Consider the following 57,671-nt stretch of genomic DNA (forward strand, 5'->3'; position numbering starts at 1 on the left):
AGTGCACGCTCGCCCTCGCGGGCGGGGCCGCGGTGATGGCGAGTCCTGGTATGTTCACGGAGTTCAGCCGGCAGCGGGGGCTGTCCCCCGACGGCCGCTGCAAGGCCTTCTCCGACGACGCCGACGGCACCGGCTGGGCGGAAGGCGTCGGCCTCCTCCTCGTCGAACGGCTGTCGGAAGCCCGCCGCAACGGGCATCCGGTCCTCGCCGTCATCCGCGGCACCGCGACCAACCAGGACGGCGCCAGCAACGGCCTGACCGCGCCCAGCGGGCCCGCCCAGGAGCGCGTCATCCGCCAGGCCCTCGCCAACGCCCGCCTGTCGGCGGATCAGGTGGACGCCGTCGAGGCGCACGGGACGGGGACCAAGCTCGGGGACCCGATCGAGGCGCAGGCGCTGCTGAACACGTACGGGCGTGCTCGCGAGGGCGGGCAGCCGCTGTGGCTGGGGTCGATCAAGTCGAACATCGGGCACAGCCAGGCGGCAGCCGGAGTCGCCGGGGTCATCAAAATGGTGCTGGCCATGCGGGAACGGACCCTCCCGCGCACCCTGCACGCCGAGCGGCCCACCACACATGTCGACTGGTCCGAAGGAACCATTCAGCTGCTGGACCAGGCCCGCGAGTGGGGAACGGAGGAGGGCCGGCCTCGGCGGGCGGGAGTGTCCTCGTTCGGGATCAGCGGGACCAACGCGCACGTGATCCTGGAGGAAGCGCCTGTCTTGGAGGGTGCTGAGGGGGACGCCGAACTGCCCGATGTTCCGTGGCAGTTGTCGGCGAAGACACCGCAGGCGCTACGGGATCAGGCGCGCCGTCTGCTGGAGCACTTGGAGGATGCGTCCGGCGCGGATACGGCGGTCATTGGGCAGGCGCTGGCTGCCCGGACGAGGTTCGCCCACCGGGCGGTGATTCTGGGTGCCGACCGGGTCGCTGGGCTGGCGGCTCTGGCGGAGGATGCTCCACATCCGCAGGTGGTGACCGGCCAGGTCCGGGAAGGCAAGACGGTCTTCCTGCTGACGGGGCAGGGCAGCCAGCGCCCCGGCATGGGACGGGAGTTGTACCGGTCTGAGCCCGTCTTCGCGGACGCCTTCGACGCCGTGTGCGACCTCTTCGACCCCCACTTGGAACTGCCGCTGCGGGAGGTGATGTGGGGGGAACACAGCCACCACCTCAACGACACCCGCTACGCCCAGCCCGCCCTCTTCACCCTCCAAGTCGCCCTGCACCGCCTGCTGAACCACTACGGCCTAAGCCCTGACGCCCTGATCGGCCACTCCCTCGGCGAGATCACCGCTGCCCACCTAGCCGGAGTCCTCACCCTCACGGACGCGGTGCTTCTCATCACGACGCGCGCGCATTACATGCACCAGGCCCGCAGTGACGGCGCCATGCTCGCGGTCAACGCCGGCGAGGACGAAGTCCGGGCCTTGCTCGGCGCCAGCGTGGACATCGCCGCCGTCAACGGCCCACACAGCACAGTCATCTCCGGTGATGCCGAGACGATCAACACTCTCGCCACTCACTTCGGCAAGACCACCCGGCTGCGGACCAGCCACGCGTTCCACTCCCACCACATGGACGGCGTCCTCGACGACTTCCGCAACGCCATCAGCACCATCACCCACCACCCACCGACCACCCCCGTCATCTCAAATCTGACCGGCCGCGCCCTCACCCAGGACGAACTGGGCCCCGACTACTGGGCCCGCCACATCCGCGGCACAGTCCGCTACCACCAAGGCATCACCCACCTCGAAGCCACCGGCCACACCCGCTACCTCGAACTCGGCCCCGACACCACCCTCAGCACCCTCACCCCACACGCCACCCCCACACTGCGACCCAACACCCCGGAATCGGAAAGCCTCGCCACCGCCCTGGCCCACCTGCACGTCACCGGCCACACCCCCACCACCTACAACCCCACCGGACGAACCACCCCTGACCTGCCCACTTACGCCTTCCAGCTCCAGTCGTACTGGCTGCCCACACCCTCAACGCCGGCCAAGACCACCGACCACCCCTGGCTCGACACAGCCATCCACCTCACCGACGACCGAACAGTCCTCACCGGCCGCGTCTCACTGACCACCCACCCCTGGCTCGCCGACCACACCATCGCCGACACCCCCCTCCTCCCGGCCACCGCCTTCCTCGACCTCACCCTCCACGCAGCCCAACACACCAACACCCTCACCATCCAAGACCTCACCCTCGAACAACCCCTCCCCCTCACCACAGCAACCACCCACCTCCAAATCACCATCAGCTCACCCACACCCGAAGGCCACCGCACCCTCACCATCCACAGCCAAGCCGCCCCCGACCACCCCCACACCCGTCACGCCACCGCAACCCTCACCACCACAGCCACCGCCCCCTCCGCAACCCAAACCTGGCCCCCGACCTCCCCACCCCTCGACACCACCCACCTCTACGAAGCCCTCGCCGACCATGGCTACACCTACGGCCCCGCCTTCCAGAACCTCACCCACGCCTGGCACGACCCACACACCGGCACCCTCCACATCCAAGCCAGCCTCTCCGCCTCCGCCCGGACCACCGGCCACACCCTCCACCCGGCGCTCTTCGACGCCACCCTCCACCCACTCGTGAACAGTGCCGAGGGGTTGTTGCCGTTCAGCTTCTCCGGGGTCCGGGTGTACGCGGTCGGCGCCAGGACCGTACGCGCGCGGGTGACGCCCACCGGAGACGGCTCCTATTCGTTGCTGTTCTTCGATGTGACCGGCGCGCCGGTCGCCGAGATCGATGCGCTGGCCCTGCGTCCGGCGGCCGTCGAGCAGTTGCGCAAGGGCGGTCGGCGGGAGCCGCTGTTCACCGTGGAGTGGTCTTCGGCTCAGCTCGACGCGGCCGGTGATGAGGGGCTTTGGGCCGTTCTCGGTGCAGGTCCGGACGTCCGGGAACTGGCGGACACGGTGGGCAGGGCTGTCGCGTACAGGAACGTCGCGGAGCTGCGCGCGGCGCTTGACGCAGGCGCCGAGCCTCCCGCCGTCGCCGTGCTCACCTCACCGGCCGCCAGTGGTGACGGACTGATCGCCGACGTGCGCCGCGTCACCCACGGCGTCCTCGATGCCGTACACGAATGGCTTGCCGACGAGCGGCTGGCCGGGTCCCGGCTCATGGTGGTGACACGTGACGCGGTGCCCGTGGGACCCGCGCGGCCCATGGGGCCGGATGCGGGCGTGGACGGGCTGGCCGGAGCCCCGCTTTGGGGCCTGCTGCGCAGTGCGCAGTCCGAGCATCCCGCCCGTTTCGTGCTGGCGGATCTGGACGGCTCGGCCGAGTCCGCGCGTGTGTTGCGCGCGGCGGCCGCCACGGGTGAGCCGCAGTTCGCCGTACGCGGGGCAGAGGTGCGTGTTCCCCGGCTGGTGCGTGCCGACGCCGTCCCCGGAGTGCCGCCGGAGGGCGCGGCACGAGAGCTGGATCCGGCGGGTACGGTGCTGATCACCGGGGCCTTCGGCCGTCTGGGTTCGCTGCTCGCCCGTCATCTGGTCACCGAGTACGGCGTGCACCACCTGCTGCTGACCAGCCGCCGTGGCCCCGACGCCCCCGGGGCGAGTGAGCTGGTGGCCGAGCTCACCGGACTCGGCGCCCGTGTGCGCGTCGCCGCCTGCGACACCGCCGACCGCGAGGCCCTGGCCCGGCTGCTGGAGAGCGTCCCCGACGAGCATCCGCTGACCGCCGTGATCCACACCGCCGGCGTCCTGGACGACTGCGTCGTCACCGAGCTCACCCCGCAGCGGCTCGACACCGTCCTGGCACCCAAGGCCGAGGCGGCCCTGCATCTCCACGAGCTGACCGCCGGACTGGACCTGGCGGCGTTCGTCGTCTACTCGTCGGTGTCCGGTCTCGTCGGTATGCCGGGGCAGGCCAACTACGCCGCCGCCAACAGCTTCCTCGACGCCCTCGCCCACCACCGACGTGTGCTCGGCCTGCCCGCCACCTCGCTGGCCTGGGGGCTATGGGGCGAGGGCGGTATGGGCGAGTCGCTGAGCGCGACCGACCGGGCGCGGATGGCCCGCTCCGGCATCGTCCCGATGACCGAACGCGAGGGGCTGGCGCTGTTCGACAGCGCCTTCGGGCGCGGCGAGGCGCTGCTGGTCCCCGCCAGGCTGGACCTGACCGCCGTACGAACCGATGCCGGTCCCCAGAGCGGTCAGGTACCCGCCCTGCTGCGCGGCTTGGCGCGGCCGGCTCCCCTGCCGGTGGCCGGAGCGGTCGACGCGTCCCGGCACGGTGGTGGCCTCTCCGAACGGCTGGCCGGGCTGCCGACGGAGGAACAGGAAACCGTCGTGGGCGAACTGGTCCGCGCACAGATCGCGGCAGTGCTCGGTCACGGCTCACCCGAAGCGGTGAACACCTCGGCGAGCTTCAAGGACCTGGGCTTCGACTCGCTCAGCGCGGTCGAACTGCGCAACCGCATCAATGCCGCGACCGGCCTGCACCTGTCCCCCACACTGGTCTTCGACTACCCCACCCCCGACACACTCGTGGCCCATCTGCGGGACCGGGTCACGGGAGCAGCCGACCGGCAGGCCACACCCGGCGCCGTACGGGGCCGGGGAACGGGAACGGGAACGGGAACGGACAGCGAGCCGATCGCGATCGTCGGAATGGCCTGCCGTTACCCGGGCGGGGTGACCTCCCCCGAGGAGCTGTGGCGGCTCGTCGCCGACGGCACCGACGCCGTGGGCCCCTTCCCCCGGGGACGCGGCTGGGACCTGGACAACCTGTTCGACCCCGACCCGGCGGCGACCGGCAAGTCGATCACCGACCACGGCGGTTTCCTCTACGACGCGGACCGGTTCGACCCCGAGTTCTTCGGCATCAGCCCGCGCGAGGCGACCGCGATGGACCCGCAGCAGCGGCTTCTCCTGGAGACCGCCTGGGAGGTGTTCGAACGCGCCGGAATCGACCCCACCGCACTGCGCGGCAGCGACACCGGCGTCTTCACCGGAACCATGTACCACGACTACGCCCCGCCGGTGCAGCTCATGCCGAGGGAACTCGAGGGCATCCTGCTCACCGGCAACACAGGCAGCGTCGTCTCCGGTCGCATCGCCTACACGTACGGGCTGGAAGGCCCGGCGATCACGGTGGACACCGCCTGCTCGTCGTCGCTGGTGGCCCTGCACCTGGCCGTGCAGTCGCTCCGCCAGGGCGAATGCTCGCTGGCCCTGGCGGGTGGAGTGACCGTGATGGCCACGCCGGGGACCTTCGTGGAGTTCAGCCGGCAGCGGGGGCTGTCCCCCGACGGCCGCTGCAAAGCCTTCTCCGACGACGCCGACGGCACCGGCTGGGCGGAAGGCGTCGGCCTCCTCCTCGTCGAGCGGTTGTCGGACGCCCGCCGTAACGGCCACCCCGTCCTCGCCGTGGTCCGCGGCACCGCCACCAACCAGGACGGCGCCAGCAACGGACTCACCGCGCCGAACGGGCCCTCCCAGGAGCGGGTCATCCGCCAGGCACTGGAAAGCGCGCAGCTCAGCCCTGCCGAGATCGACGCGGTGGAGGCGCATGGGACCGGGACCAAGCTGGGCGATCCCATCGAGGCGCAGGCTCTGCTGAACACGTACGGGCAGGACCACACGTCCGATCAGCCGCTATGGCTCGGCTCGATCAAGTCGAACATCGGGCACAGCCAGGCGGCGGCAGGCGTCGCGGGTGTGATCAAGATGGTGATGGCCATGCGGAAGCGGACGCTGCCGCGCACCCTGCACGCCGAGCGGCCCACCACACATGTCGACTGGTCCGACGGCACTGTCCAGCTGCTCCAGCAGGCCCGCCCGTGGGACACCCGGCAGGACCGCCCCCGCCGCGCTGCCGTTTCGTCCTTCGGGATCAGTGGCACCAACGCCCACGTGATCCTGGAAGAAGCGCCGGCCTTGGAGGGCGTTGAGGGGGGTGACGGACTTCCGGATGTTCCGTGGCAGTTGTCGGCGAAGACGCCGCAGGCGCTACGGGGTCAGGCGCGCCGTCTGCTGGAGCACCTGCGGGATGCGCCGCCCGGTGCGGATTCGGCGGTCATTGGGCAGGCGCTGGCTGCCCGGACGAGGTTCGCCCACCGGGCCGTGGTTCTGGGTGCCGACCGGATTGCTGGACTGGCGGCCCTGGCTGAGGACGCCCCGCATCCGCAGGTGGTGACCGGGCAGGTCCAGGAAGGGAGGACGGTCTTCCTGCTGACCGGGCAGGGCAGCCAGCGCCCCGGCATGGGACGCGAGCTCTACCAGGCCGAGCCCGTCTTCGCGGACGCCTTCGACACCGTATGCGACCTCTTCGACCCGCACCTCGAACTACCTTTGCGGGAGGTGATGTGGGGTGCGCACAGCCACCACCTCAACGACACCCGCTACGCCCAGCCCGCCCTCTTCACCCTCCAAGTCGCCCTGCACCGCCTGCTGAACCACTACGGCATAAGCCCTGACGCCCTGATCGGCCACTCCCTCGGCGAGATCACCGCCGCCCACCTCGCCGGAGTCCTCACCCTCACGGACGCGGTGCTTCTCATCGCCACCCGCGCGCACCACATGCACCAGGCCCGCAGTGACGGCGCCATGCTCGCGGTCAACGCCGGCGAGGACGAAGTCCGCCCGCTGCTCGACGCCAGCGTCGACATCGCCGCCGTCAACGGGCCACACAGCACAGTCATCTCGGGCGACGTGAACACGATCAACGCCATCGCCGCTCACTTCAGCAAGACCACCCGGCTACGGACCAGCCACGCCTTCCACTCCCACCACATGGACGGCGTCCTCGACGACTTCCGCGCGGCCATCAGCACCATCACCCACCACCCACCGACCACCCCCGTCATCTCGAACCTGACCGGCCGCCCCCTCACCCAGGACGAACTGGGCCCCGACCACTGGGCCCGCCACATCCGAGGCACAGTCCGCTACCACCAAGGGATCAAGCACCTCGCCGCGACCGGCCACACCCGCTACCTCGAACTCGGCCCCGACACCACCCTCAGCACCCTCACCGCCGCAACGGCACAGGCCATCCCCACACTGCGGCCGAACACCCCGGAACCGGAAAGCCTCGCCACGGCCCTGGCCCACCTACACGTCACCGGCCAAACGCCCGCTACCTACAACCCCACCCGACCCACCACCCCTGGGCTGCCCACATACGCCTTCCAGCGCCAGTCGTACTGGCTGCCCACACCCCCAGCGCCGGCCAAGACCACCGATCACCCCTGGCTCGACACAGCCATCCACCTCACCGACGACCGAATCGTCCTCACCGGCCGCATATCCCTGACCACCCACCCCTGGCTCGCCGACCACACCATCGCCGACACCCCCCTCCTCCCGGCAACGGCCTTCCTGGACCTCACCCTCCACGCAGCCCACCACACCGACACCCCGAACATTCAGGACCTCACCCTCGAACAACCCCTCCCCCTCACCACAGCGACCACCCACATACAGGTCACCATCGACCCGCCCACGCCCGATGGCCACCGCGCCCTCACCATCCACACCCAGGCTTCCCCCCACGCGCCCTTCACCCGTCACGCCACCGCAACCCTCACCACCACAGCCACGAATCCGACAGCCCTGACCTGGCCCCCCTCAGCCCCACCTCTCAACCTCACCGGCTTCTACGAAGCCCTCGCCGACCAGGGCTACACCTACGGCCCCACCTTCCAGAACCTCACCCACGCCTGGCACGACCCACACACCGACACCCTCCACACGCGCACAACCATCCCTCCCAGCACCGGCCACACCCTCCACCCCGCCCTCCTCGACGCCACCCTCCACCCCCTCCTCCACCCCACCACCACCCCACGCCTCCCCTTCACCTTCAGCGGCGTCACCCTCCACGCCACCGACGCCACCCACCTCCACACCCAACTCACCCCCACCGGCCCCGACACCTACGCCCTCACCGCAACCGACCCCCAAGGCGCACCGGTGCTGTCGATCAGCGAATTGGCCTTGCGTGAGGTCGACTTCGGAAAGCTGGCCGCTACGAACCCGGCCCGCGATTCGCTGTACGTCCTCGAATGGCGTGAGATCGGCGGCACCGACGGCACACACGGCATCAAGGCGGAGCACTGGGCAGCGGTCGGGGACGATGCTGCAGACGTCGCCGCCGAGTTGGGCATCGAGGCCGTACATTCGGATCTCTCCGCCCTGCGAGCGTCTGTCGCCGCAGGCGGAACAGTCCCGGATGTAGTGGTGTGGCCCGTCCCGGAGGCGCGGGGCGAACTGCCCGCTGCAGCGCACGCGAGCACGTTCGCCGCTCTCGCGGTGGTCCAGGAGTGGCTGGCGGACGACCGGCTGACCGAGTCGCGGCTGGTGGTCGTGACGCGAGGCGCGGTCGCGGCTGGTCCGCAGCGAAGTGTCCCGTCGTTGGCGGCCTCACCGGTGTGGGGTCTGCTGCGCACCGCGCAGGCCGAGACCGAGGGCTCGTTCACGCTGGTGGACCTGGACCCCGGCGAGCCGGTCACGGCGGCCGGTGGCGTCCGGGTGCTTCCCGCCGCCGTAGCGTCAGGACGCGGTCAACTCGCCGTACGCAATGGAACGCTGTACGTCCCGTTCCTCACTCACGCCGAGGCGGCACCGGCAGACGGACGCAACCCGAGCCGTGCTCTCGACCCGGAGGGGACGGTGCTGATCACCGGCGGTACCGGCACCCTCGGCAGTCTCCTCGCCCGCCACCTCACCACCCACCACGGCATCCGCCACCTCCTCCTCACCAGCCGCCAAGGACCCAACGCCCCCGGCGCCCAACAACTCCTCCACGAACTCACCCAACACGGCGCCCACCCCCGCATCGAAGCCTGCGACACCAGCAACCCCACCCAACTCGCCCACCTCCTCACCACCATCAACCCCAACCACCCCCTCACCACCGTCATCCACACCGCCGGCACCACCCACGACGCCACCCTCACCACCCAAACCCCCCACCACCTCACCACCACCCTCCAACCCAAAACCGACACCGCCTGGCACCTCCACCACCTCACCCAAAACCACAACCTCACCCACTTCATCACCTACAGCTCCCTCACCGGCCTCACCGGAACACCCGGCCAAGCCAACTACGCAGCCGCCAACACCTTCCTCGACGCACTCGCCCACCACCGCCACACCCAAGCCCTCCCCGCCACCTCCCTCGCCTGGGGCCTCTGGCAACAAACCAGCACCCTCACCCAACACCTCACCCCCACCGACCACGCACGACTGCGCCGTTCCGGGATCGTCCCCATGTCCCCGGAGGAGGCGCTGGCCCTGTTCGACGCCGCGCTGGCGCACGAGTCGCCGCTTCTGGTGCCGGCCCGCATCGACACCCCCGCCCTACAGGCCCGTGCGGCTGACGGCACGCTCGCGGAACCGCTGCGGGGCCTGGTACGCGGTCCCCTCCGTCGAGCCGGAGCAGCCGGCACCGAGGGTCCGGGCAAGGGGGCGGCAGCGTTCGCCGGGCGGCTCGCGGCCGCCGCGCCCGACGAGCGCAAGGACCTGCTGCTCGCCCTGGTGCGTGAGCACGCGGCCCGGGTGCTCGGCCACGACTCACCGGCCCGCATCGAGGCCGACCGGGGGCTGCTGGACCTGGGCTTCGACTCTCTGACGGCGGTCGAGTTCCGCAACAGCCTGAACTCCGTGACGGGGCTGAGGCTGAGCACCACGGTCGTCTTCGACCACCCGACACCGAACGCCCTGGCCCGCCATCTGCTCGGCCGGCTCACGTCGTCGACTCCCCGGACGGAGGCCGCCGGCCCGTTGGAGGCCATCGACCGGCTGGAATCGCTCCTCAAGCGGTACGCCACCCAGGACGGCGCCGACGAAGCCTCCGAGGTCGCCGAAGCCGCCGAGATCGCGCAGCGTCTGCAACGGATCGCGCAGAACTGGCAGGCGCTCACCCGCCCGGCCTCCCCCGACGACAGCAGCCTCGAAGCCGCGACGGACGACGAACTCTTCGACGTACTCGACCAGGAACTCGGCCTGTCCTGACCCGCTCCCCGCCACGTCCCACCGATCACCGAACCGTCAGCAGCAAAGGGTGACCTTCCGTGTCGAACACCGAGGACAAGCTCCGCGATTACCTGAAGCGGGCGACCGCCGATCTGCGCCAGGCCCGGCGCCGGCTGACGGAGATCGAGGAAGGCCTGCACGAGCCGATCGCGATCATCGGCATGGCCTGCCGTTACCCGGGCGGGGTGACCTCCCCCGAGGAGCTGTGGCGGCTGGTCGCCGAAGGCACCGACGCCATCGGCGAGTTCCCCCACAACCGCGACTGGAACGTCGACGAACTCCACGACCCGGACCCCACCGCGACCGGCAAGTCGACCACCCGCCGGGGCGGCTTCCTCCACGACGCGGCCGACTTCGACCCCGAGTTCTTCGACATGAGCCCACGCGAAGCGCTCGCCCTGGACCCGCAGCAACGGCTGCTCCTGGAGACCGCCTGGGAAGTCTTCGAACGCGCCGGAATCGACCCGACCGGCCTGCGCGGCAGCGACACCGGCGTCTTCGCGGGCGTGATGTACAACGACTACGCCTCCCGGCTGCGCCCCGCGCCCGAGGAGTACGAAGGGTTCCTGGCCACCGGAAGTCTGGGCAGCGTGGCATCGGGGCGACTGGCGTACACCTACGGTCTCGAAGGACCGGCAGTCTCGGTGGACACCGCCTGCTCCTCGTCACTGGTCGCCCTGCACCTGGCCGTGCACTCGCTCCGCCGGAACGAATGCTCCCTCGCCCTCGCGGGCGGCGTGACCGTGATGGCCACCCCGAACACATTCGTGGAGTTCAGCCGGCAGCGCGGGCTGTCCCCCGACGGCCGCTGCAAAGCCTTCTCCGACGACGCCGACGGCACCGGCTGGGCGGAAGGCGTCGGCCTCCTCCTCGTCGAACGCCTCTCCGACGCCCGCCGCAACGGCCACCCCGTCCTCGCCGTCATCCGCGGCACCGCCACCAACCAGGACGGCGCCAGCAGCAGACTCACCGCACCCAACGGACCCGCCCAGGAACGCGTCATCCGCCAGGCACTGGAGAACGCACAGCTCAGCCCCACCGACATCGACGCCGTGGAAGCCCACGGCACCGGCACCACACTCGGCGACCCCATCGAGGCCCAGGCCCTCCTCAACACCTACGGACAGGACCACTCCCCCGAGCGGCCGCTGTGGCTCGGCTCGATCAAGTCCAACATCGGCCACACCCAGGCCGCCGCCGGGGTCGCCGGGGTCATCAAGATGGTGATGGCCATGCGGGAACGGACCCTCCCGCGCACCCTGCACGCCGAGCGGCCCACCAGCCACGTCGACTGGTCCGACGGCACCGTCCAACTGCTGAACACACCCCGCCCATGGGAAGCGACGCACGACCGCCCCCGCCGCGCCGCCGTCTCCTCCTTCGGCATCAGCGGCACCAACGCCCACGTCATCCTCGAAGAAGCCCCCACTCCCCAGGACCCCGAGGACGACGTCCGCCTCCCCGACATTCCGTGGCAGTTGTCGGCGAAGACGCCGCAGGCGCTACGGGATCAGGCGCGCCGTCTGCTGGAGCATCTGCGGGATGCGCCCAGCGCGGATACGGCGGCTATCGGGCAGGCGCTGGCCGCCCGGACACGGTTCGCCCAACGGGCCGTGATCCTGGGCACCGACCGCATCGCCGCCCTCACCGCTCTCGCCGAAGACACCCCGCATCCACAGGTGATCACGGGCCAGGCCCGGGAAGGCAAGACGGTCTTCCTGCTGACGGGCCAGGGCAGCCAGCGTCCTGGCATGGGACGCGAGCTGTACCGGGCCGAGCCCGTCTTCGCGGACGCCTTCGACACCGTATGCGACCTCTTCGACCCGCACCTCGAACTACCTTTGCGGGAGGTGATGTGGGGGGAACACAGCCACCACCTGAATGAGACCCGTTACGCCCAGCCCGCCCTGTTCACCCTCCAGGTCGCCCTGCACCGCCTGCTCGCCCACCACGGCATAACCCCTGACGCCCTGATCGGCCACTCCCTCGGCGAGATCACCGCCGCCCACCTCGCCGGGATCCTCACCCTCACAGACGCGGTCACCCTCATCACGACGCGAGCGCATTACATGCACCAGGCCCGCAACGACGGCGCCATGCTCGCGGTCAACGCCGGCGAGGACGAAGTCCGCCCCTTGCTCGACGCCAGCGTCGACATCGCCGCCGTCAACGGCCCCCACAGCACAGTCATCTCCGGTGATGCCGAGACGATCAACACTCTCGCCACTCACTTCAGCAAGACCACCCGGCTGCGGACCAGCCACGCCTTCCACTCCCACCACATGGACGGCGTCCTCGACGACTTCCGCGCGGCCATCAGCACCATCACCCACCACCCACCGGCCATACCTCTCATCTCGAACCTGACCGGCCTACCCCTCACCCAGGACGAACTGGGCCCCGACTACTGGGCCCGCCACATCCGAGGCACAGTCCGCTACCACCAAGGGATCAAGCACCTCGCCGCCACCGGCCACACCCGCTACCTCGAACTCGGCCCCGACACCACCCTCAGCACCCTCACCCCACACGCCACCCCCACACAGCGACCCAACACCCCCGAAGCCGAGACCTTCGAAAGCGCCCTCGCCCACCTACACGCCAGCGGCCACACCCCCACCACGTACAACCCCACCGGTCACATCGCCCCTGGCCTGCCCACATACGCCTTCCAGCGCCAGTCGTACTGGCTGCCCACACCCCCAGCGCCGGCCAAGACCACCGACCACCCCTGGCTCGACACAGCCATCCACCTCACCGACGACCGAACAGTCCTCACCGGCCGCATATCCCTGACCACCCACCCCTGGCTCGCCGACCACACCATCGCCGACACCCCCCTCCTCCCGGCAACGGCCTTCCTGGACCTCACCCTCCACGCAGCCCACCACACCGACACCCCGAACATTCAGGACCTCACCCTCGAACAACCCCTCCCCCTCACCACAGCAACCACCCACTTCCAAATCACCATCAACGCACCCGACCCCGAAGGCCAACGCACCCTCACCATCCACACCCAGCCCACCCCCGACGCCCCGTTCACCCGCCACGCCACCGCAACCCTCACCACCACACCCACCACCCCAACCGCCCTGACCTGGCCCCCGACCTCCCCACCGCTCGACACGAGCCACCTTTACGAAGCCCTCGCCGACCACGGCTACACCTACGGCCCCACCTTCCAGAACCTCACCCACGCCTGGCACGACCCACACACCGGCAACCTCCACGCCGAAACCACCCTCGCCCCCAACACCCAAACCACCGGCCACACCCTCCACCCCGCCCTCCTCGACGCAGCCCTCCACCTCTGGGCCTCGGTCCGTGCCGAGCAGGGCCCGGCCGGGGATGAGCGGCTGCTGCTCCCCTTCAGCTGGTCGGGAGTGCGACTGCACGCCACTGACGCGACGTCGGTGCGGGTGCGGCTCACGCCGGTCGGGGAGGACAGCATGCGGCTGGATGTCACCGACCTGGCCGGCGCGCCGGTGATGACGGTCGCAGAGGTCACCGCGCGTGCGGTCGGCCGCGACGCTCTCGCCGTACCGCACACGGGCGGCAACAGCGTCCGACGGACTCCGCTGCATCTGCTGCGCTGGAAGCCCGTCCCACTCCCCGCGGCCGAGGCGGAAACGGCGGACGCGGCCGCCGTCCCGGCGGGAACCTACGTCCTGGGGCCGGACCCGCTGGGTCTGTCGGATGCGCTCGGGGTCACCGCACACGCGGATCTCGCCTCGCTGTGGGAGGCGGTGGCCGCGGGTGCGCCCGCGCCCGTGCGGGTGCTGGCCACCCTGACCGGAACCCACACCGACACCGAAGCCGGAACCGGAACCGGAACCGGAAAGGCGGACGCTGACGCCGGCACCGACACCGACACCGACCCATCCGTGCCCGAACAAGCCCGCCACCAAGCGGAACGCGCCCTCGCCCTCACCCAGGACTGGCTGGCCGACGAACGCTCAAGCAGTGCACGACTGGTCGTGGTGACGTGGGGCGCGGTGGCCGCCCGGCCGGGCCCGGAGATCCGGGATCTGGCGGCGTCCACGGTCTGGGGGCTCGTCCGCACCGCGTACTCGGAGCACCCGGGTCGGTTCGGGTTGCTCGACCTCGACGGGCCGCTCGACGGGCGGCTGGACGCGGTGCGGGCGGTCGTGGCCGCGCTGCGTGCCGACGAGGAGTTCCAGGGCGCGGTGCGGGACAACGGGCTGTACGTGCCGCGGATCGTGCCGGCGGAGTCGGCCGGGGATGTGCTGACGCCGCCGCAGGGGGTGGAGCACTGGAAGCTGGACGTGGGCACCGCCGGTTCGCTGGACGGGGTCGCGCTGCTGCCCGCGCCGGAGGCGGGTGCGCCGCTGAAAGCTGGTCAGGTGCGGGTGGCGGTCCGGGCCGCCGGTCTGAACTTCCGGGACGTACTGATCGGGCTGGGCATGTACCCGGGGGACGACGCGCGCATCGGTGGCGAGGCGGCCGGTGTGGTGCTGGAGACGGGGCCCGATGTCACCTCGGTGGCGCCGGGGGACCGGGTGATGGGGTTGTTCCCCTCGGGTGGGATCGGTCCGGTCGCGGTCACCGACCACCGTTGGGTGACCCGGATGCCGGCGGGGTGGGGGTTCCACCAGGCGGCGGTCGTTCCGGTGGTGTTCCTGACCGCCTACTACGGCCTGCGGGACCTGGCGGAGGTGCGCCGGGGCGAGCGGTTGCTGGTGCACGCGGCGACCGGTGGCGTGGGCATGGCCGCGCTGCAACTGGCCCGGCACTGGGGCCTGGAGGTGTTCGGCACGGCGAGCCCGGCGAAGTGGGAGGTGCTGCGGTCGCTGGGGGTGCCGGAGGAGAGGATCGCCTCGTCCCGGACCCTCGAGTTCGAGGAGCGGTATCGGGCGCTGACCGGCGGGCGCGGTTTCGACGTCGTACTGAACTCGCTGGCCCAGGAGTTCGTGGACGCGTCGCTGCGGCTGCTGGCGCCGGGCGGTCGCTTCCTGGAGATGGGCAAGACGGACGTCCGCGACGAGGCGGAGGTGCGGTCGCGGTTCCCCGAGGTGTCGTACACGGCGTACGACCTGATGCGGGTGGCGCCGGAACGGGTGCAGGCCATGCTGACGGAGCTGGTCGGTCTGTTCGAGTCGGGGGCGCTACGGCCGTTGCCGTCGACGGCGTGGGACGTCAGTCACGCGCGGGACGCGCTGCGTCATCTGAGTCAGGCCCGGCACACCGGCAAGGCGCTGCTGACGTTGCCGCGCTCGCTGGATCCGGAGGGGACGGTGCTGATCACCGGCGGCACCGGCACCCTCGGCAGTCTCCTCGCCCGCCACCTCACCACCCACCACGGCATCCGCCACCTCCTCCTCACCAGCCGCCAAGGACCCAACGCCCCCGGCGCCCAACAACTCCTCCACGAACTCACCCAACACGGCGCCCACCCCCGCATCGAAGCCTGCGACACCAGCAACCCCACCCAACTCGCCCACCTCCTCACCACCATCAACCCCAACCACCCCCTCACCACCGTCATCCACACCGCCGGCACCACCCACGACGCCACCCTCACCACCACCCTCCAACCCAAAACCGACACCGCCTGGCACCTCCACCACCTCACCCAAAACCACAACCTCACCCACTTCATCACCTACAGCTCCCTCACCGGCCTCACCGGAACACCCGGCCAAGCCAACTACGCAGCCGCCAACACCTTCCTCGACGCACTCGCCCACCACCGCCACACCCAAGCCCTCCCCGCCACCTCCCTCGCCTGGGGCCTCTGGCAACAAACCAGCACCCTCACCCAACACCTCACCCCCACCGACCACGCACGGATGGCGCGCGAGGGCATCCTGCCGCTGGGGACGGAGGAGGCGCTGGCGTTGTTCGACGCCGCGTTGGAGGGGCGGCAGCCGCTGGCCGTGGGGGCCGCTCTCGACATGTCGGCGGTGCGGTCCGGGGCCGGTGCGGCTGTGCGGCCGCTGTTCGCGGAGCTGCCCGGTGCGGAGCGGGTGGCGCGGCGGGCGGCGCGGGTGGCCGTGGCGCCGGGCGGGCCGTCGCTGCGGGAGCGGCTGGCCGGGCTGGACGCCGTACGGCGTCAGGACGAGGTGGTGGACCTGGTGCGGGGCCACGTCGCGGCGGTGCTCGGGCACACGGACGCGCACGGGGTGGCCACCGAACGGCCCTTCAAGGAGCTGGGCTTCGACTCGCTGACCGGGGTGGAGCTGCGCAACCGGCTCGCCGGTGTCACCGGGTTGAGCCTGCCGTCGTCGCTGGTCTTCGACCATCCGACGCCCGCCGCGCTGGGCCGGTTCCTGACGCAGGCGCTGGCGCCCTCCGAGGACGACACCCTGGCATCCGTACTGGCGGATCTGGAGCGGGTGGCGCGCCGGGCGGTGGCGCTGCCCGCGGCGGAGGGCGGCCGCGGGGAGGTGGCGACGCGGGTCCGGGAGCTGCTGTCGCGTCTGGAGCCCGACGGCCGGCGCGGCCCGGACGGCGGTGGCGGCGGGGCTGGGGCCGCGGCCGGGGCAGCTGTGCTGGCGGAGGCCTCCGACGACGAGATCTTCGACTTCATCGATCGTGAGCTGGGCGTCAACTGACATTTCTCATACACGGATTGAGAAGCGGGGACTGTCCCTGTATCTTCCGGATGGAATCGGGGACAGTCCCCGCTAATTGCCGAGGAGACAAGCCGACCATGAGTGAAGAGACCCTCGCCGGCACGGGAACCGGCACCGGCACCGGCACCGGCGCCGGCACCACAGCCCAGAGCCCGCCGGGCGCCACGACCGAGTCGGCCGGCCGGCCCGGTGTCGTACTCGTGATCGTTCTCGCCCTGCAGACGATGCTCATCCTCGACGTCAACGTGGTGAACATCGCGCTGCCGCAGCTGAAGGAGTCCCTGGGGTTCAGTCCGACAGGACTGTCCTGGGTGCTCAACTCGTATCTGCTCACCTTCGGCGGGCTGCTGCTGCTCGGCGGCCGGATCGGCGACATCCTCGGCCATCGCCGCGGGTTACTCATCGGCGTGACGGTGTTCACCGCCGCCTCCCTGCTCGGCGGTCTGGCCACCTCCGCCGGGCTGTTGCTCGCCGCCCGCGCCCTGCAGGGCGTCGGCGCGGCGGTCGCGGCGCCGACCGTGCTCGCCCTGATCAGCACGCACTTCACCGAGGAACGGGCACGGGCCCGCGCCCTCGGGGCGTACGCCGCGGTCTCCGGCTCCGGTGCCGCGATCGGCCTCATCGGCGGCGGCCTGCTGACCGACTGGCTGTCCTGGCGCTGGGTGCTGTTCATCAACGTGCCGATCGGCGTGGCCCTGCTGGCCCTGGCCCCGGCGTTCATCCGCGAGACCGACCGCTCCCCCGGCCGCTTCGACCTCTCCGGCGCGCTGATGTCCACCGTGGGCATGACCGCCCTGGTCTACGGTTTCATCCGGGCCGCCGAGGACGGCTGGGGCGACCCGCTGACGCTCGGCGCCTTCGCTCTCGCCGTGGTCCTGCTCGCCGCGTTCGTGTTCATCGAGAACAACGCGCGGCAGCCGATCATGCCGCTGCGTCTGCTCACCGACCGCAACCGGGTGACGGGCTACCTGGCCCTGCTGTTCGTCATGGCGGCGGGCAACTCGATGTTCTTCTTCCTCACCCAGTTCCTCCAGGAGGTCAGCGACTTCAGCCCGATCCAGGCCGGGCTGGCGTTCGTGCCGCTGGCCCTGCTCATCCTCGGCGCCTCCAGCGTCGCGGCCAAGGCGCTGCCGAAGGCGGGGCCGCGGGTGCTGACGGCGGTCGGCGCCGCCGCCATGAGCGCCAGCCTCTTCTGGTACGCGCGGATCGACCCGTCCTCCACCTACGCCGCCGACCTGCTCGGCCCCATGCTGGTGGCCGGCCTGGGCATGGGCACGCTGCTCGTGGGGGTCACCACGATCCTGATGTCCGGCGTCGACCCGGAGGACACGGGCGCCGCCTCCGGCTTGCTGAACGTCATGCAGCAGATCGGCGCCGCGCTCGGTCTGGCCATCATGGTGACGGTCTTCGGCACCGCGAGCCGGGACGCCGAAGGGCACATCCCCGCGAACCTCGACCCTCAGGGCGCCGCCAACTACGTACTGACCGAAGGGGTCACGGCGGCGTTCACCTGGGGCGCCGTCTTCACCGCCGCGACGATTCTGCTCACCCTCGCCATGCGTGCCGTGCCCACCGGTGGTGGAGCGGCCGAAGAGGTGGCGGAGGAGTCCGCCGACGAGAAGGCGGTCCCGCTCCGGTAAGGCGGTCCCGCCGCCGGGTGTTCGCTCGCGCGGCCCTCGCGCCCCGACCGGTCCCGTCGGTCCCGTCGACCCGGTCGGTCCCGTCGGCCCGGTCGACCGACCCCGTCGGTCCCGTCGGCCGGGGCGGCCCGGGCCGACCGCGGCCGGCCGAGGTCACCGATACAGCCCCTCGCCCCCCAGCTCGCTCAGGAAGGAGACGTCGTGCGATTCGAGGTCCTGGGAAGTCTGCGCATCACCGACGGGGAGGAGGTGTCCACGGTCAGCGCCTCGAAGATGGAGTCCCTTCTCGGGGCTCTGCTGGTGCGAGCCGGGGAGGTCGTCTCCACCGACGAGATGTGTACCGAGATCTGGGGGCAGGAGCCCCCGCGGCGGGCCACGGCCACCCTGCACGTCTACATCTCCCAGCTGCGCAAGCTGCTGCGGCACACGACGGGGAGCGCGAGCCTGATCGAGACGCGCTTCCCCGGTTACCTGCTGCACCTCGGGAACGGCACCCTGGACGCCCACGAGTTCCACGCCCTCGCCCGGCAGGGCCGGGCCGCCAGCCGGGCCAGGCGGTACGCGGACGCCTCCGCGCTGCACGGTCGCGCGCTGTCGCTGTGGCGGGGCCCGGTGCTGGGCGAGCTGCGCGGCGGGCCGATCGTCGAGGAGTTCGCGCTGCGGGCGGAGGAGACGCGACTGGAGTGCGTCGAGCAGCGCAACGAGGCCGAGCTGGCGCTGGGGCGCCACCGTGAGCTGGTGGGGCCGCTGTACGCGCTGGTGCGCAGGCATCCGCTGATCGAGGCGTTCCACCGGCAGTTGATGCTCGCCCTCTACCGTTCCGACCGGCGGGCCGACGCGCTCCAGGCCTTCCGCGACCTGTGCGCCGTCCTGGACGGCGAGCTGGGGATCGCGCCGTGCCGCCAGGTGCGCGAGCTGCATCACCGGATCCTGGTGGACGACGACCCGACCGTGCCGAGCGCGGCGTGACCGCGCACGGCGCGGCACCGGCCGCACGGGACGCGTTGTTAAACCGGGGACTGTCCCCATATTCTGCGTCCATGACCACTTCCCCCAGCTCAGACGTTCTTCTGTCCGTCCTGGACACCGCGCCCGTGTGGAAGGGGTCGACGGCGACCGACTCCCTGCGCAACACCGTGCGCCTGGCCCGGGCCGTGGACCGGCTCGGCTACCACCGCTTCTGGCTGGCCGAGCACCACAACATGACGGCCCTGTCGACCAGTTCACCGGCCGTGCTCGCCGGTCAGGTGGCCGCCGCCACCCGCCGGTTACGGGTCGGCGCCGGCGGGGTCATGCTGCCGAACCACCCGCCGCTGGTGGCGGCCGAGCAGTTCGGCACCCTCGCCGCTCTTCACCCGGGCCGGATCGATCTGGGCGTCGGCCGCGCCCCCGGCACCGACCCGCTCACCGCCCGGGCACTACGACGCCAGGCCGGCCCGGCGGGCGGCACCGACTTCCCCGCGCAGGTCAAGGAACTGCTCAGCTACTTCGCGCCACCGGGAGCCGACACCGGCCGGAACGGCAGCGACGGCCGAATCCCGACCGCCGGACCCCGTCCCGTCCCCGCCGTCCGTGCCGTCCGTGCCGTTCCGGCGAACGAGCACTTCGTGCCGGTGTGGGTGCTCGGCTCCAGCGACTACAGTGCGCGGCTGGCCGCGGTCCTCGGGCTGCCCTTCGCCTACGCGCACCACTTCTCGCCGCACGGCACCCTCGCCGCCCTCGACACCTACCGCACGCGGTTCCAGCCGTCGCCGTATCTGAGCGAGCCGTACTGCCTCGTGTCCGTCTTCGCCGCGGTCGCCGACGACGACCGGCGCGGCAGGCAGCTCAGCGAGCCGCTGCGGGCGATCACCGCGCAGTCGCTGCGCGGCCTCGATCCGCTCTTCCCGTCGGTCGAGGAGGCCGCGGGGTTCGAGCTGTCCGCCGAGGAGCGGACCGTGGTGGACGCGCTGTACGGCGCCCAGGTCTTCGGCGGTCCGGAGACGGCGCGCCGGCGGATCGGCGAGCTGGTCGAGACGACCGGCGCGGACGAGGTGATGGTGGTCAGCGCCATCCAGGACCACGACGAACGCGTCCGCTCCTACGAGCTGCTCGCCCAGGTCACGGGACGGGTCCCGGCCCTCGTCGCGGCGAGGGCCTGAACAACCCCCCGGAACCGGCCGGCTCCCTCCGCCGACCGCTCCCGTGTCCTCAAGTGCCCGGCTGCTCCACGGTGATGGCGGCGGCCGGGCACAGGTGGGCGGCCTCACGGGCCCGTTCCACGGCGGTGCCGGAGACCGTGCCGTCGGTGAGCTGGGTGACGAGGCCGTCCAGGTCCTGGTCGAACAGATCGCCGGCGGCGAGTACGCACTGTCCGGCGCCGACGCAGCGCTCGCTGTCGGCGACGACCCGCACGGCGTTCACCACTCCACCGGCAGTTCGTAGATGCCCTGGACCCCGCTCTGCGCGGGCTTGATCCGCACCTCGTCGGCGGAACCGGCGAGGCGCAGTCCGGGAATCGCGCCGAACAGGGCGGACAGCGCGCTCAGCAACTGGGCGCGGGCGAGGTTCTGTCCGATGCACTGGTGCGCGCCGTAGCCGAACGCGAGGTGGTGCCGGGCGCCGCGTTCCAGGTCGAGCGTGTGGGGGTCGTCGAAGACGTCCGGGTCGCGGTTGATGCCGGTGGTGGACAGCATCACGCTGTCGCCCTCGCGGATGGTGACACCGCCGACGGTGATGTCGGCGGCGGCGACCCGCATGAGCACGTCCCCGATGGACAGGTAGCGCAGCAGCTCCTCGACGGCGAGCGCGGCGTTCTCCGGGTCGGAGCGGAACCGGGCGAGCTGGTCGGGGTGCCGGAGCAGGGTGTACGTACTCAGGGTGATCATGCTGGCGGTGGTCTCGTGGCCGGCCATCAGCAGGACGATCCCGAGCCGGATCACGTCGTCGTACGGGATGGAGCCCTCCGCGAGGTCACGGTGCACCAGGAGGTCCAGCAGCCCCTCGCCGGGCTCGGTCTGCTTCTGCTTCTCGTCCACCAGGTCCGTGATGTAGGAGCGCAGATTCATCAGCGCGCCGGTGGCCTGCTCCTCGGACACCTGAGGTGACACCAGCAGCGAGGACTGCTGCTCGAAGTACTCGTGGTCCGCGTACGGCACGCCGAGGATGCCGCAGATGGTGTGCGAGGACAGCGGCAGCGCGAGGCCGGTGAGCACTTCGGCGGGCGGTCCCTGTTCCAGCATGGAGCCGACGAGTTCGCCGGCGCGCCGGTGGATGGACTCGCTCAGTTCGCGTGTGCGCCGCACCGAGAACGCCGGGATGAGGCGGCGCCGGTAGGCGGTGTGCTCGGGCGGGTCCATGCCGATGAGGATGGTGGCCTTCTGGATGGCCTTGCGGCGCGGGCTCGGGGACGGGAAGTCCGGGCGGTTCCAGTCGGAGGACAGCCGGGGGTCGACGAGCAGGTCGCGTGCCTCGGCGTGACCGAGCACGACCCAGGTGGCCCGCCCGTCGTACAGCCGCGCCCGGACGACGGGGCCCTCGGTCCCGCGCAGTTCGAGGTAGCCGGGCGGGGGCTGGTAGGGGCAGTGCCGTGCCTGGGGGAAGTCGGGCAGCGGCTCGGTGCCCTCGGGGAGGGTCACGACGCTGGGGTGTGCCATGGGCGGTCTCCTGCGAGCAGCGGCGTCCTGGAATGCGGGCCAGCCTGGAAGCGGCGTCTAGCGCGGTTCTAAAGGGCGGCTAACAGCCCTGGCCGGTGCGGGCGGGCCGGGGTGGCAGGAGGGGCGGGAGGGGCAGGAGGCAGCAAAAGGCCGTGGAGGGCGACCGGGGGGCGAACGGCCTGGCGAGGGCGAACGGCCGACGGCATGCGGCGCTTTAGCGAAGTCTAGGGTGCCCTTCAGCCGCGCTGACGAGATTGGCGGGATGCAGATCGCAGCCATCGCCCGGGAACGGCGGCACACCCTGCTCTTCCTGGATGAGATACGTCCGTTCGCGCCGGTGCACCTGGACACCGAGGTGGACATGTCCGAGGTGCTGGCCCACCGGGCCGCCGCCCAGGGCGACGGGCACCCGCTCTCCGTGGTGACGTACGTGCTCCACGCCGCGGCCCGGGTGCTGGCCGCCCACCCCGAGGCGAACGCCGCGATCCGCGGGCATCTGCGGCCGCGGGTCGCGCGCTTCGGCGAGGTGTCCGGGAAGATCGCCCTGGACAAGGAGATCGGGGGCCGGCGAGTCGTGGTCTCGGCGGTGCTGCCGGATCTGCACAGGGCCGGCCTGGCGGAGATCCAGCGGCGCGTCACACAGCTGCGGGACGGCGATCCCGAGGCCATGCCAGAGTTCGCCTCGACGCTGCTGCTGCACCGGCTGCCCGGTCCCGTCGCACGCGGTCTGTACCGGCTGGCGGTACGGCCGCTGGTGCGCCACCCCCGCTTCTTCGGCACCTTCGCGGTCAGCTCGCTCGGGCACCGGGCCGTCGACGGTTTCCACTCCGTGGGCGGCACGACGGTCACGTTCGGCGTGGGCCGGATCGTGGACCGGCCGGTGGTCCGGGACGGCGCGGTGGGCAGCGCGCCGGTGATGCGGCTGAACCTCACCTTCGACCACCGGGTGATCGACGGGGCGGAGGCCGCCGACATCCTCACCGAGGTCAAGGAACTGCTGGAGAGCCACCCGGACGGGGAGGCGCGGTGAACGACGTCGAGGAGCTGAAGACGTTCGTCGGGGTGCACGCCCGCCTCCTGGGCATCCCCCGCGAGAGGTCGCGTACGGTGCTCGGCCGCATCGTCCACGACAAGGAGGGCGAGCCGGGGTCCTGGGCGCGGGAGTGGACCGCCGCCGGCATCGAACTGGAGCGGCGGGGCCGGGAGTCGGCGGCCGGGAAGTGCTTCAACCTCGCCCGGTTCCCGTACGTCGACGGGCCGGCCCGCGCGGAGGCGCAGCGGCTCAGCGTCGCGTCCTTCGACCGGTGGCGGGCCGGGCTGGACGCCGGGATCCGGCGTCTGGAACTGGATCTGGAGGGCGGCCGCCTCAGCTGCTGGGTGGCGGGGCTGGCCCGGCCGGGCACCGAACCGCGCCCCGTGCTCCTGCTCAGCGGCGGGATCGTCAGCGTCAAGGAGCAGTTCGGGCCGATCCTCGCCCGGGCCGGGCGGCTGGGCGTGACGGTCGTCGCGCTGGAGATGCCGGGCGTCGGCGAGAACACCTGGCGCTACGCCGCGGACAGCCACCGCATGGTGACGCAGGTGCTGGACGCGCTCGCCGACCGTGCGGACGTGTCCCGGGTGTGCGCGCTGATGCTGAGCTTCAGCGGGCATCTGGCGCTGCGCGCCGCCCTGCACGACCGGCGGATCCGCGGGGTCGTGACGGCCGGGGCGCCGGTGCGGGACTTCTTCACCGACACCGGCCGGTGGCCGGCGGTCCCCCGGGTCACCGTGGACACCCTCGCGGCGCTGGCGGGCGTGGCGCCCGACGCGGTGGGCGCGCATCTGGAGGGCTGGGCGCTGACCCCGGACGAGCTGGCGGCGCTGGACGTGCCGGTCGCGTATGTCGTCAGCGAACGTGACGAGATCATTCCGGCCGGTGATCCGCAGTTGCTGCGGGAGCACGTCCGCACGCTGCGGCTGCTGGTCCACGACGACGTGCACGGCTCGCCCTCGCATGTGGCGGAGAGCCGGCTGTGGAGTCTGCGGCAGGCGCTGGACGTGCTGGGCGGCCGTCCGCCGCAGCAGGCGGTGCTCGGCGCGGCGCTGTCGGTGCTGCGTGCCCGGCAGCGGGTGGCCACGGCGCTGGCCCGGCGGAACACGGCGGCGGTGCCCGCGCCGCGGAACGGGACGAGGACGGTCGCGCGTCTGGGCGCGGCCGGAAAGGGGAAGCGATGACCGAGACCACAGAGCGGCCGTTCCGTTTCGCGGTCAACGCCCTCGCGCACGACACCGACTGGCCCGCGCTGGCCCGTGAGGCGGAGTCGCTCGGCTACGACCTGATCGGGACCAGCGACCATCTGGGCATGACGGCGCCGTTCCCGTCGCTGGTGGCCGCCGCGGCCGCCACCAGCCGGATCAGGGTCACCACGTACGTCGTCAACACCACTCTGTGGGATCCCGAGGTGCTCGCCCGGGAGATCGCCGGCACCGACCGGCTGACCGGGGGCCGGCTGGAGGTGGGCCTGCACCCCGGCTGGAGCAGCAGCACGGCCACGGCCGGGCTCACCGAGGCGGACCGGCTGGCCCGGCTGGCGAAGACGGTGGACGTCCTTGAACGGCTGCTGCCCGATCCCGAGCACCGGCCGCGCCCCCTGCAGCGGCCCCGGCCGCCGCTGATGATCGTCGTCAACGAGCCGGGCGAGGTGGAGCTCGCCGCGCGGCACGCCGACCTCATCGGCGTCATGGGAGCCGGGCTGCCCCTGGGCGGCGGTCTCCGGCTGCTGGCGCCCGACGAGTTCGCCCGCACCGTGGACGGTCTGCGCGACCGGCTGGCGGAGCTGGGCCGCACCGCCGAGCTCAACGTGGGCGCGAAGCGCGTGGTGATCACCGACGACCGGGAGACCGCCGCCGAGAAGGTGCGCATCGACCTGGCGCCCCACCTGACCGCGTCGCAGCTGCTGGACCTGCCGACCGTGCTGATCGGCACCCACGAGGAGATCGCCGCTCAGCTGCGGGCGGCCCGCGCACGTTTCGGGCTGTCGTACATCACGGTCTTCGCCCCGTTCCTGCGGGACTTCGCGCCCGTCATCCCGCTGCTGAGGGAAGGATGAGCCCATTGACCGAGCCCGTGATCGTGGTGGGCGCCGGCCCCACCGGACTGATGCTGGCCTGCGAGCTGCGGCTCGCCGGCGTGCCCGTCGTCATCGTGGAACGGAACGCCGTCCCCGACCCGCACTCCCCGGGGCAGGCGGTCAACTCCGCGGTGATGGACCTGCTCGACCAGCGCGGTCTGGCCGGGGAACTGCGGGCGTCGGGGCGGCCGTTGCCGGGCGCACACTTCTCCCTGGTGTGGCTGGAGCCTGAGCGCCTGACCGGACCGCCGCGCCCGCGCGGGCTGCTGGTCGCCCAGTCACGTCTGGAGGCGCTGCTGGAGCGGCGTGCCGTCGAATCGGGCGCACGGATCCTGCGCGGCCGGGAGGTCGTGGACCTGCGGCAGTCCGCGGACGGGGTCACCGTGCGGTTGCGCGCGACGGACCGTGAGCCCGCGGGGGACGAACTGCTGCACGGCTCCTACCTGGTGGCGGCGGACGGCACCCGGAGCACCGTACGACGGCTGGCCGGGATCGGCTTCCCGGGGTCCGACTGGACCGTGTCGGGGACCGTCGGGGATGTCGAGGCCGACTTCGCGGACCTGGCCGCCGACCATCTCGGCGCGTTCCACACGAGCTCCGGCGGCGTGTACTCCGGCTCCCCCGCCGGACCCGACGTCCTCCGGGTGATCACCGTCCGCTTCGACGACGGGACCCCGGACGCCGGACCGGTCGCCCTCGACGACCTCCAGCAGGACGTGCGGGCGCTGACGGGCCGCCCCCTCCCGGCACGCCGACTGGTCTGGGCGAAGCGGTTCACCAGCGTCAACGGCAACGCCGAGGGCTACCGCGCGGGCCGGGTGTTCCTGGCCGGCGACGCCGCGCACTCCTTCTTCCCGCTCGGCGGGCTGCGGCTGAGCACCTGCCTCCAGGACGCGGTGAACCTCGGCTGGAAGCTGGCCGCGGAACTCGCCGGCTGGGCCCCGCCCGGACTGCTGGACACCTACCACGCCGAACGCCACCCGGAGGGCGAGCGGGCCCGGCTGGCCCTGGACGCCCAGCTGGCGATGATGGACCCACCGGGCCGGTCGGCCGGCATCCGGTCCCTGATCACGCGGTTGGCCTGGTACGACGACGTCAACCGGCACCTGGTGGACCTGGTGACCGGGGCCGACGTGCGGTACCCCGTGGCGGCGGACGGCGGCTCGGAGCCGGACGAACGGCTGGGCGGCCGGCTCGCGGGCACGGCACCGCTGCTGCGGGGCGGACGCGGCCTGCTGCTCGTCCCCGACGAGGCCGCCGCGGCCCTCGCGGACACGGCGGCGGGCTGGGCGGACCGGGTGGACACGGTCACGGCGTCGGCGGCCGCGGACGGACCGGCCGCACACGGACCGGCCGCCGAGGGACCGGCCGCCGAGGCCACGCCGGTCCTGCTGCGCCCGGACGGACACGTGGTGTGGACCGAGGGCGCCGGAACGCTGGAGGCGGCCCTGAAGACCTGGTTCGGTGCCCCGCGCTGACGGACCGCGCGGACTCAGACCGTCTCCAGGGCGAAGCCCGCCTTCAGCCACTTGCTGGACTCCACGGAGACGCCCAGCACCCGGTCCCCGACCGCCAGCTGCGGCAGCACCTCCTCCAACTGGAAGAAGGGCATGGCGTTGCCGGTGTTGGCGATCGTGGCGACCGGGCTGACCTCCTCGGCGGCCGGAATGCCCAGCCCGTCCACGATGCGGCGCGTCATCCGCCCGGACAGCTGCGGCGGCAGCAGATAGTCGACGTCGGTCGGCGCCCAGCCGAGGCCGTCGAGGAGTTCGTCGGCGATCTCCCGGGACATCACCGGGACCGACGCCTCGATGGCCTTGTAGTCCTCCTTGATGTGCGACCGGTCCGCGAACCGCCGGTCCAGCGCGCCGGTCCACTCCACGATCTGGCCCGGCGCCCGGTTCAGCCCGGTCAGCCGGTTCAGCATGCGGCGGACGACCGGGGTGCCGGGAGCCGGCCGCGTGGTGAGCACCGCCGCGCCGGCGCCGTCGCCGAACAGCACGAAGTTCACCAGCTCCGCCGAGTCCAGTTTGGCCAGCTCCGCGTCCGGGTCGTAGTGGCGGGAGCACAGCTCCCCGCCGATCACCAGCGCCGTGCGGTACTCGCCCGAGCGCAGCATCTGCCGCCCGACCTCCAGGGCCTGGAAGGCGCCCGCGCAGCCGGACTGCAGCTGGTACGTCGGTACGCCGTCGATGCCGAGCCGGTCCGCCACGACGTTCACCGTGGCGGGCATCAGCTGGTCGGGGGTGGCGGTGCCGAGGACGACCAGATCGACGTCGGCCGGGCCGACCCCCGCGTCGGCGAGGGCCTTGGCGGCGGCTTCGGCACTCAGGTCGGCGAGGGTGGAACGCAGTCGCCGGGTGCCCAGATCCACCGACAGATGCCGGGCCCGGGTGCCGACGAACGCGTCGACCCACTGCTCCCACAGTTCGTCCATGCCGAAGTGGCGCGCCAGCGCCGCGTTGTCCAGCGGCTCCCCCGGCAGGGCGGTACGGGCCGAGAGGATGTGAACTTCCGAGGCTTCCATACCGGGAGCGTCGGCCACCGCTCTAAAGAGCCCCTTAGGTACGGCACAACGGGCGAGCGCGCGAGCACGCCACACCGCCCGGCTTTAGGCACCGCTAAGCGCCCCGTAAGCCCGCTCGGCGACTTTGCCCATCTCGGACGTCGTACACGAGGGATGAGCTCATGGCCAACGAAGCGAAGCTGCGGGACTACCTCAAACGGGTCACAGTGGACCTTCAGCAGACCCGGCAGTTGCTGAGCGACGTCGAGGCCGCAGCCCATGAGCCGATCGCGATCGTCGGAATGGGCTGCCGCTACCCGGGCGGAGTGACCTCGCCCGAAGGTCTGTGGGACCTGCTCGCCTCCGGCGGCGACGCGATCTCCGACTTCCCCACGGGCCGCGGCTGGGACCTCGAGACCCTGTACGACCCCGACCCGGAAGCCGAGTCACCCGCTTCGACCTACGTCGCCAAGGGCGGGTTCCTGCACGACGCGGACCAGTTCGACGCCGAGTTCTTCGCCATCAGCCCCCGCGAAGCGGAGTCCATGGAACCCCAGCAGCGGCTGCTGCTGGAAACCTCGTGGGAGGCGCTGGAGCGCTCCGCCATCGACCCCGACAGGCTGCGGGGCAGCGACACGGGCGTGTTCCTCGGAGTCATCGCACAGGACTACGCGCGCCCCGAGGAGATACGCCCCGAACTGGAGGGCTACCTCGTCACCAACACCACCAGCGTCGCCTCCGGCCGCATCGCCTACACGCTGGGCCTCGAGGGCCCGGCGATCACGGTGGACACCGCCTGCTCCGCCTCCCTCGTCGCCCTGCACCTGGCCGTACGCTCCCTCCGCCAGGGCGAATGCTCCCTCGCCCTCGCCGGCGGCGCGACGGTCATGGCGTCGCCCGTGCTCTTCACCGAGTTCTCCCGCCAGCGCGGACTGTCCCCCGACGGCCGCTGCAAGGCCTTCTCCGACGACGCCGACGGCACCGGCTGGGGAGAAGGCGTCGGCGTCCTGGTCCTGGAACGCCTCTCCGACGCCCGCCGCAACGGCCACCCCGTCCTCGCCGTCATCCGCGGCACCGCCACCAACCAGGACGGCGCCAGCAACGGCCTGACCGCACCGAACGGGCCCGCCCAGGAGCGCGTCATCCGCCAGGCACTGGAGAACGCCCGCCTGACAGCCGACCAGGTCGACGCCGTCGAGGCCCACGGGACTGGCACGACACTGGGCGATCCCATCGAGGCGCAGGCTCTGCTGAACACGTACGGGCGTGCTCGCGAGGGCGGGCAGCCGCTGTGGCTGGGGTCGATCAAGTCGAACATCGGGCACAGCCAGGCGGCGGCCGGGGTCGCCGGGGTCATCAAGATGGTGATGGCCATGCGGGAACGGACGCTGCCGCGCACCCTGCACGCCGAGCGGCCCACCACGCATGTCGACTGGTCCGACGGAACCATTCAGCTGCTGGACCAGGCCCGCGAGTGGGGAACGGAGGAGGGCCGGCCTCGGCGGGCGGGAGTGTCCTCGTTCGGGATCAGTGGGACCAACGCCCACGTGATCCTGGAAGAAGCGCCTGCCTTGGAAGGCGCTGAGGAGGATGACGAACTTCCCGATGTTCCGTGGCAGTTGTCGGCGAAGACACCGCAGGCGCTACGGGATCAGGCGCGCCGTCTGCTGGAGCATCTGCGGGATGCGCCCAGCGCGGATACGGCGGCTATCGGGCAGGCGCTGGCCGCCCGGACACGGTTCGCCCAACGGGCCGTGATCCTGGGCACCGACCGCATCGCCGCCCTCACCGCTCTCGCCGAAGACACCCCGCATCCGCAGGTGGTGACCGGCCAGGTCCGGGAAGGAAAGACGGTCTTCCTGCTGACCGGGCAGGGCAGCCAGCGCCCCGGCATGGGACGCGAGCTGTACCGGGCCGAGCCCGTCTTCGCAGACGCCTTCGACACCGTGTGCGACCTCTTCGACCCCCACTTGGAACTGCCGCTGCGGGAGGTGATGTGGGGGGAACACAGCCACCACCTGAATGAGACCCGTTACGCCCAGCCCGCCCTGTTCACCCTCCAAGTCGCCCTGCACCGCCTGCTCGCCCACCACGGCATAACCCCTGACGCCCTGATCGGCCACTCCCTCGGCGAGATCACCGCCGCCCACCTCGCCGGCATCCTCACCCTCACAGACGCGGTGCTTCTCATCGCCACCCGCGCGCACCACATGCACCAGGCCCGCAGTGACGGCGCCATGCTCGCGGTCAACGCCGGCGAGGACGAAGTCCGCCCGCTGCTCGACGCCAGCGTCGACATCGCCGCCGTCAACGGGCCACACAGCACAGTCATCTCCGGCGACGTGAACACGATCAACGCCATCGCCGCTCACTTCAGCAAGACCACCCGGCTACGGACCAGCCACGCCTTCCACTCCCACCACATGGACGGCGTCCTCGACGACTTCCGCAACGCCATCAGCACCATCACCCACCACCCACCGACCACCCCCGTCATCTCGAACCTGACCGGCCGCCCCCTCACCCAGGACGAACTGGGCCCCGACTACTGGGCCCGCCACATCCGAGGCACAGTCCGCTACCACCAAGGGATCAAGCACCTCGCCGCCACCGGCCACACCCGCTACCTCGAACTCGGCCCCGACACCACCCTCAGCACCCTCACCCCACACGCCACCCCCACACAGCGACCCAACACCCCCGAAGCCGAGACCTTCGAAAGCGCCCTCGCCCACCTACACGCCACCGGCCACACCCCCACCACGTACAACCCCACCAGCAAGCCCCCCACCGACCTGCCCACCTACGCCTTCCAACACCGCCCCTACTGGGTCCAGCGCACCACCCCCGCCGGCATCACCACCGCAGGCCTGATCAACCCGGGGCATCCACTACTGGGCGCTCTCGTCTCCCTGGCCGACGAGGATCGGCTGGTCTTCACCGGACGTATATCCCTCAGCACTCACCCATGGCTGGCCGACCACGCGATCGCCGGCACCCCCCTCTTCCCGGCAACGGCCTTCCTGGACCTCGCCCTCCACGCAGCCCAACACACCGACACCCCGACCATCCAGGACCTCACCCTCGAACAGCCCCTCCCCCTCAGCACCGAAACCACCCACCTCCAGATCACCGTCAGCGCTCCAGACGCCGAAGACCAACGCACCCTCACCATCCACACCCAGCCCACCCCCGACGCCCCCTTCACCCGCCACGCCACCGCAACCCTCACCACCACACCCACCACACCCACCACACCCACCACCCCCTCCACAACCCAAACCTGGCCCCCGACCTCACCACCCCTCGACACCACCGACCTCTACGAACACCTCGCCGACCACGGCTACACCTACGGCCCCACCTTCCAGAACCTCACCCACGCCTGGCACGACCCACACACCGGCACCCTCCACACGCGCACAACCATCCCTCCCAGCACCGGCCACACCGTCCACCCCGCCCTCCTCGACGCCACCCTCCACCCCCTCCTCCACCTCACCACCACCCCACGCCTCCCCTTCACCTTCAGCGGCGTCACCCTCCACGCCACCGACGCCACCCACCTCCACACCCAACTCACCCCCACCGGCCCCGACACCTACGCCCTCACCGCAACCGACCCCCAAGGCGCACCGGTCATCGAGATCGAGTCGCTGCTTCTTCGCCCCGCCGATCTCGCGGCGGTGACCGCCGGGGCCGGCACAGGTGCCGACCCTTCCCTGGGCCTCTTCAGGGTGGAATGGCAGCCCCAACCGGTCCCCGAGCCGCCGACCCGCACCGCTCTCACGGCAGTTCTCGGCGAAGACCTGACCGACATGGCCGCCGCCCTCGGCGACGACGTACTTCGGCTCCCCGACCTGGACGCGCTGGCGGCCGCGAGCGGTCCCGTTCCTCGGGATGTGCTCGTGGCCCTGACAGGGATGCGGCCCGCTGCGGGGACGGACGACGACCCCCTGGAGGCGGCCCGGGAGGCTGTGCAGCGCGCACTGGACCTGATGCAACGCTGGCTGGCCGACGACCGCTTCGCCCGGTCCCGGCTGGTGCTGATCACCCGGCATGGCGTGGCCACCCGCTATGACGAGCCCGTACGGGATGAGGCCTCTTCCGTCTGGGGGTTGGTCCGCTCGGCGCAGAACGAGCACCCGGGCCGGTTCCTGCTGATCGACGTGGACCTGGACGACGGCTCGCCCCGGGCCGTCGCGGCTGCGCTGGCCACGACCGGCGAACCGCAGCTCGCCGTCCGGCGTGGCACCGTTCTCGCGGCCCGGCTGACCCGGAGTGCGCCCGAGGGCCTGCTGACGCCGCCCGAGGACGCCTCCGGCTGGCGTCTGGGTTCGACCGGGCCGGGCACGCTGGAACACCTCGCCCTGCTGCCGTCCGACGACGGTGCCGTACCGCTCGGCCCGGGTGAGGTCCGGGTCGCGATGCGTGCCGCCGGGGTGAACTTCCGTGACGTGCTGCTCGCCCTCGGCCGGTACCCGGGTGAGGCGCCGCTGGTGAGCGAGGGTGCCGGGCTGGTTCTGGAGACCGGGTCGGAGGTCACGTCGGTGGCGCCCGGGGACCGGGTGATGGGCCTGTTCACGGCGGGGGCCGCCGGTCCCGTCGCGGTCACCGACCACCGGCTGGTGGCACGGGTGCCCGAGGGCTGGTCGGACGCGCAGGCCGCGGCCACGCCGGTGGTGTTCCTCACCGCCCTGTACGCGCTGCACGACCTCGCCGAGGCCCGGCCGGGCCAGAGCGTGCTGATCCACTCGGTCGCGGGTGGCGTCGGTATGGCGGCCGCCCTGCTCGCCCGTGCCCGCGGACTGGAGGTGTACGGCACGGCGAGCCCCGCCAAGTGGGGCGCGCTGCGGGAGCACCTCGGGTTCGACGACGCGCACTTGGCGAACTCCCGCACGCTGGACTTCGAGCGGAGCGTCCTGGACGCCACCGGCGGACGCGGCGTGGACGTCGTACTCGACGCGTTGGCCGGTGAGTTCGTGGACGCCTCGCTGCGGTTGCTGCCGCGCGGTGGGCGCTTCGTGGAGATGGGCAAGGCCGATGTCCGTGACCCGCGGGCGGTCGCCGAGCGGTATCCCGGTGTCGTGTACCGGGCGTTCGACCTGCTGGAGGCCGCCGGCCCGGACCGTGTCCAGGAGATGCTCGGCGAGCTCACGGAGTGCTTCGCGGCGGGCACGCTGGTGCCGCTGCCGCTTCAGGCGTGGGATGTGCGGCGCGCGCCGGACGCCTTCCGTCATGTGGCCCAGGCACGGCATGTCGGCAAAGTGGTCCTGACGCTGCCGCGTGCGCTGGATCCGCACGGCACGGTGCTGATCACCGGCGGCACCGGCGGTCTCGGCCGGCTCGTCGCCCGGCATCTGGTCACCGCGCACGGGGTGCGGCGTCTGGTGCTGGCCGGGCGGCGCGGCCCGGACGCGCCCGGAGCCGCCGAACTGGTCACAGAGCTCGGCGAATTGGGCGCCCGAGCCACCGTGGTCGCCTGTGACGTCGGGGACCGCGCAGCCGTGGACCGGCTGGTCGCCTCGGCCGGTGAGGAGCAGCCGCTGACCGCGGTCGTCCACGCCGCCGGTGTGCTGGACGACGGCACCCTCGCGGCGATGAGCCCGGAGCGCCTGGACACGGTGGCGCGGCCGAAGCGGGACGCGGCGTGGCATCTGTCCGAGGCCACCCGGCATCTGGATCTGGCGGCGTTCGTGGTGTTCTCCTCCGTCGCCGGGATCGTCGGCAACCCGGGGCAGTCCAACTACGCGGCCGCCAACGCGTTCCTGGACGGTCTCGCCGCCCGGCGGCGTGCCTCGGGCCTGCCCGGGCTGTCCCTGGCGTGGGGTCTGTGGGGCGAGGGCGAGGGCATGGCGGGTTCGCTGGGAGACGGTGACCGGGCCCGGCTGGCCGGTACGGGTCTGGCGCCGCTCTCCGCTGAGCACGGGCTGGCGCTGTTCGACGAGGCGCTGGCCCTGGACGAGCCGCTGCTGGTGCCGCTCCGGCTGGAGCTGCCCGCGCTGCGCGCCCGCGCCGCCGCCGGTACGGCGGCGCCGTTGCTGCGGGGTCTGGTCCGGGCTCCCGCGCGACGTGCCGCCGCCGGTCCGGCCGGGGACGGCGATGGCGCGTCGCTCGCCGCGCGGTGCGCGCTGCTCGACCCGGCGGAGGGCGAGCGGCTGTTGCTGTCCGTGGTCCGCACGCACGCCGCGGCGGTGCTCGGGCACGGTACGCCCGACTCGCTCGCCCCGGACGGGGCGTTCAAGGACATCGGGTTCGACTCGCTGACGTCGGTGGAACTGCGCAACCGCCTGAGCACCGCCACCGGGCTCCGTCTCACGTCGTCCCTGGTGTTCGACCATCCGACGCCCGCGGCGCTCGCCGCCCATCTGCGCACCACCCTGGCCGGCACCGGGGCCGCGCCGGACAGCCGCCCGGTGTCCCTGCCGGCCCCGGCGGACCCGGCAGGCCCGGCGGTCGACGACGACCCGGTCGCCGTCGTCGGCATGGCCTGCCGCTTCCCGGGCGGCGTCGCCTCCCCGGAGGACCTGTGGCGGCTGGTCGCCGAGGGCACCGACGCGGTCGCGGAGTTCCCCGAGGACCGGGGCTGGGACATCGCCCGGCTGTACGACCCGGACCCCGACCGGCCGGGGACGTCGTACACCCGGCGGGGTGCCTTCCTGACGGGGGCCGACCGGTTCGACGCCGAGTTCTTCGGGATCAGCCCGCGTGAGGCGACCGCGATGGATCCGCAGCAGCGGCTGCTGCTGGAGACCGCGTGGGAGAGCTTCGAGCGGGCCGGGATCGACCCGACGGCGCTGCGCGGCAGCGACACCGGGGTCTTCACCGGTGTGGTCGCCGGGGACTACGTCACCCGGCTGGGCCGGACCCCGGAGTCCGTCGAGGGCTATCTCGCCACCGGCACCACGGCCAGCGTGGCGTCCGGACGGATCGCGTACAGCTTCGGTCTGGAAGGTCCGGCGGTCTCGGTGGACACCGCCTGCTCCTCGTCGCTGGTGGCCCTGCATCTGGCCGTGCAGTCGCTGCGCCAGGGCGAGTGCTCGCTCGCGCTGGCCGGTGGGGCGACCGTGCTGGCCGGTCCGACGAGTTTCGTGGAGTTCAGCCGGCAGCGGGTGCTGTCGCCGGACGGCCGCTGCAAGGCGTTCTCCGACGACGCCGACGGCACCGGCTGGGGAGAGGGCGCCGGCCTGCTGCTCCTGGAGCGCCTGTCCGACGCCCGCCGCAACGGCCACCCCGTCCTCGCCGTCATCCGCGGCACCGCCACCAACCAGGACGGCGCCAGCAACGGACTCACCGCGCCGAACGGGCCCGCGCAGGAGCGTGTGATCCGCCAGGCCCTCGCCAACGCCCGCCTGTCGGCGGACCAGGTCGACGCCGTCGAGGCGCACGGGACCGGCACCAAGCTAGGCGACCCCATCGAGGCGCAGGCCCTCCTCAACACCTACGGGCAGGACCACTCCCCCGAGCGGCCGCTGTGGCTCGGCTCGATCAAGTCCAACATCGGCCACACGATGGCGGCGGCCGGGGTCGGCGGCGTGATCAAGATGGTGATGGCCATGCGGGAACGGACCCTCCCGCGCACCCTGCACGCGGAGCGGCCCTCCGGCCACGTCGACTGGTCCGACGGGACCGTCCGGCTGCTTCAGCGGGCCCGGCCCTGGGACACCCCGGACGACCGGCCCCGCCGCGCCGCCGTCTCCTCCTTCGGGATCAGCGGCACCAACGCCCACGTGATCCTCGAAGAGGCACCCCTGCCGGAGGACACCGAGCGGGACGGTGAACTCCCCGACCTGCCCTGGCAGTTGTCGGCGAAGACGCCGGAGGCGCTGCGCGGTCAGGCCCGCCGTCTCTTGCACCACCTGCGCGCCACACCCGACAGCGACACCGCCGTCAACGACACCGCCGTCAACGACACCGCCGTCAGCGACACCGCGGTCACCGACACCTCCCTCATCGCCCACACCCTCGCCGCCCGCAGCCTCTTCGAGCACCGGGCCGTGATCCTCGGCCCCGGCCGGCCGGCCCGGCTCGCCGCCCTCACCGCCCTCGCCGACGGCACCTCCCACCCGCAGCTCGTCACCGGCAGCGCCGTCGGGCACGAGCCGGGGCGGGTCGTCTTCGTGTTCCCCGGGCAGGGCAGCCAGTGGGCCGGGATGGGCCGCGAACTGCTGGCCGGCAGCCCGGAGTTCGCCGGGTTCGTACGGGAGTGCGCCGAGGCGCTGGCGCCGTACACCGACTGGGATCTCCTCGAAGTGCTCAGGGGTGATCCGGGGGCGGCGAGCCTGGACCGGGTCGACGTGGTGCAGCCCGCGCTGTTCGCGGTGATGGTGTCCCTGGCGCGGCTGTGGCAGCACCACGGGGTCGAGCCGTCCGCGGTCGTCGGCCACTCCCAGGGCGAGATCGCCGCCGCCCACGTGGCGGGCGCCCTCGACCTCGCCGACGCCGCGCGGGTGGCGGTGCTGCGCAGCCGCGCCTTGACCCGGCTGGCCGGTACGGGCGGCATGCTGTCGGTGCCGCTGCCGGCCGACCGGGTCCGGGAGCGGCTGGCCGACGGCCTGCACGTCGCGGCCGTCAACGGCCCGGCCTCGACCGTCGTGTCCGGCCCGGCCGGTGACCTGGAGGAGCTGCGCGAGCGGTTCGTCCGCGAGGGGGTGCGGGCCCGTACGGTGCCGGTCGACTACGCGTCCCACTCGCCGCACGTCGACGCCCTGCTGCCCGAGCTGCACGACCTGCTGGGGGCGACCCGGCCGCGTCCGGCGCGGATCCCCTTCTACTCGACGGTCGCGTGCGCGCCGCTGGACGGGACGGAGCTGGACGGGGCGTACTGGGTGCGCGGGCTGCGCGAGCAGGTGCGGTTCCACGAGACGGTGCGGCGGCTGCTCGACGACGAGCACCGCGCGTTCGTCGAGGTCAGCGCGCACCCCGTGCTGACCACGTCGCTGGAGGAGACGATCGCGGAGGCCGAGGCGCCGGCGGTCGCTCTGGAGACGCTGCGCCGTGACCGGGGCGGGCCGGACCGCTTCCTCACCTCGCTGGCCACCGCCCACGTCAACGGCGTACCGCCCGCGTCGTGGCGGCCCGCGCGACGGCCCGGTACGCCGGTGGGTTCCCTGCCCACGTACGCCTTCCAGCGGCAGCGGTACTGGCTCCAGGCGCCCCCGGCCGCCGCCGGCGCCGGCGATCTCGGTCTTCAGGCGGCCGATCACGCCCTGCTCGGCGCCAGGGTCCCGCTCGCCGACGGCGACCGTCTCCTGCTCACCGGGAGCATCTCGACGCGGACCCATCCCTGGCTCGCCGACCACGCCGTGCAGGGCACCGCACTGCTCCCGGGCACGGCCTTCCTCGATCTGGCGCTGCACGCGGCCGGACTGGCCGGCGCGGGCTCGGTGGAGGAACTCACCCTGGAAGCGCCGCTCCCGCTGCCCGCGGACCACCCGGTCGCCCTGCAGGTCGCCGTGGACGCGCCGGACGAGGAGGGGCGGCGTACGGTCGCGATCCACTCGCGTGCCGGAGACGACGCCGCGTGGACCCGGCACGCCACGGGCACCCTCGTGGAGGCGTCCGCGCCGGGCGGCCCGTCGGTCTGGTCGCCCTCCGGTGAGCCGGTCGACCTCTCGTCGGGGTACGCCGCACTCGCCGCCCGCGGCTACACGTACGGGCCGGTGTTCCAGGGGCTGACCGCGCTGTGGCGCGACGGCGACGAGCTGTACGCGGAGGTGTCGCTGCCGGAGGAGACGGACGCCTCGCGGCACGCCCTGCATCCCGCGCTGCTCGACGCGGCACTGCACGCGCTCGCGCTGACCGGCGGCGACGGGCAGGACGACGGCATCCGGCTCCCCTTCTCGTTCGGCGAGGTGAGCCTGCACGCCAGGGGGGCCGGGAGCCTGCGGGTGCGGCTGACCCGGACGGGCACCGACACGGCGGCCCTCGCGGTGTTCGACGCGGACGGCGCGCCGGTCGCCACCTGCGCGCGGCTGGCTCTGCGGCCGGTGCCGGCCGAGCAGCTGACCGCGTTGCGGGACCGTGCCGCGGGCGGTCTGGTGCCGCACGTGGTGCGGTGGACGCCGCTGCCGTCGGCGCGGCCCGCGCCGGCCGAGGGCTGGGCGGTCGTCGGAGCGGACGCCGGGGAGCTCGCCGCCGCGCTGGGCGCCACCGCGTACCGGGGGCTGGACGCGCTGCGCGCGGCCGTGGCCGGGGGCGCACGGCCGGCGCCCGAGGTGGTCGTGGCGCCGCTGCCGCCGGTGTCCAAGGCTGCGGGCTCCGCCGGGGACTCGGCCGCCCAGGTGGTGCGGGCCGCGCTGCGGGCGCCGCTGGAACTGCTGCGGTCGTGGCTGACGGACGACTCGTTCTCGGACAGCCGTCTGGTCGTGGTCGTACGCGGCGCGGTCGCCGTCGGCGACGCGGAGGTCCCGGACCCGGCTGCGGCCGCGGTGTGGGGGTTGCTGCGCTCGGCGCGCAGCGAGCACCCGGACCGTGTCGTCCTGGTGGACGCGGATCCGGCGGAACCCGCGTGGCGCGGTCTGGCCGCCGCCCTGGCGTGCGGTGAGAGCGAGCTGGCCGTGCGCGCGGGGACGGTGTACGCGCCGCGGCTGACCGCGATGACCGAACAGCCGTCCGACGGTTCGGCGCGCCTGGATCCGGACGGCACGGTGCTGATCACCGGCGGCACCGGCGCTCTCGGCGGCCTCGTCGCCCGCCATCTGGCCGACCGGTACGGCGTCCGGCACCTGCTGCTGGTGAGCAGGCGCGGCCGGCGGGCGCCCGGCGCCGACGAACTCATCGCGGACCTCGCCCGGTCGGGGGCCGACGTACGCGTGGAGGCGTGCGATGCCGGGGACCGGCGGGCGCTGGCCGAGCTGCTGGCGTCGGTGCCCGCGGCGCATCCGCTGACGGCGGTGGTCCACACGGCCGGGGTCCTCGACGACGGTGTGCTGGAGTCCCTGACGGCCGAGCGGTTCGAGGCGGTGCTGGCCGCCAAGGCGGACGCCGCGGAGCACCTGGATGCGCTGACCCGGGACGCGGACCTCACCGCGTTCGTGCTGTTCTCGTCGCTCGCCGGTGTGGTGGGCAACGCCGGGCAGGCGAACTACGCCGCCGCCAACTCCTACCTGGACGCGCTCGCCCACCGGCGGCGCTCCCTCGGGCTGCCCGCGACCGCCGTCGCCTGGGGACTGTGGGCGCAGGACGGCGGGCTGGCCGGGCGTCTTGAGGGCCGGGACCTTGAGCGGCTGAGCCGGGACGGGGTGGCCGCGCTGTCCGCCGAGGACGGTCTGGCCCTCTTCGACCGGGTGCTGGCCGCGGACCCGGCCACGTGTGTGGCGGCCCGGCTGGATACCGCCGAGCTGCACCGCCGGGCGGCGGCCGGGCTGCTGCCCGACGTGTTCCGGTCCCTGGTCCGGCTGCCCGAACGGCGGGCGGCCCGCACGACCGGAGACGTGTCACTCGCGGCGCGGCTCGCGTCCGTTCCGGAGCCGGAGCGGGACCCCCTGGTGCTGAACGTGGTGCGGGAGGCCGCGGCCGTCGTCCTCGGCCACGGCGACGCCTCGCTGATCGACGCGGACCGGCCGTTCACGGATCTGGGCTTCGACTCCCTGACCGCGGTCGAGTTCCGCAACCGGCTGGGCGGCGCGACCGGGGTGTGGCTGTCGGCGACCGCGGTCTTCGACCACCCCTCACCGGCCGCTCTCGCCAAGCTGCTGCGGAACGAGACCGCGCCGGCCACCCCTGCCGGGCCGCCGGCCGAACTGGACGACCTGGAAAGGGCCCTGGCCCGGGTGCCGCGCGAGGACGGCGGTGTCCGCGCGGAGGTCACCCGGCGGCTGCGGGAACTGCTGCGCGTCTGGGAGACGGACCAGACGGACCAGACTGACCAGCCGGAGCAGCCCGCCGCGGATCCCGGCTCGGACGTGGCGGCGCGGATCCGGTCGGCGTCGGCCGCCGAGATCCTCGACCTCATCGACACCGAATTCGGCAGGAAGGCCTGATCGTCATGACGACGCCAACGAACGCGCCGAACAACGAGGAGAAGCTGGTCGAGTACCTGAAGTGGGTCACGGCCGACCTCCACGAGACCCGGCGGCGGCTCGCCGAACTGGAGGCGGCGGCCCACGAACCCATCGCCGTCGTGGGCATGGGCTGCCGCTACCCCGGCGGGGTGCACGGCCCCGACGACCTGTGGCGGGTCGTGGCCGACGGGGTCGACGCGATCGGCGCCTTCCCGGACGACCGCGGCTGGGACCTGGACTCCCTCTACGACGCCGACCCCGACCGGTCCAACACCTCGTACACCCGGCACGGCGGATTCCTGTACGACGCCGCCGAGTTCGACGCCGCCTTCTTCGGGCTCAGCCCCCGCGAGGCGCTGGCCACGGACCCGCAGCACCGGCTGCTGCTGGAGACCGCCTGGGAGGCGTTCGAACGCGCCGGACTGGACCCGCGGCGGCTGCGGGACAGCCGGACCGGGGTGTTCGCCGGCCTGATGTACAGCGACTACGCGACCCGTCTGCCGTGGATCCCGGAGGAGGTCGAGGGCTTCGTCGGCAACGGCAGCGCCGCGTCCGTCGCCACCGGCAGGATCGCGTACACGTTCGGGCTGCGCGGTCCCGCCGTCACCGTGGACACCGCCTGCTCCTCCTCGCTCGTGGCCATCCACCTCGCCGTGCAGTCGCTGCGGCAGGGTGAGTGCACGCTGGCGCTGGCCGGCGGGGCCACCGTGCTGTCGACGCCGGGGCTGTTCACGGAGTTCAGCAGGCAGCGGGGGCTGTCGCCCGACGGCCGCTCCAAGTCCTTCGCCGCCGCCGCCGACGGGACCGGCTTCGGCGAGGGCGCCGCGCTCGTCGTCCTGGAGCGGCTGTCCGACGCGCGCCGCAACGGGCACCCCGTGCTCGCGGTGATCCGCGGCACCGCCGTCAACCAGGACGGCGCCAGCAACGGACTGACCGCCCCCAACGGCCCCGCGCAGGAGGACGTCATCCGGCGGGCCCTGGACGACGCCCGGCTCACGCCCCGGGACGTCGACGCGGTGGAGGCCCACGGCACCGGCACCACGCTGGGTGATCCGATCGAGGCGCGGGCGCTGCTGAACACCTACGGGCAGGACCGCGATCCCGGGCGTCCGCTGTGGCTGGGCGCGCTGAAGTCGAACATCGGCCACACCCAGGCCGCGGCGGGGGTCGGCGGAGTGATCAAGCTGGTCATGGCGCTGCGCCACGGCACCCTGCCGCGCACCCTGCACGTCGACGAGCCCACGCCGCAGGTCGACTGGAGCGGCGGCGACGTCCGCCTGCTGCGCCGGCCGCGGCCGTGGCCGCGCGAGGACGGGCGGCCACGGCGGGCCGGGGTGTCGTCGTTCGGCATCAGCGGCACCAACGCCCATCTGATCCTGGAGGAGGCGCCGAGCCCCGAGGACGCGGAGCCCGCCCCGGCCGCCGCCGGTCTGCCGGTCCTTACCTGGCCCGTCTCCGGCCGGGGCCGGCAGGCGCTGGCCGCACAGGCGGGACGGCTCCTGGACTTCGTACGGCAGCACCCCGGGCTGTCCCCCGCCGAGGTGGCGGGCGCCCTGGCCGTCCGGCCGGAGCTGGAGGACCGGGCCGTGCTGCTGGGCGAGGACATGGCGGAGCTGACCCGTGCTCTGGAGGCCCTGACCGCCGGTACGGCGGGAGCCGCGGTGGTGCGCGGGCGTGCGGCGCCCGGCGCCCGGACGGCGTTCCTCTTCACCGGTCAGGGCAGCCAGCGGCCGGGCATGGGCCGCGAACTCTACGCCTCCCACCCGGTGTTCGCGGAGGTGTTCGACGCGGTGTGTGAGAGGTTCGCCCCGCATCTCGAACGCCCGCTGCGCGACGTGGTGTTCGCCGCGCCGCGCACCCCGGACGCCGCGCTGCTGGACACCACGCGTTACGCGCAGGCCGCGCTGTTCGCCGTGGAGAGCGCGCTGTACCGGGTCATGGAGCATCACGGTCTGGTCCCGGACTTCGTGATCGGGCACTCCCTCGGTGAGATCTCCGCCGCGCACGCCGCGGGGGTCCTCTCGCTGGACGACGCGGTGTCGCTGGTCGCCGTGCGCGGCGCGCTGATGCAGTCGGCACGCGACGACGGCGCCATGGTGTCCGTCCAGGCCACGCCCGAGGAGGTCGAGGAGTTCGTCGCCGGGTATCCGGGCCGGCTGGCGGTCGCCGCGGTCAACGGGCCGCGGGCCGTCGTCGTCTCCGGCGACGCGGACGCCGCGGCCGAGGCCATCGCGCACTGGCGCGGCCTGGGCCGCAAGACCAAGCGGCTGCGGGTCAGCCACGCCTTCCACTCGCCGCACATGGACGGGGTGCTGGAGGAGTTCCGGCGCCGGGTGAGCGACCTGGCGTTCAAGCCGCCCGCCGTCCCGCTGGTGTCGAACGTGACCGGCCGTCTGGCCGATCCCGCCGAGCTGTGCTCGCCCGACTACTGGGTCCGGCACCTGCGCGAGCCCGTCCGTTTCCACTCCGGCGTCCGGTACCTGGAGGACAACGGCGTACGCGTCCACATCGAACTCGGCCTCGACGGCGTCCTGTCCGCCCTGGCCCGGGAGAGCCTGCGTGCCGAACCGCTCGTGCTGGTCCCGGCGCTGCGCGGCGACCGGCCGGAGCTGCGCACGCTGCTCACCGCCATCGGGCAGGCGTGGGCGCACGGCCGGCCGGTGGACTGGCGGCAGGAGACTCCGGGCGACCGGCTCTCCCCGGCCGACCTGCCGACGTACGCGTTCCAGCGCCGCTCGTACTGGCTCCACGCCCCGGCCTGGCCCGCCGCACCGGAGAGCGTCCCGGTGCACATCGCCCCGCGTGAGGACGGTCCCGGAGCGGCGGAGGACGGCGACGACGGGAGCCTGCGGCGCCGCCTGGACGGGCTCGGTTCCGAGGAGCGGGAGAGCGTCCTGCTGGAGCTGGTGCGGGCCGGGGCGGCCGAGGTGCTGGGGCACGCGTCACCCGAGGAGATCGACCCCGATGTCACCTTCCTCGACGCCGGGTTCACCTCCTTCACCGGGCTCGAACTGCGCAACCGGCTGTGCGAGGCGACGGGCCTGACCCTGCCCGCGGTCATCGCCTTCGAGCACCCGACCCCGGCCGGACTGGCCCGGCGGCTGCTCGCCGAACTGACGGGCGCGCAGGCCGTGCCGTCGGGCGGCGCGGGGTAAAATCCGGGGTGTCACCCCGGTTCAGCCGGTACCGTCCGGCCACCGGGGTGCCGGCCCCGCTTCCCGCCGCCGAGGAGAAGGCAGCGCATGCGATCAGACGCCCGCCGCAACTACGAGCGCCTCCTGACCGAGGCCAAGCTGGCCTTCGGCAAGGACGGCATCGACACCTCGCTCGACGACATCGCCCGCAGCGCCGGCCTGGGCAACGCCACGCTCTACCGGCACTTCCCCACCCGGGAGAACCTCCTGGAGGCGGTGCTGCGGGACAGCATCGAGGAACTGGGCGCCACGGCGGAGAAGCTGATGGCGGTGGACCCGCCGGGGACGGCGCTGACCACATGGGTGCACGCCGCCGTCGCGCACGCCACCACCTACCGCGGGCTGGTCGACATGCTGATGCACAGCCTGAAGAACGAGGCCTCCGAGCTGAACACCGCCTGTACGTCAATGCAGTCGGCGGGCGAGCGCCTGCTGCGGCGGGCGCAGCAGGCCGGCGACGTACGGGACGACACCTCCCCCAGCGAGCTGTTCGCCCTGATCGCGGCCGCCGCGTGGGCCACCGAACACGCCCCGGAGGAGGCCGGTCAGGTGGTCACCGTCCTCATCGACGGTCTGCGTCCGGCGCCGCCGCGGTGAGCGCCCAGCGGCGCACGACGAGTTCGCTCACCTCGTCCAGGGCGTCCGCGAGGTAGAAGTGCCCGCCGCCCGGGAAGACGTGCACCTCGCAGTCACGGCTGGTGTGCGCGTCCCAGGCCCGCGCCTCCTCGGCCGTCACCTTGGGATCCCGGTCGCCGTACAGCACCTCGATCGGTACGTCGATCACGGCCCCGGGATCGGGGCGGTGGGTCTCCAGCAGCCGGTAGTCGGCCCGCAGCACGGGCAGGACCAGCTCGCGCATCTCGGGGTCGGCGAGCACCCGCCGGTCGGTGCCCCCGAGAAGGGTGGCCTCGGCCACCAGGCCGTCGTCGTCGAGCAGGTGCACCCGCTCGTCCCGGTGCGTCGACGGCGCCCGGCGCCCGGACGCGAAGAGCATGCCGGGCCGCGTCCGCCGGGCCACCTCGAAGGCGATCAGGGCGCCCATGCTGTGCCCGAAGAACGCCAGCGGGGCACCCGTCCACGGCCGCAGCACCGTGGCGATCCGCTCGGCCAGCTCACCCAGGCTCGCCGGCAACGGCTCGGTACGCCGGTCCTGACGCCCCGGGTACTGCACGGCGAGCACGTCGACCGTCCCCTGCAGTCGGCGGGAGAACTCATGGAAGTAGGTCGCCGCACCACCCGCGTGCGGAAAGCACACCAGCCGAGGAAGCGTGCCGTCCCCGGCGGACGCCGGGTGGTAACGCCTGATCCACTGGTCCCTGTCGACGGCAGAGCCTGTCATCCTCATCCCTTCTCACCAACACCCCCCGGGGATACGGGAGTTCGTCCCTGATCCTGCCTTGCGGCTCTAAAGCGGCGGTGGGTGGGGGTGGGGGCGTGGGGGGCGGGGTACGGGTCGGAGTGGTCCGGGGCGGCGTGGTCCGGGGCCGCGCGTCTGGCGGCGGCGCTGATGAGAGCAGGGGGCGGGCGAGGCCGGCCGAGGACGCGTCGGCCAGAGCCGGGCGGGGCTCAGCCCGCCGCGGCGAGTACCAGCGGGAGAACCCGTTCGACGCCCGCCCGGCGCAGCAGCCGGGCGGCGACCGCGAGGGTCCAGCCCGAGTCGGTGTAGTCGTCCACGAGCAGCACGGGACCCGGGGTGCCGGCCAGGGCGGCGGCCAGTTCCTCGGAGACGGTGAAGGCGCCGGACAGCGCCCGGAGGCGCTGAGCCGAGTTGCTGCGCCGCGCCGCGTGCGCGCCACCCGCTCCGGTGTACGTCAGGGTGCCCAGATAGGGCAGGCGGCCGATGGCCGCGACGCCCTGGGCGAGGGAGTCCACCAGCTGCGGCCGGGCCAGCGACGGCACGGCGACGACTCCCACCGGCCGGGCGGAGGCGTCCTGGACGTTCGGCGCCCAGCCGCCCGGCGAGCGCGCCCAGTCGGCGAGGACGGCCACCGCGGCCCGCAGGACGTCGTCCGGGACCGGCCCGTCGGCCGCGTTCTCGGCGAGCAGCGGGCGCAGCCGGTTGCCCCAGCCGATGTCCGAGAGCCGCCCCAGCGCCCGCCCGGTGGAGCACTGCTCACCTGCGGGGATGCGTCCCTTGAGGTCGATGCCCAGGGCGGGCATGCCGGTCGGCCACATCCGGCGCGGTTCGACCTCCACCCCCGGCCGGTCCAGCTCCTTCGCCGCCCCGCTCAGCGCCTCGGTGGAGACGGAGGAGTCGATCCAGGGCCCGGCACAGTTGTCGCACCGGCCGCACGGGGCCGCCCCCTCGTCGTCCAGCTGCCGCCGCAGGAACTCCATCCGGCACTGCGAGGAGTCGACGTAGTCGCGCATGGCCTGCCGCTCGGCCGCCCGCTGCCGGGCCACCCAGGCGTACCGTTCCGTGTCGTACGTCCAGGGCCGTCCGGTGCTCTCCCAGCCGCCCTTGACCCGCCGTACGGCGCCGTCCACGTCGAGGACCTTCAGCATGCTCTCCAGCCGGGTGCGCCGGAGGTCCACGGCCGCCTCCAGAGCGGGCACGGACAGTGGCCGTCCCGCGTCGTCGAGGGCGGCCAGAGTCTGCCGTACCTGCGTCTCGGGCGGGAAGGCGGAGTCGGCGAAGTAGCGCCAGATCGCCTCGTCCTCCTTGCCCGGCAGCATCAGCACGTCCGCGTGCTCCACCCCGCGTCCCGCCCGGCCGACCTGCTGGTAGTAGGCGATCGGTGAGGACGGCGAGCCGAGGTGCACCACGAAGCCCAGGTCGGGCTTGTCGAAGCCCATGCCGAGCGCGGAGGTCGCCACGAGCGCCTTGACCTCGTTCCGCTGCAGGGCGGACTCGGCCTGGAGCCGGTCGGCGTTCTCCGTGCGGCCCGTGTAGGAGGCCACCTGGAAGCCGCGGTGCCGCAGGAACGCGGTGGCCTCCTCGGCCGCAGCCACGGTGAGGGCGTACACGATCCCCGACCCGGGCAGCTCGTCCAGGTGCTCGGCGAGCCAGGCCAGGCGGTGCGCGGCGTCCGGCAGCCGGACCACGCCGAGCCGCAGGCTCTCCCGGTGCAGCGAGCCGCGCAGCACCAGTGACTCGCCGGCACCGGTGCCCAGCTGCTCGGCGACGTCCGCCGTCACCCGCGCGTTGGCCGTGGCCGTGGTGGCCAGCACCGGCACGCCCGGGGCGAGGTCGCCGAGCATGGCCCGCAGCCGGCGGTAGTCGGGCCGGAAGTCGTGGCCCCAGTCGGAGATGCAGTGCGCCTCGTCCACCACCAGCAGGCCGGTCGTGGCCGCGAGCTGCGGCAGCACCTGCTCCCGGAAGTCCACGGAGTTCAGACGCTCCGGACTGATCAGGAGAACGTCGGTCTCGCCGCGCTCGACCTCGTCGTAGATCGTCCGCCACTCCTCCGGGTTGGCCGAGTTGATGGTGCGCGCCCGGATACCGGCCCGCTCCGCCGCCTCGACCTGGTTGCGCATCAGCGCCAGCAGCGGCGAGACGATCACCGTCGGGCCGGCGCCACGCCGGCGCAGCAGGGCGGTGGCCACGAAGTACACCGCCGACTTGCCCCAGCCGGTGCGCTGCACGACCAGCGCCCGCCGGCGCTGCTCCACCAGCGCCGACACCGCCTGCCACTGGTCCTCCCGCAGGCGCGCCGAACCCCCTGGGGTGCCGACCAGCTCGGCGAGGACGGCATCTGCTTCGGCGCGTAGCTCGGGACTGTCCATGTCTCCATGCAACCCGATCCCGCGGGCAAGCCGCCAATTCACACAGCGTGACGGCCTGTACCGTATCCACGCCGGATCCGGCATCAGACGGTGAACTTGTGGGTACGGATATAAGCCCCGGACCACCTGATAAGGGTCGGTGGCCCCAATTGCTCGTTGCCGCTTCCTGGTTCGGCAGGAAGAATTGAAGTCCGCTCCCCGCACGGCCCCGTCCGTGATCAGGTAGGGCTCCGCTGCGGTGTGCGCTCCCCCGATTCCAACCCCGCCCGCAGTGTGGGCGCGTAGCCGAAGGGAGGATCGTGACCTTCGGATTCGCTCCGTCCACGGCATCCACGTCGACGTCCGCCGACCTGTCCGCCGCTTCCGCCAACTCCGTGGCCCGCATGCTCGAACCCGCGGAGTGGGCCGCCGCCGGAATCCCCTTGCTGCGCAACCCGCGTGAGGTGGTCAGCGGGCTGCACGCGCGGCACCGCCCGCAGCCGGCCACCGCGATCGTGGCCGTGCTCGACCCGGACGAACGGCTGCGGGCCAGCGCGTCGTTCATCCGCCGGCCGGCCCCGGCCGACGGCTGGATGTTCCGCAACGCGCTCCTCGCCCAGCTGCGCCGGGTCATCCCGCACGACCTGCGCCGCCGCACCCCCGTGCGCACGGCGGTGCTGCTCTACTGCCGTGACGGCGACGCCCGTTGGACGGAGGAGGACGGCGCCTGGATGTGGGGCCTGCGGGACGCCTGCACCCTGCACGGGCTGCGCTGCGGGGCGTACATCACCCTGACCCGCGACGGCTGGCAGGTCCTCGGCGAGGGCCGCGGCGGACGCCGCCCGAGCTCGGACTCACCCCCCGAGCCCGTCGCCCTCTCCGAAACCCCACCCCCACGCACTGGCGGCGCGACCTCGGACATACTCCGCCGCGCAGCGGCCCGCTGAGAGTCCCCCGCGGCACGCATTCGACGGCACGACCACACCGCCCCAGCACACCCGGCAACACGGACTGGACCAACCCACCGCCCACCCGGCAACACGCCCAGACCGGCTCACGGCTCACGGCAGACCCGGTACACCAACGGCACCAGCCCACCGCACCCGACGACCGACGGAGGAACCGCACCGCCTCACCGGAATCCCGGCGGTACGACCCCGCCGACCCACCGCATACCCGGCGACACGACCTCACCGACGCGCACCCGGCGCCCGACCCGACATCCTCGCCGGAGCACCGCGCACACCTCGGGCACAGCGCAGCGCACCGCACCGCGGGACCAAGTCACCGCGACCAGCCGCGGACAGCCGTATGCCCCGGCCGTCCGAGCACGCCGAAGCCGTCGAGCCGTGCGGGTGCCGCCGTGGCGGCGCCCCGGCGGGCCGGGCGACCCCCGCCCGTGCCGGGACCGGGGACCTGCTCGAACCGGCTCAGACGCCCACGCCGAGCACCGCGTTGATCTGCTGCGGGTCACCGCAGACGATCAGCAGGGCACCGGCGCGGCTGAGGGCCAGCGGCAGGGCGGCGGCGACCGCGGCGTCGGTGCCGCCGTTGACGGCGACGACGACCACGGCACGGGTGGCGGCACGCCCGGCGACGGCGGCGTCCGCGTAGAAGACGTCGTCGCGCGCGTCGTGCTGGGCCCAGTAGGCCACTTCGCCGAAGGACAGCTCGTGGGCGGCCCACGGGTGCGACTCACCGGTGGTGATCACCAGTACGTCGCCGGGGGCGCGACCGGAGTCCAGCAGGAGGTCCACGGCTTCCTCGGCAGCGTCCAGCGCACCCTCGGCCGAGGCCGGGATCAGCTGGATCTGCGGGGTCGCCGGAGCCGCGGCGGGGGCGGCGGGGCCGGCCGGCCCGGGCTTGGCCGGAGCCGCGTCACGCGTCGTCCGCTGCACCGGAGGCGCGGGCCGGAGAGGGCCGGGACGACCAGGACGCGGCGGAGCCGCGGGGCGGGGGCCGGGTACGGGGCGGGGGGTCGGCGCGACGCGGCCGCTGGCCGGAGTGGCGCGGGGACCCTGGGCACTCTCGTGAATCTGAGGCTCCTCGGGGATGAGAGGCATGAGCTGATGTTTATCAAACGTTGGTGCGGCACGCGTCGGTGGGTGGCACATACGTGCGACCGGAACCGTCAGAAATCGAAGCCGAGCTGACCCTCGATCTCCGGAACGCTTCCGTCCGCCCAGCTGCGGGCCTTCTTGAGGTGCCGCCACTGGGGCAGCGCATCAAGATACGCCCACGACATCCGGTGGTACGGAGTGGGGCCCCGCACCTCCAGTGCGGCCTTGTGCACGGGCGACGGATACCCGGCATTGTCCGCAAAACCGAAGTCTGCATGTTCGACACCCAGTTCGGCCATCATTTTGTCGCGCTGAACCTTGGCGATCACCGAGGCCGCCGCCACCGCCACACACGACCGGTCGCCCTTGATCACGGTCCGGACCTTCCAGGGCGCACCGAGGTAGTCGTGCTTGCCGTCGAGGATCACCGCGTCGGGGCGGACCGGCAGGCCCTCCAGGGCGCGCACCGCCGCGAGCCGCAGCGCCACGGTCATCCCGTGCTCGTCGATCTCCTCCGGGGAGGCGTGCCCCAGCGCGTAGCACGTCACCCATTTCTGCAGCTCGGCTGCGAGCTGGGTGCGCCGCTTGACGGTGAGCAGCTTGGAGTCGGTGAGACCTTCGGGGGGCCGGCGCAGTCCGGTGATCGCCGCGCAGACGGTGACGGGGCCGGCCCACGCGCCGCGCCCCACCTCGTCGACACCGGCAATGACCTTCGCTCCGGTCGTGGCGCGAAGGGAGCGCTCGACGGTGTGAGTAGGTGGTTCGTACGGCATGGCGCCCTAAGCGTACGCCGCTCCGAACCTGCCGCGACACCCCGGTTCAGACATCGGTCCGCCGGAGCAGCGGCACCATCAGCTGGTCGGTCATCTCCTCGAGATCACGGTCGCTCCATTCGCACCCGCACATCTTCGACCGGTACATCATCATCGCCGGGACGGCGTCGAAGACGTAACCGTTGGCGGCGTCCTCGCGGACCTCTCCACGCTGGATACCACGGATGATCACCTCGCGGAGCAGCTTGATCGTCGGCTCCACCACCCCCTCGACGATCACCGCGTGGAAGCGCTCCGCCTGCATGGTGTCGCATTCGTGAATGACGGAACGCAGAGCACTCCCCGGCCGCGAGAACATCGCGTCCCGGGCCTGCCGGCAGAGCGCCAGCAGATCCTCGCGCACACTGCCGAGGTCGGGCGCCGCGTCCAGGCGCGGCAGTCCGGCCTGCAGCGCGTCGGCGACCAGGTCCTCCTTGGACGGCCAGCGGCGGTAGACGGCCGCCTTGCCGGTCTGGGCCCCGGCGGCGACGCCCTCCATGGTGAGACCGTTCCAGCCGACCGTGCTGAGCTGTTCCAGCGCGGCATCGAGAATCGCGCGTTCGAGCACCGCGCCGCGCCGACGGGGAGCGGCCGCCTGAGCGGGGGCGGCCGACCAGCGCGAAGTAACCATCCGAGCGTCTCCAGCGGACTACAGAAAGGGATGTTTCGGGAATTTCGAGCAATGAGGACATCGCGCCCGGCGCCAGCCGGGCATATGCCGCAGGAGCGCGACCTAAGTGAACGCTTGCGTTCACTACCGGGGACTCACTACCGTTGACGCGACAGTGAACGCGAGCGTTCACTAAAGCTCTTGTGGGGGACCCATAGTGACGACCTCTCAGTTGATATCCGATCAGAAACCGGGCGCGGCACGCCGCCAGGGACGTCCCGGCATCGCGCTCACCGTCATCGCGGCCTGCCAACTCATGGTGGTACTCGACGCGACGATTGTGAATATCGCGCTCCCGCACATTCAAAGCGCGCTCGAGTTCAGCACGACCGACCTCACCTGGGTGGTCAGCGCCTACACCCTGACCTTCGGCGGTCTGCTGCTCCTCGGTGCCCGGGCCGGTGACATCCTGGGCCGCCGCCGGGTCTTCATGGCCGGCATCCTGCTGTTCACCTTCGCCTCCCTGCTGGGCGGATTCGCCCAGGAGCCCTGGCAGTTGCTGGCGGCGCGTGCCCTGCAGGGCGTCGGCGGCGCCATCGCGTCGCCGACCTCGCTGGCGCTGATCACCACCACGTTCGCCGAGGGCCCCGAACGCAACCGTGCCTTCGGCGTCTTCGCCGCGGTGTCCGCGGGCGGTGGCGCCATCGGCCTGCTCGCGGGCGGCATGCTCACCGAGTGGCTGGACTGGCGCTGGGTCCTCTTCGTCAACGTGCCGATCGGTGTGCTGATCGCCATACTGACCCCGCTCTACATCAGCGAGTCCGAGCGGCACCCCGGACGGTTCGACATCGCGGGCGCGCTGACCTCGACGTTCGGCATGGCCTCCCTCGTGTACGGCTTCATCCGCGCGGCGGAGGAAGGCTGGCGGGACGGTCTCACCCTCACGTCGTTCGGTGTCGCCGTGGTCCTGCTGGTCGCCTTCGTGCTCACCGAGATGCGGGCCAAGGAGCCGATCACCCCGCTGAAGATGTTCACCGACCGCAATCGCGCGGGCACCTACGTGATCATGCTGAGCCTGGCCGCGGCGATGTTCGGCATGTTCTTCTACATCGTGCTCTTCGTGCAGAACGTGCTGGGGTACAGCCCGATCAAGGCGGGGGTGGCCTTCCTGCCCGTCACCGTCGCGATCGTGATCGGCGCCGGTCTGTCGCAGCGGTTCCTGCCGGTGCTCGGTCCGAAGCCGTTCATGCTGGCCGGTTCCGCGCTCGTCGTCCTCGGACTGGCGTGGCTGACCTTCATCAGCCCCGACAGCTCCTACCTCAGCGGGGTGCTCGGCCCGATGCTGGTCTTCGGACTCGGCATGGGCCTGAACTTCGTGACCGCGACGGTGACCGCGGTCTCCGGAGTCGCCCCGAGCGAGGCGGGTGCCGCGTCCGGTCTGCTCAACGCCACCCAGCAGGTCGGTGGTTCGCTGGGCCTGTCCATCCTCACCACCGTCTTCGGCACGGCCAGCAAGGAGGAAGCGGAGAAGCAGCTCCCGGGCTTCCTCGCCGAGGGCACTGCGCAGCAGAAGGCGGAGTTCGCCGAGACCCTTCAGCTGCCCGCGCCCTGGGGGCACGAGGTGCTCGCGCAAGGCATCTCGACGGCGTTCGTCCCGGCCGCCGCGATGGCCGTGCTCGCCCTGATCACGGCTGGGCTGGTGATCCGAGTCCGCAAGAGCGACCTGGAGGCCCTGGCCGGCACGGCGGGCCCGGTGGTCGGCTGACCCGAGACCGTCGCGGGCCGCACTCCACGGCCGGCCGCCGGGCATGACGGGGGTATGCCCAAGGCGAACCGGCCGGCCCGCGAGGAGCCGCGCGGGGCCGGGCCGTGTCCAGGGCACCGACAGCCCGGACGCCGGTCCGGCCCCGCGCAGGGCAGCCCGGCCCCAGAGCGCCGCGACAAGCAGCGCGAGCAGCACCCACCGCGTTTCCATGCCACCCCCTGCGACGCCTACGACGTGTCCGCGGACGCGGTCGACGCCCTGCGGTTACCACGACAACGGCGGCCGGTCACGGAGAGTTCCCGACGTGCACGGAGAGTTTCGAAAAAATCCGGGCTGCGACTAGTCGGCCGTCGGAGCCCAGTCCGGCAGCGCTTCCGTCTGCGCCACCCACTCGGCGGGCGGCGCCCCCGTCTTGCCGGCGGCGATCACCCCGCCCACGATGGCGCAGGTGGTGTCGACGTCCCCTCCGACCTGCGCGGTCGTCCAGAACGCCTGCTCGTAGTCACCGAGGGAGCGCGCGGCCGACCAGAGCGCGAAGGGCACGGTGTCGTGGGCCGTCGTACGCCGTCCGCAGCCGAGCACGGCCGCGACCGTGGTCGCGTCGCCGTAGTCGAGCATGTCGCGGGCGCGGCGCAGGCCGGCTCCGACCGCGCTCTTGGGAACGAGCGCGACGACCCCGTCGAGCAGCGCCTCGGCCGTCGGAGGCCCGGCGGGATCGGCTGCCAGCGCGGCGGCCGCGGCGACGGCCATGGCGCCGACGACGGCCTCGCGGTGCTGGTGCGTGGGGTAGGCGGAGATCTCCGCCTGGTGGGTGGCCTGCTCGGGGTCGTCCGCGTACCAGGCGCCCAGAGGCGCGATCCGCATGGCGGCACCGTTGCCCCAGGAGCCCTGTCCGTTGAACAGCGCGGCGGCCAGCTCACGCCAGTCGCCGCCCTCCCGGACCAGCCGGAGCAGCCGGTTGACGGCGGGGCCGTAGCCGCGGTCGAAGTCGTGGTGGTGAGCGAAGGAGTGGGCCAGCGCGTCCTGGTCGATGCGCCGGTGGGCGGCGAGGACGGCGACCACGGAGCAGGCCATCTCCGTGTCGTCGGTCCACTGCCACGGGCCGGGCGGGACCTCACGTCGTTTGAGGAGCGGATAGTTGGCGGGGACGAAGTACTGGGAGCCCAGCGCGTCTCCCACGGCAAGTCCGCGCAGGCTGGCCAGGGCGCGGTCCAGGCGCCCGTCGGAAGAGGAGTCAGCGGTCATCGCCCTGCCACTCTATCCGGTGATCCCGTACGGTTCCGGATCTCGCCAGCGTTCAAAAGGCCGGTCCAGTGTGTACTTGCCGTCGTCCCCCAGAACGAGCATGCGCATGTCCGCGTTCCCGGGGTTCGCCAGGCACTCGAACTCGGCGACCGTCCAGTGGAACCACCGCATGCAGAACAGCCGCATGGCCAGGCCGTGGGTCACCAGGAGCACGTTCGGCGGATGGTCCGGGGCCTCGAAGCTGCGGTACAGGCTCTCCAGGAAGCCGCCGACCCGGTCGTACACGTCGGCGCCGCTCTCCCCCTGGGCGAAGCGGTAGAAGAAGTGGCCGTAGGCGTCCCGGTAGGCCTTCTGCAGCCGTACGTCGTCGCGGTCCTGCCAGTTCCCCCAGTCCTGCTCGCGCAGCCGGGGCTCCTCGCGGACCCGTATCAGGTCGGGGTCCAGATGGAAGGCGCGCAGGGTCTCGTGCGTGCGCCGGTAGGGCGAGACGTACACGCTGACCCGCTCCCGCCCGAACAGCTCCCGCAGCTTCTTCCCGGTCTCCTCCGCCTGGCGCCAGCCCCGCTCGGTGAGCGCGAGGGCGTGATCGGGTTCGCGTTCGTACACGGAGTCATCAACATTGCCCGTTGACTCGCCGTGCCGGACAAGGACGATGCGCCGTGGTCGTGCCATGCCAAAAACCCTAGTGGGAGTGACGGGCGGACGAGCAGTCGGACGGGTTCCGTACGGCGTAGGTCACACCGTGCACCACACAGGACACACGATGTGCCCGTCCGGATCTCAGACCGTCCAGGTCGGTTCCATGTCCACGATGTCACCCGTGAGCGCGGCGACGTCCGCTTCGGTCTGGGCCCTCAGGGCGAGCCGTTCCACCCGTTCCGTGCGGTACTTGCCGTGCTCGGCCGCCGACCGCCACATGGAGAGGACCATGAACTCGTTCCCGGGCGCCTCGGCGAACAGGCCGCGGATCATGCCCGGCGAACCGGCCATCGCGGGGTTCCACACCTTCTCCTGCATGAGGGTGAAGTTCTCCACGCGGTCCTCGTGGACCCGGCACAGGGCGACCCGGAGGAGATCGGCGTCGGTGAAGCGCGGTTCGAAGCCGGTCTTCACGTCGAAGCGGTGGTCGAACAGTCTGGCCTGGGCGTCCTTGAAGGTGCCCGACTGCGCCGCCGCGAGCCGGTCGTGGGAGCGGGCCATGAAGGAGTCGTAGAAGGCCCGGCTTTCCCAGAAGGCGAAGACATGGGCCACCGAGGGCCGGCTGCGGCTCCAGCCCCCGCCCTGCCCCCGGAAACCCGGCTCACCCAGCAGCCCCGCCCACTTTCGCTGCCCCCGCTCGAAACCCCGGCGGTCCACCACGGTGCAGCGAATCCACTTGACCAGCACCGCGCCATGGTAAGGCCACGGAGCGTGGTGACGGTCGGCCTCCGCTGGACCGGACGCGCACCGGCGCCCGGTCTCGCGTGGCAGGATGGACAACCGGCTTTGACGGACCGGCAGTTCGGCCTGCGCGCACACGGGGAAGGGGACGTTCGTGAACGGCGTCAGCAAGGGAATCCGCAAGGTCGAGATCGCACTGAAGTGGGACCCGAGTCCGGCGGGTCAGCCACCCACCGATCTCGACATAGTGGCCGGCACCTACCTGGCGGACGACCCGCACGGTGAACCCGCGTACCTGGTGCACTTCGACAGCCGCTCCCCCGACGGCACCATCTACCTCAACCGGGACAGCAAGGACGGCAAGGGCTTCGGCTGGGACGAGGTCCTGACCGTGGAGCTCGACCGGCTCGACGCCCGCTACGCGCGCGTGGTCGTCGGTGTCGTCATCCAGCAGCGGCCCGCGCGGCGCACCTTCGTCAGCGTGGTCAACCCGTCGCTGCGCATCCGTGAGGGCTACACCGATCTCGCCCAGGACGACTTCGGCGGCGTTCTCGGGGCCACGGCGGCGACGGTCGCGGAGTTCCGGCGTGACGAGTCGGGCGTGTGGGAGTTCCACCCCGGGGTGACCGGTTTCGAGGACGACCCCGCGAACTTCACGCGGACCATGGGCGCCGCTCACCGCCCCTGACCTCCGCTTCCGCTTCACATACGCGAAGAGGGGCGCCGGATCTCTCCGGCGCCCCTCACTCACATCTCAGCGGTCACATCCCAGCGGTCAGCTGCAGCCGCTGGTGGAGCCGCAGCCCTCGCAGATGTAGCAGGAACCGGCCCGCTGCATCTTCGTGCCGCAGGAGAAGCACAGCGGGGCGTCGGCCTGGATGCCCAGCTGCATCTCCACCAGCTCGGCGCTGGTGTGGGCCTGCCGCGGGGCGGGCTTGGCCGCCTCGGCCTCGGCCCTCGGGGTGGCGACGGCCTTGAGCTCCTGGGCGCGCGGAGCCGACTGGGCCAGGCCCTCGACGTCGACGTCCTCGTCGTCCAGCGGCTCGTAGGAGCCGGTCTCCAGGTGGCGCTGACGCTCCTCGGCGGAGTGGATGCCGAGCGCGGAACGCGTCTCGAACGGCAGGAAGTCCAGCGCCAGGCGGCGGAAGATGTAGTCGACGATCGACTGGGCCATCCGCACGTCCGGGTCGTCGGTCATGCCGGCCGGCTCGAAGCGCATGTTCGTGAACTTCGAGACGTACGTCTCCAGCGGCACGCCGTACTGGAGGCCGACGGAGACCGCGATGGAGAAGGCGTCCATCATGCCCGCGAGGGTCGAGCCCTGCTTGGACATCTTCAGGAAGACCTCGCCGAGACCGTCGTCCGGGTAGGAGTTCGCGGTCATGTAGCCCTCGGCGCCGCCGACGGTGAAGGACGTGGTGATGCCGGGACGTCCCTTCGGGAGGCGCTTGCGGACCGGGCGGTACTCGACGACCTTCTCGACGGCCTCGCGGATCGTCGCCTCGGTCTTCTCCGTGACCTCGGCCTTCTCCTTCTCCTTGGTCTTCGCGGAGAGGGGCTGGCCGACCTTGCAGTTGTCGCGGTAGATCGCGAGCGCCTTGATGCCCATCTTCCAGGCCTCGAAGTAGATCTCCTCGACCTCCTCGACGGTCGCCGTCTCCGGCATGTTGACCGTCTTGGACAGGGCGCCGGAGATCCACGGCTGGATCGCGGCCATCATGCGGACGTGGCCCATCGGGGAGATGGCGCGCTCGCCCATGGCGCAGTCGAACACCTCGTAGTGCTCGGGCTTGAGGCCGGGGGCGTCGATCACATTGCCGTTCTCGGCGATGTGGGCGACGATCGCCTCGATCTGCTCCTCCTGGTAGCCCAGGCGGCGCAGGGCCTGCGGGACGGTGCCGTTGACGATCTGCATCGAGCCGCCGCCGACCAGCTTCTTGAACTTGACCAGGGCGAGGTCGGGCTCGAGGCCGGTGGTGTCGCAGGACATCGCCAGACCGATGGTGCCGGTCGGGGCGATGACGGACGCCTGGGAGTTACGGAAACCGTTCTTCTCGCCGAGGCGGATCACGTCCTGCCAGGCCTCCGTGGCGGCGGCCCAGATCGGCGTGTCCAGGTCGTCCATGCGGACGGCCTTGTCGTTGGCGTCGGCGTGCTGCTTCATGACGCGCTTGTGGGCGTCGGCGTTGCGGGCGTAGCCGTCGTAGGCGCCGACGACCGCGGCGAGCTCGGCGGAGCGGCGGTAGGCGGTGCCGGTCATCAGGGAGGTGACGGCACCGGCGAGGGCGCGGCCGCCGTCGGAGTCGTACGCGTGACCGGTGGCCATCAGCAGGGCGCCGAGGTTGGCGTAGCCGATGCCGAGCTGGCGGAACGCGCGGGTGTTCTCGCCGATCTTCTGGGTCGGGAAGTCCGCGAAGCAGATGGAGATGTCCATCGCGGTGATGACGAGCTCGACGACCTTGGCGAAGCGCTCGGCGTCGAAGGACTGGTTGCCCTTGCCGTCGTCCTTCAGGAACTTCATCAGGTTCAGCGAGGCCAGGTTGCAGGACGTGTTGTCCAGGTGCATGTACTCGCTGCAGGGGTTCGAGCCGTTGATCCGGCCGGACTCCGGGCAGGTGTGCCAGTGGTTGATCGTGTCGTCGTACTGGATGCCCGGGTCGGCGCAGGCCCAGGCGGCCTCGGCCATCTTGCGGAAGAGGGACTTGGCGTCGACCTCCTCGATGACCTCGCCGGTCATGCGGGCGCGCAGGCCGAACTTGCCGCCCTCCTCGACCGCCTTCATGAACTCGTCGTTCACGCGGACCGAGTTGTTGGCGTTCTGGTACTGGACGGACGTGATGTCGTCGCCGCCCAGGTCCATGTCGAAGCCCGCGTCGCGCAGCGCGCGGATCTTCTCCTCTTCCTTGACCTTGGTCTCGATGAAGTCCTCGATGTCGGGGTGGTCGACGTCGAGGATGACCATCTTGGCCGCGCGGCGGGTGGCGCCACCGGACTTGATCGTTCCTGCGGAGGCGTCGGCACCGCGCATGAAGGAGACGGGACCGGAGGCGTTGCCGCCGGAGGACAGCAGCTCCTTGGAAGAGCGGATGCGGGACAGGTTCAGGCCGGCGCCGGAACCGCCCTTGAAGATCATGCCCTCTTCCTTGTACCAGTCGAGGATCGACTCCATGGAGTCGTCGACGGACAGGATGAAGCAGGCCGAGACCTGCTGGGGCTGCGGGGTGCCGACGTTGAACCAGACAGGGCTGTTGAAGCTGAAGATCTGGTGCAGGAGCGCGTACGCCAGCTCGTGCTCGAAGATCTCGGCGTCGGCGGGCGAGGCGAAGTAGTTGTAGTCCTCACCGGCCTTCCGGTACGTCTTCACGATGCGGTCGATCAGCTGCTTGAGGCCGGTCTCGCGC

General features: G+C 72.3%; 26 protein-coding genes and 1 pseudogene (2 of these 27 running past the window's edge). 15 read left to right on the forward strand and 12 right to left on the reverse strand.

What is annotated here, in order from left to right:
* The 5 genes and pseudogenes from AMK31_RS06815 to AMK31_RS06835 form a co-directional block, all read left to right on the forward strand.
* Positions 1 to 9,983: the 3' portion of a type I polyketide synthase gene (locus AMK31_RS06815; RefSeq protein WP_079186724.1), read on the forward strand. It extends 2,428 nt beyond the left edge of the window; only the last 9,983 of its 12,411 coding nucleotides appear in the window; its start codon lies beyond the left edge, outside the window; the stop codon is at positions 9,981 to 9,983.
* Positions 9,984 to 10,087: 104 nt separating this feature from the next.
* Positions 10,088 to 16,582 (forward strand): annotated as a pseudogene (locus AMK31_RS06820) (beta-ketoacyl synthase N-terminal-like domain-containing protein); the annotation flags it as partial.
* 98 nt (positions 16,583 to 16,680) lie between these two features.
* Entirely contained in the window at positions 16,681 to 18,243 is a 1,563-nt protein-coding gene (locus AMK31_RS06825; protein ID WP_079186725.1) for an MFS transporter, read from the forward strand.
* 201 nt (positions 18,244 to 18,444) lie between these two features.
* Positions 18,445 to 19,212: an AfsR/SARP family transcriptional regulator gene (locus AMK31_RS06830; protein ID WP_073939460.1), complete on the forward strand. Its 768-nt coding sequence runs from the start codon at positions 18,445 to 18,447 to the stop codon at positions 19,210 to 19,212.
* Between the two features lie 71 nt (positions 19,213 to 19,283).
* Entirely contained in the window at positions 19,284 to 20,384 is a 1,101-nt protein-coding gene (locus AMK31_RS06835) for an LLM class flavin-dependent oxidoreductase (RefSeq protein WP_073939461.1), read from the forward strand.
* A gap of 49 nt (positions 20,385 to 20,433) precedes the next feature.
* On the opposite strand, the gene AMK31_RS06840 is transcribed toward AMK31_RS06835, so the two are convergent.
* Together AMK31_RS06840 and AMK31_RS06845 are read right to left on the reverse strand one after the other, a co-directional pair.
* Positions 20,434 to 20,646, reverse strand: coding sequence for a ferredoxin (locus AMK31_RS06840; RefSeq protein WP_385312889.1), 213 nt, complete (start codon positions 20,644 to 20,646; stop codon positions 20,434 to 20,436).
* Positions 20,643 to 21,878: a cytochrome P450 gene (locus AMK31_RS06845; RefSeq protein WP_073939462.1), complete on the reverse strand. Its 1,236-nt coding sequence runs from the start codon at positions 21,876 to 21,878 to the stop codon at positions 20,643 to 20,645. Before AMK31_RS06845 ends, AMK31_RS06840 begins: the two co-directional genes overlap by 4 nt.
* A 262-nt stretch (positions 21,879 to 22,140) precedes the next feature.
* On the opposite strand from AMK31_RS06845, the gene AMK31_RS06850 reads away from it, so the two are divergent.
* From AMK31_RS06850 to AMK31_RS06865, 4 genes are read left to right on the forward strand one after another with little or no spacing between them, the layout of a single operon-like run.
* Positions 22,141 to 22,908 carry a 2-oxo acid dehydrogenase subunit E2 gene (locus AMK31_RS06850; protein ID WP_073939463.1) on the forward strand — a complete coding sequence of 256 codons (768 nt, stop codon included), beginning with the start codon at positions 22,141 to 22,143 and terminating at the stop codon, positions 22,906 to 22,908.
* Complete coding sequence (locus tag AMK31_RS06855; protein ID WP_079186726.1) at positions 22,905 to 24,092, forward strand: alpha/beta hydrolase; 1,188 nt, start codon at positions 22,905 to 22,907, stop codon at positions 24,090 to 24,092. The genes AMK31_RS06850 and AMK31_RS06855 overlap by 4 nt, the downstream gene beginning before the upstream one ends.
* The gene (locus tag AMK31_RS06860) at positions 24,089 to 24,967 is read left to right on the forward strand and encodes a TIGR03621 family F420-dependent LLM class oxidoreductase (RefSeq protein ID WP_073939464.1); all 879 of its coding nucleotides are present in this window, start codon (positions 24,089 to 24,091) and stop codon (positions 24,965 to 24,967) included. Before AMK31_RS06855 ends, AMK31_RS06860 begins: the two co-directional genes overlap by 4 nt.
* A gap of 5 nt (positions 24,968 to 24,972) precedes the next feature.
* On the forward strand, positions 24,973 to 26,466 hold the full coding sequence (locus AMK31_RS06865; protein WP_073939465.1) for an FAD-dependent monooxygenase: 1,494 nt from the start codon (positions 24,973 to 24,975) through the stop codon (positions 26,464 to 26,466).
* Positions 26,467 to 26,480: 14 nt separating this feature from the next.
* Here AMK31_RS06865 and AMK31_RS06870 read toward each other — a convergent pair whose 3' ends face one another.
* Entirely contained in the window at positions 26,481 to 27,515 is a 1,035-nt protein-coding gene (locus tag AMK31_RS06870) for a 3-oxoacyl-ACP synthase III family protein (RefSeq protein WP_073939466.1), read from the reverse strand.
* 161 nt (positions 27,516 to 27,676) lie between these two features.
* Here AMK31_RS06870 and AMK31_RS06875 point away from each other — a divergent pair, with 161 nt between their 5' ends.
* The 3 genes from AMK31_RS06875 to AMK31_RS06885 all read left to right on the forward strand — a co-directional run bounded on the left by AMK31_RS06875 (position 27,677) and on the right by AMK31_RS06885 (position 43,290).
* Complete coding sequence (locus AMK31_RS06875; RefSeq protein WP_073939467.1) at positions 27,677 to 39,478, forward strand: type I polyketide synthase; 11,802 nt, start codon at positions 27,677 to 27,679, stop codon at positions 39,476 to 39,478.
* Between the two features lie 5 nt (positions 39,479 to 39,483).
* Positions 39,484 to 42,654, forward strand: coding sequence for a type I polyketide synthase (locus tag AMK31_RS06880; RefSeq protein WP_073939468.1), 3,171 nt, complete (start codon positions 39,484 to 39,486; stop codon positions 42,652 to 42,654).
* 87 nt (positions 42,655 to 42,741) lie between these two features.
* A complete protein-coding gene (locus tag AMK31_RS06885; RefSeq protein ID WP_073939469.1) occupies positions 42,742 to 43,290 on the forward strand; it encodes a TetR/AcrR family transcriptional regulator in 549 nt (182 codons plus the stop codon).
* On the opposite strand, the gene AMK31_RS06890 is transcribed toward AMK31_RS06885, so the two are convergent.
* Entirely contained in the window at positions 43,256 to 44,032 is a 777-nt protein-coding gene (locus AMK31_RS06890; protein WP_073939470.1) for a thioesterase II family protein, read from the reverse strand. The genes AMK31_RS06885 and AMK31_RS06890 overlap by 35 nt on opposite strands.
* Before the next feature lie 227 nt (positions 44,033 to 44,259).
* The gene (locus AMK31_RS06895) at positions 44,260 to 46,419 is read right to left on the reverse strand and encodes a RecQ family ATP-dependent DNA helicase (protein WP_073939471.1); all 2,160 of its coding nucleotides are present in this window, start codon (positions 46,417 to 46,419) and stop codon (positions 44,260 to 44,262) included.
* Positions 46,420 to 46,718: 299 nt separating this feature from the next.
* On the opposite strand from AMK31_RS06895, the gene AMK31_RS06900 reads away from it, so the two are divergent.
* Positions 46,719 to 47,345, forward strand: a complete 627-nt coding sequence (locus tag AMK31_RS06900) for a hypothetical protein (RefSeq protein ID WP_073939472.1) — start codon at positions 46,719 to 46,721, stop codon at positions 47,343 to 47,345.
* Positions 47,346 to 47,828: 483 nt separating this feature from the next.
* Here the strand turns inward: AMK31_RS06900 and AMK31_RS06905 are convergent, their stop codons facing one another.
* From AMK31_RS06905 to AMK31_RS06915, 3 genes are all read right to left on the reverse strand, one after another.
* Positions 47,829 to 48,461, reverse strand: coding sequence for a hypothetical protein (locus AMK31_RS06905; RefSeq protein WP_073939473.1), 633 nt, complete (start codon positions 48,459 to 48,461; stop codon positions 47,829 to 47,831).
* Positions 48,462 to 48,529: 68 nt separating this feature from the next.
* Positions 48,530 to 49,231 (reverse strand): ribonuclease HII, encoded by a 702-nt coding sequence (locus tag AMK31_RS06910; RefSeq protein WP_073939474.1) that lies wholly within the window; start codon positions 49,229 to 49,231, stop codon positions 48,530 to 48,532.
* A gap of 46 nt (positions 49,232 to 49,277) precedes the next feature.
* Positions 49,278 to 49,901, reverse strand: a complete 624-nt coding sequence (locus AMK31_RS06915) for a TetR/AcrR family transcriptional regulator (protein WP_073939475.1) — start codon at positions 49,899 to 49,901, stop codon at positions 49,278 to 49,280.
* 196 nt (positions 49,902 to 50,097) lie between these two features.
* On the opposite strand from AMK31_RS06915, the gene AMK31_RS06920 reads away from it, so the two are divergent.
* Positions 50,098 to 51,645 carry an MFS transporter gene (locus tag AMK31_RS06920; RefSeq protein WP_073939476.1) on the forward strand — a complete coding sequence of 516 codons (1,548 nt, stop codon included), beginning with the start codon at positions 50,098 to 50,100 and terminating at the stop codon, positions 51,643 to 51,645.
* 339 nt (positions 51,646 to 51,984) lie between these two features.
* On the opposite strand, the gene AMK31_RS06925 is transcribed toward AMK31_RS06920, so the two are convergent.
* The 3 genes from AMK31_RS06925 to AMK31_RS06935 form a co-directional block, all read right to left on the reverse strand.
* Positions 51,985 to 52,890 carry an ADP-ribosylglycohydrolase family protein gene (locus AMK31_RS06925; protein ID WP_073939477.1) on the reverse strand — a complete coding sequence of 302 codons (906 nt, stop codon included), beginning with the start codon at positions 52,888 to 52,890 and terminating at the stop codon, positions 51,985 to 51,987.
* A 12-nt stretch (positions 52,891 to 52,902) separates the two neighbouring features.
* Positions 52,903 to 53,562, reverse strand: a complete 660-nt coding sequence (locus AMK31_RS06930) for a histidine phosphatase family protein (RefSeq protein WP_073939478.1) — start codon at positions 53,560 to 53,562, stop codon at positions 52,903 to 52,905.
* 108 nt (positions 53,563 to 53,670) lie between these two features.
* Complete coding sequence (locus AMK31_RS06935; RefSeq protein ID WP_073939479.1) at positions 53,671 to 54,276, reverse strand: YdbC family protein; 606 nt, start codon at positions 54,274 to 54,276, stop codon at positions 53,671 to 53,673.
* 148 nt (positions 54,277 to 54,424) lie between these two features.
* Here AMK31_RS06935 and AMK31_RS06940 point away from each other — a divergent pair, with 148 nt between their 5' ends.
* Positions 54,425 to 54,958, forward strand: a complete 534-nt coding sequence (locus tag AMK31_RS06940; RefSeq protein WP_073939480.1) for a TerD family protein — start codon at positions 54,425 to 54,427, stop codon at positions 54,956 to 54,958.
* Positions 54,959 to 55,045: 87 nt separating this feature from the next.
* On the opposite strand, the gene AMK31_RS06945 is transcribed toward AMK31_RS06940, so the two are convergent.
* A protein-coding gene (locus AMK31_RS06945) for a vitamin B12-dependent ribonucleotide reductase (protein ID WP_073939481.1) crosses the window boundary here: on the reverse strand, positions 55,046 to 57,671 show its 3' portion. The gene runs 272 nt beyond the window's last position; the window shows 2,626 of its 2,898 coding nt (coding positions 273-2,898); the start codon falls outside the window, past its right edge; the stop codon is at positions 55,046 to 55,048.

It is taken from the genome of Streptomyces sp. TSRI0107 (assembly GCF_001905845.1).
GTDB lineage: Bacteria > Actinomycetota > Actinomycetes > Streptomycetales > Streptomycetaceae > Streptomyces.

Coding starts and splice junctions, on each gene's coding strand:
- AMK31_RS06860 (WP_073939464.1), top strand. CDS start 24,089: ATGACCGAGACCACAGAGCGGCCGTTCCGTTTCGCGGTCAACGCCCTC.
- AMK31_RS06845 (WP_073939462.1), bottom strand. CDS start 21,878: ATGGCACACCCCAGCGTCGTGACCCTCCCCGAGGGCACCGAGCCGCTG.
- AMK31_RS06910 (WP_073939474.1), bottom strand. CDS start 49,231: ATGCCGTACGAACCACCTACTCACACCGTCGAGCGCTCCCTTCGCGCC.
- AMK31_RS06885 (WP_073939469.1), top strand. CDS start 42,742: ATGCGATCAGACGCCCGCCGCAACTACGAGCGCCTCCTGACCGAGGCC.
- AMK31_RS06930 (WP_073939478.1), bottom strand. CDS start 53,562: ATGGCACGACCACGGCGCATCGTCCTTGTCCGGCACGGCGAGTCAACG.
- AMK31_RS06880 (WP_073939468.1), top strand. CDS start 39,484: ATGACGACGCCAACGAACGCGCCGAACAACGAGGAGAAGCTGGTCGAG.
- AMK31_RS06925 (WP_073939477.1), bottom strand. CDS start 52,890: ATGACCGCTGACTCCTCTTCCGACGGGCGCCTGGACCGCGCCCTGGCC.
- AMK31_RS06850 (WP_073939463.1), top strand. CDS start 22,141: ATGCAGATCGCAGCCATCGCCCGGGAACGGCGGCACACCCTGCTCTTC.
- AMK31_RS06905 (WP_073939473.1), bottom strand. CDS start 48,461: ATGCCTCTCATCCCCGAGGAGCCTCAGATTCACGAGAGTGCCCAGGGT.
- AMK31_RS06825 (WP_079186725.1), top strand. CDS start 16,681: ATGAGTGAAGAGACCCTCGCCGGCACGGGAACCGGCACCGGCACCGGC.
- AMK31_RS06895 (WP_073939471.1), bottom strand. CDS start 46,419: ATGGACAGTCCCGAGCTACGCGCCGAAGCAGATGCCGTCCTCGCCGAG.
- AMK31_RS06875 (WP_073939467.1), top strand. CDS start 27,677: ATGGCCAACGAAGCGAAGCTGCGGGACTACCTCAAACGGGTCACAGTG.
- AMK31_RS06870 (WP_073939466.1), bottom strand. CDS start 27,515: ATGGAAGCCTCGGAAGTTCACATCCTCTCGGCCCGTACCGCCCTGCCG.
- AMK31_RS06915 (WP_073939475.1), bottom strand. CDS start 49,901: ATGGTTACTTCGCGCTGGTCGGCCGCCCCCGCTCAGGCGGCCGCTCCC.
- AMK31_RS06890 (WP_073939470.1), bottom strand. CDS start 44,032: ATGACAGGCTCTGCCGTCGACAGGGACCAGTGGATCAGGCGTTACCAC.
- AMK31_RS06835 (WP_073939461.1), top strand. CDS start 19,284: ATGACCACTTCCCCCAGCTCAGACGTTCTTCTGTCCGTCCTGGACACC.